This window comes from Frankia sp. Hr75.2, assembly GCF_949319125.1.
Taxonomy (GTDB): Bacteria; Actinomycetota; Actinomycetes; order Frankiales; family Frankiaceae; genus Parafrankia; species Parafrankia soli.
Genome location: NZ_CASGGV010000297.1, coordinates 1 through 56,665, shown reverse-complemented (window position 1 = coordinate 56,665; position 56,665 = coordinate 1). Strand labels below are relative to the sequence as shown.

The window sequence follows — 56,665 nt, the reverse complement described above, 5'->3', positions numbered from 1 at the left end:
CCGCCGCCGGTCGGGATCCGCGGATCCCGACCGGCGGCGGCTCGTGCCGGAAACCCTGCCCGCCCCCGCTTCGTTGGCCTTGCGAGGGACGGCGGATCGCCTGTGTGACCGGAGAGCGATCACGCGTGGCGGTCATCCGGTGGCACGTGTGTCATCCGACCGACGGCTTACCCGGAGAGTTCGGCCTTGTGTGCAAGGGTGACCCGGGAAGCGACCGTGTTGGTCCGATGGTCCTCGACGTGGAGGATCGTCGGCGTTAAAGGGATCCTTCAGGAAGGACATTCGTCATGGCGATCAGCCTTGCCAAGGGCGGCAACGTCAGCCTCACGAAGCAGGCCGCCGAGGCAGGAACCGGAGCGCTGACCGCGCTCACCGTCGGGCTCGGGTGGGATGCCCGCACGACGACCGGCACCGACTTCGATCTCGACGCCTCCGCCATCGGCGTGAAGAACGACGGCAAGGCACTGTCCGACGGGCACTTCGTCTTCTTCAACAACATGAAGTCCCCGGAGGGCGCCATCACGCTCTCCGGCGACAACGTGACCGGCGCCGGCGAGGGCGACGACGAGTCCGTCAACATCAACCTGGGCCTGGTTCCGGCGGAGATCGACAAGATCGTCGTGCCGGTCTCCATCTACGACGCGGCGAACCGGGCCCAGAACTTCGGCCAGGTCCGCAACGCCTACATCCGCGTGGTGGACCAGACCGGCACCGAGCTCGTCCGTTACGACCTCTCCGAGGACTACTCGACCGAGACGGTCGTCATCTTCGGCGAGGTGTACCGCAACGGAGCCGACTGGAAGTTCCGCGCGGTCGGCCAGGGGCACAACGACCTCAGCGGCCTCGCCCGCGACCACGGCGTCAACGTCTGACCGCCCGCGAGCTGAGTGCCTGCGGGTCAGTTCCCGCGGGCTGACCGGCCGCTGACGGGGGGTGCGTCGCGTGTTGGCCTGGCAGGTCACCCGCCCCGCGCCGGTGGCCACGGCGCCACTGCGCGCGGTCGAGCTGCCCATCCCCGAGCCCGGTCCCGGTCAGGTCCGTCTGAAGGTCGCCGCCTGCGGCGTCTGCCGGACGGACCTGCACCTGGCCGAGGGCGACCTCCCCCCGCACCGGCCGCTCACCGTGCCCGGTCACGAGATCGTCGGGTACGTCGACGCGCTCGGTCCCGGGGGCCATGGGGTTTCCGGGCCGGCCGGCTCCCGGCCACCGGATCCGGCCCCGGCGGCCCCGATCCGGCTGGGTGACCGGCTCGGCATCGCCTGGCTCGCCGGAACGGACCAGACGTGCGCCTACTGCCGGCGCGGCGCCGAGAACCTCTGCCCCGCGTCGCTCTACACAGGCTGGGACGTCGACGGCGGGTACGCCCAGTACGCCGTCGTCGACGCGGACTACGCCTACCGCCTGCCCGCCGGCTACAGCGACGGCGAGCTGGCCCCGTTGCTGTGCGCCGGGATCGTCGGCTACCGGGCGCTGCTGCGCGCCGAGCTTCCGCCCGGCGGCCGGCTGGGCGTCTACGGGTTCGGCGCGTCCGCGCACCTCGCCGCGCAGGTGGCGATCGCCCAGGGTGCGACGGTGCACGTCATGACCAGGTCCGCCCGGGCCCGCCGCCTCGCCCTCGATCTCGGCGCGGCGTCCGCGACCGGCGCCTACGACTCCCCACCCGAGCCGCTCGACGGGGCGGTCCTGTTCGCGCCGGTCGGCGATCTGGTCCCGGTCGCGCTCGCCGCGCTGGACAGGGGCGGCACCCTCTCGATCGCCGGGATCCACCTCACCGACGTCCCGGTCCTGAACTACCAGCGGCACCTGTTCCAGGAGCGCTCGGTGCGCAGCACGACCGCGAACACCCGCGCCGACGGCCGCGAGTTCCTGGAGATCGCCGGGCGCCACCGGCTCGCGGTGACAACCACCCCGTACCCGCTGACGGCCGTCGACCAGGCGCTCGAGGACCTCGCACGCGACCGGGTGGACGGCGCCGCCGTGATGTTCCCGGACGGCGTCTGACGGCCGGCTTACGGGACGAGGCGGTAGAACCGGAAGAAGTCGTGCTCGATGGGCAGCGTCTCCGTCGAGGTGAAACCCGCGAGTTCGGCGTAGCCGGCGAGCGTCGCCGGGCGCATCACGGTTCCCGTGCCCACCGAGGGCTGCCGTGACATCCCGTCCGGCAGGCAGCCGACCAGCGAGTACCCGTAGAGCAGCCGCTCGATCTCGCCCGCGGGGGCGTGGAACGACTCCGCGCACCGCTCGTCCATGACGATCATGCTGCCGCCGGCGGTCAGCAGGCGGCGTGCCGCGTCGAGCACGGCAACCGGGTCCGCCATGTCGTGGACGCACTCGAAGGCGAACACCAGGTCGTAGCCGCCCACCGCCTCGCCGTCCGCGGCCTGCGCGGCGTCGGCGTCGGTGAAGGTGACCCGGTCGGTCACCTCGAGGGCGGCGGCGTTGCGCTCGGCGAGCCGCACGGACTCGGTGTCCGGGTCGAAGCCGTCGACGGTCACTCGGGGGTACGCGCGGGCCAGCGCGACCGATGACCATCCCGCCCCACAGCCGATGTCGGCGACGCGCGCGCCGGCGACCAGCGTGGCGTGCACCTCGGGAGCGGCCGGCAGCAGCTCCTGGCACAGCAGGGAGAGGAACATCGGGCGGTTCGCGGCGGCCTGGGCCTCGCGCGCGTCGGCGCCGAACCGTTCCCAGCTCACCCCTCCGCCGGTCCGGAACGCCTCGGCGATCTCGCCGAGCTGCCGGCCCGCTCCGGCCACGAACCGGGCGAGCGGAGCCAGGTAGTTCAGGCTGTCGACGTCGGCGAGGACCTCCGCGTGCCCCGCGGGCAGCAGGTAACGGCGGGAGAGCGCCTCGGCCGTGCCCGCGGCCTGCCCGTCTCCTGCGGGCTCCGCGCCCGCGCCCCGGTCGCCATGCTCGTCCCGGCTTCCGCCCGCGCCACGGTCCGCGTTCTCGTCCTGGTCGACGTCCGCCGCGACGGTGAGGTAGCCGCAGACCGCCTGGTGCTCGAGCCACTCACGGGCGTACCGCTCCGTGCTGCCGGTCGCGTCCGCCAGTTCGGAGGAGGTGAGGGGCCCGCGCTCGGCGAGGGCGGCGTAGTACCCGAGCCGGTCGCCGAGATAGATCGCCTGAACCTCCTGGGCGCCCAGCACCGCGTCGAAGACCCGTTGGGCGAACGCCTCGACCGCGGCGGACGTGCCGTCGGGCGTGCCCGTGGCCGAGTCGGTGATGATTGTCATGATTTATCCGCTCCATCGTGACGCCGGGTGATGACTTCAGCATCCGGGTGTGGACTGCGGGAGTGATGCGGCCGGCTTGCAGCGGGATAGCGCGGGGGTGGCGTGTCCGGCGTGTGACGGGTTGTGGACCCATGGGACTCCTATGATCGGTTCGTGCGCGTGCGCCTGCTGGGCCCGGTGGACATGGTGGACGCCGCCGGGCTGCCGATCGCCATCGGCAGCCCCACACAGCGGCTGCTGCTGGCCATCCTCGGATCGCGCGTGGGGGACGTGGTGCCTCCCGCGCGTCTGGTCGATGCCGTGTGGGGGGAGTCCCCGCCGCCGTCGGCCGAGGCGACGCTGCGCTCCTACATCTCGAGGCTGCGCCGGGTCCTCGGGGACGCGCTGCCGACCCATCCCGGCGGGTGGTCGCTGCGGCTCGCCCCGGAACAGGTCGACATCGCCGTCTTCGAGCATCTGCTGCGGCTGTCCGGGCAGGTCCAGGACGCGTCCGCGCGGCTCGCCGCGTTGGACGACGCGCTCGCCCTCTGGCGGGGCCCGGCCTTCGGCGAGCTGACCGACGACCCGGCGCTGCGACCGGTGGCGGTGCGCCTCGGCGAGGCTCGCGGCGCGGCGCGCGAGTCCCGGGCCGCGCTGCTGCTGGCGGTCGGGCGCCCGGCCGAGGCGGTCGGTGCCGCGGAGGAACTGCTCGCCGAGTACCCGTGGCGGGAGGGCGCCTGGGGGACCCTCCTCGGGGCGCTGAGCGGTTCCGGGCGGGCCGTCGAGGCCGCGGACGCCTACCGCCGGGCGCACGCGGCCCTGGCGGAGGTGGGCCTCGAACCGGGCCCGGCGCTGCGCGCGGCCCAGGCCGCGGCACTGTCCACGGCAGCCCCCACCGCCGCCCCCACAGCGGCCCCCGCCCCTGAAAGGGCTGAGCCGACAGGTTCCGGCCCAGCCGGCCCAGCCGGCCCGTCTGGGGCGTCTGGGGCGGCTGGGGCGGCGGGCTCGGGACGGCGCCGTCGGCCTCGCCGGCCCGTCACGTCCCTGCTGGGCCGGGAGGCTGACACGGCCGCGGTCTGCGACCTGCTCGCGTCGGCCCGGCTGGTCACCATGTTCGGGCCGGGCGGGGTCGGCAAGACGCGGCTGGCGCTGTACCTCGCCGACCGCCTCGCGGACAGGTTCCCGCACGGCGTCCTGATGGTGGAGCTGGCGACCGTCGCCGACCCGACCGCCGTCCCCGCGTTCGTCGCGGACGCGCTGGGCATGCGCGGCGCCGACGGCGACGCCGGTGCCGCCCTCGAAGCCGCCGCCGAGCTTGACGCGCTCGTGATCCTGGACAACTGCGAGCACGTGGTGGCCGCGGCCGCCGCCGTCGCATCGGCTCTGGTCGAGAACGGTCGCGGTGTGCGCGTGCTGGCGACGAGCCGCGAGCTGCTCGGCGTGGACGGCGAGCACTGCTGGCCGGTACGCCCGCTGCGCGTCGACGGCCCGGACGCACCCGCGCACGCCCTGTTCTGGGACCGCGTCCGAGCCGCCTGCCCGGCGCCGGTTCCGGGGGCCGGACCGGCCTCGGACGGAGACCTCGAGGCGGCCGACCGCATCGTCCGGAGGCTGGACGGCCTGCCGCTCGGCATCGAGATGGCGGCCGCGCGCAGCGGCACGATGTCCCTGCCCGAGCTCGCCGACCGGCTCGAGGACCACCTCGGCCTGCTCCGGGACGTCCGCCGGGTGGGAACGCCGCGCCACCGCACGCTCGCCGACGTGGTCGGCTGGTCGGTCTCGCTGCTGGACGCGCCGCACCGCGCGATGCTGCGGACCATGGGCGCGTTCGCGGGCCCGGTGAGTCCCGCGGACGTCGCCGCGCTGGCGGGCCTGCCCGAACCGGAGGCGCTGGATCTGCTCGACGCCCTGGTGGCCCGGTCGCTGGTGGTCGTCGATCCGTCCCGGGTACCGGCCCGCTACTCGCTCCTGGAGATCATCCGCGAGTACGCGCGACGGCAGCTCGGCGCGTCCGACGCCGTGCTGCGTCAGGAACACGCCCGGTACATCCTCGCCGAGGTGCGGGCCGCGGACGCGGTCCTGCGCACCCCGCGGGAAGCGGCGGGGCACAGCCGGATCACCGACCTGATGGTCGAGGCCCGCGCTGCCCAGACATGGGCGCTGCGCGAAGATCCCCCGCTGGCCGTGGAGATCGCGGCCGGCATGCACGTGTTCGCGATGACGCGGCTGCGGGTCGAGCCGTTGCACGCCGCGGTGGAACTCGTCCGCTCGCTCGGGCTGCACCCGCCGCCGGGCGGCGAGCCCCACCGGCTGGCGGACCTGGTGTCGGATCTCGCCGCGGGCCTGCCACCCGGCGTGACGGCGGGGGCCGCGGCGACCACCCTGGCCACGGCGGCATGCTGGTACGTCAGCGCCGGTGAACTCGAGCTCGCCGTGGCCTGTGCACAGCGCGGACGGCTGATCGCCGGTGACGCGCCCGAACGCCGGTTCCCGCTCGAACTGCTCAGCGACACCGCCTCCTACCAGGGCCGGATCGGCGAGGCCGTCGACCACGGCTGGGAGCTCGTCGCCGCGGCGCGGTCCTGCGCCGACCCGCACGCCGAGGTGGCCGGGCTGCTCAACGTGGCGATCGCGCACGCCTACGCGGGGCACGCCGAGGACGGCCGGGCCGCCCTCAGCCAGGCCCCCGCGGGGCCGCTCGCGCCGTCCGAGCTCGGCTGGCTGGCCTACGGCGAGGCCGAGCTGATCCTTGACCGCGACCCGGACCGCTGCCTGCGGCTGCTCGACCGCGCGGTCGCCCTGGCGGATTCGGTCGACAACCCCTACCTGGGCGGGGTGGCACGGGTGTCCGCGGTGTCCGTCCGGGCCCGCTGCGGTGACCCGCAGCAGGCCGTCGAGGCTTTCGCGCAGGTGCTGCGACACTGGCGCGACCAGTATGCGCTGACCCACCTGCTGACCACGTTGCGTAACCTCGTCGTGCTCTTCCAGCGCCTCGGCCGGCCGCGGCCGGCGGCGCGGCTGCTCGGCGCCGTCACCTCGCAGGCGGTCAAGCCGAGCTACGGCGCGGAGGCCGCGATGCTCGCGGGAGCCGACAGCTGGGTGGACGACGCCCTCGGCTTCGCCGCCGCCACCGCCGAACGCGCCGCCGGAGCCACCCGCACCGTCATCGCCGCCACCGAGACAGCCCTCGACGACCTGGCTGACATCACCACGGAGATCCGCGGCGGGTGAGGGGGTCCACAGACGTCCATGGACCCCCTCACCCGCCACACATCGTTCCGCCTGCCCTGGCAGGGGCCTGGCTTGGCTTCACAGAGCCGGTAGGCGTGTCGTGGGTGCGTCGGGTCAGAGGGGGCGGGCTGCGAGCAGGCGCAGGGCGAGGGTGCCGGCGGCGGTGAGGGCGGCGGCGGTCGCGACCTCCCGGGGCAGCCGGTGCCGGGCCTCGTTCTGGATCGCCTCGTGGAACCGGTCGAAACGGGCGGGCCAGGGGCTCGAACCGACGAAGTAACGGCCCACCTTGTCGGTGTCGGGCAGGCAGGCGCCGACCATGCCGGCGAGCACCCCGATCCGGCGGTCCGCCGGCGCCGCGGCCGTCAGCAGCGCCATCGCGGCGAGGCCGGCCACGCCGTCCTTGCGGGCGATCGGCAGCCATTCGGACTCGGTGCCGGGCCCGGTGCCCCAGTGCGGCAGCGCGTCCATCACGAGGTGGGAGAGGAAGCCCGCGGCCAGCGCCGGCCCCAGCCTGGGCACGGCCATACCGACGAACGCGCCGGCACCGACATGCGAACTGATGATCATTGGCCGCTCCTGCTCACCTGGTCGAGACGGGTACTGGCCTGGTTCCCAGGCATGGTTCCACCTTGTCCCCGGCCCCGGAGGGCGCCGCACCGGGGTCCGCCGGGTGCCATGCCGGGGTCCGGCGGGCGCTGCTCCGGGGTGCGTCCACACGCCCGCGCCCGCCGAGCCGCGGCGCCGTGGCCTGAGACTGCCGGGAAAGTTGTGCCCGTTGGACTCCGGACAGTCCGCACGGCACGTAGCATCTGCATGCATAGCGCAGTGGTGTGGTATCTGTGGCTGGAACTCCAGCTTGTACCGGGCCGGCATGGTCGACACGGTGTGACTGGACAAATCGAAGATGGCGGGTTGACCGGGCCAGTGACAGGGCCGGGGGTCGGAAGGTGAGGCGTGACGGCCATCCCTCGCAGACGTGTGCTCACCGGCACCAGCACGTGCAGCCGCAGGCGTGCGTGCACTGGCATCTGCACACCATCCTATGGTCGGGCGCTTCCGGTGCCGTCCCGGCCCCATCCGCGACCCCGCCCGAGCCGGGCAGCGGTGGGCGCTGGTGTCGCCACCCCGCTGCCGGGGCCTCCCGATCCGCACGCCGCCGTCCGTGCCACCGGCGTCCCGGCCGCCCCCGGCCGGGATGTCTAGGCGGATCTCGCATATGCGTGTGACCGACTCCCTCGCGACGGCAGTCGAATACCCGGACACCCCCGCGGGGGCGATCGTCTCGGTTGCCTGGCGGATAGAGGGCGCCGGCCGTGTCGTCGGTGGGCTGCTGCCGCGCGGCCATCCCGACGGCGGCACGCTGGGCAAGCGGATTCTGCGCGGAGAACGCATCTGGGCCGCCGAGATGCTCCCCTGGGAGCAGGAGATCTCCGCGGAGATGAGCCTGGTTGAGCCCGGGCCGCCCGGCAGCCCGGCCCGGATCATCGTGCACGGCCCGTCCGGCGACATCGTCGGCTACCTGGACCAGCCCGGGCTTCCCTCCGGGCGCCTCCAGCGGCTCACGACGGGCCTGAGCCGCGACGCGCGGCAGGTGCGGATCCGCGCCGGCGGACGGGTGTGGTGGGTACGCGCCACTCATTTGTTCGGCGTGCGCGTGATGCGCGACTCCGGTGTCCTCGTCTACGCCACCAGAGGGCTACACGCGGAGTTCGAGCCGGTGGCGGACTCGCTGGACATGAGCGTCGTGCTGCTGACGCTCGCGTCCATCCCCAGTTCCGCCTACGCCCCGATCCTGGGGTTCTGACACAGCGGCGGGCCGAGCCGGGGCCGGGCGGGCCGGGCCCGGCCCGCCCGGCCCCTCGGTCAGGCGCTGACGATCCGCCGGCCCTCGAAGGCGCGGCCGAGCGTGACCTCGTCGGCCCACTCCAGATCGCCGCCCATCGGCAGCCCGCTCGCCAGGCGGGTGACGGTCAGGCCCATCGGGCCGATCTGGCGGGCCAGGTAGGACGCCGTCACCTCGCCCTCGGTGTTCGGATCCGTCGCCAGGATGATCTCGGTGACGGTCCCGTCGGCGAGGCGGGCCACCAGTTCGCGGATGTGCAGGTCGTCCGGCCCCACACCGCCGATCGGATTGATGGCCCCGCCGAGGACGTGGTACTTGCCGCGGAACTCACGGGTCCGCTCGATCGCGACGACGTCCTTCGACTCCTCGACCACGCAGATGGACGTCGGATCACGCCGCGGGTCGGAACAGATCCGGCACAGCTCTGACTGGGCCACGTTGAAGCAGATCCGGCAGAACCGAACCTTTTCCTTCAGCTCGGTCAACGCGCTGGCGAGCCGGCGGACATCGGCCGGGTCCGCGGCGAGCAGATGGAACGCGATGCGCTGCGCGCTCTTGGGACCGATCCCCGGGAGCTGCCCCAGCTCGTCGATCACATCCTGGACGATGCCCTCGTACACGGCGCCGGCTGACTCAGCCGAGCCCGGGAATACCCAGGCCGCCCAGCGCCCCGCCACCCGGCAGCGCCCGGGCCGCGCCGGGACCACCGCCGACCGCGCCACCGCCCGGCCCGCCGAGCCCTCCGACGGCGCCACCGAGACCGCCGAGCGCGCCACCGAGACCGCCGGTCGCCGCGTTCATCTTCTCGGCCGCGAGCCGGTGCGCGTTGGTGGTGGCGTCACGCACCGCCGCGAGGATGAGATCGGCGAGGGTCTCGGTGTCCTCGGGGTCCACGGCCTCGGGCTTGATCACGAGGTCGACCAGCTCACCGCCGCCGTTCACCGTCGCAACGACGAGCTCGCCACCGGCCGAGCCTTCGACCCGGGCCTCGGCCAGCTCCTGCTGGGCGGTGAACAGGGCGGACTGCATCCGCTGCGCCTGCTCGAGGATCTGCCCCAGGTTGGCCCCGCCACCAGCGGGGATCTGCGGGTTCGACATGACCATGAGCCTACGTGCCGCCGGGCCCCGAACCGGCGTCAGCCACCCGTACTGCCCACCCGAACCGCCCACCCGGCCCGCTCGGTCACCCACCGGCGTTCGTCCGTCAGCCGGACTGCTCGATCACCGTCGCGCCCAGACTCGTGCGGAGCAGGGCCACGGCCGCGTCCTCGCCGCCCCGGGCCCCGTCGAGCTGGGTCGGCGCGTCCTCGTCGTCGAGCGAGACCTCGTCCGGCGCGGTGTCCGTGGCGGACATCGACGCCGCCGCCACGGGGGCACCCCCCGCCCGCGCCGCGCCTGCCGCACCCGCCGCTCTCGGTCCCCCACCGGGACCGGTCGACGTCCGAGTGGAGCCGTTGAGGCCGGTTCTTGCGCTCACCGCCGCCCGCGCCGCGGCGAGCCCGGCCTCCGCGGTGCCCGGGCGGGGGGCGGCGACGGTGGTGGAGCCCACACCGGACCCCGCGGCCGCGCTGCTCACGCTCGCGTTTCCCAGGCTGGCTGTGGCCGTCGCCGAGTGGAGGCCGGCCGGCGGGCGGGGGAGGCCGTCCTGCGCCGCTGGGCCGGAGGACCCGGCGTACGCCATGGACGCCGGCGCGGCGGAAACACCGGAGGGAGCGGGGACACCTGAGGGAATGGAGGAAGCCGGGAGGGCGGCCCCTGGGGCAGCCGAGCCGTGGCTCTCGACGGCTCCCGCCGCGGACCAGCCGCCGGGAGCGCCCGCGTTCACCGGATAACCGCTGGGCCGCTGCGGGGCCACCGCCTCCGCGGACCAGCCGCCACCGGCCTGCTCGGCCGGCCCCCGCTGGCCGCCACCCGGACCGCTCTGACCACCCGACCCGCCCGGGCCACTGGGACCGCCATAGCCGCCCGGCCCGCCGCTGCCGCCGCCGTTGTCGGGCCGGCCGCTGCCGGGCCCCCCGCGCGGTGCCTGGGGACGGTCTCCCGAGGACCCGGGGCCACCGCCGATCGTGACCCGCCATGTCCCACCGAACTTCTCAGCCAGCAGGGTTGCGAGGATCTCGACGTTGTTCCCCTGGCCGAACATCTTCGCCATGGCCGGTGCGGAGAAGGCGAGGACGACCTCGTCCCCGCGGACCTCGGCGACCGAGGCGTAGTCCTTGAGGATCGCGTGGGTGCGCCGGCTGCGCTGGACGGCGAGCGCGAGCACCTCGTCCCAGCGGGCGTTCAGGGCCGCCGCGTCGAGCCTGCCCCCGCCGGTGGCCGCGGCAGCCGGCATCGTGGGCCGTGCGGCCGAAGCCGGCCGGGCCGCCTGGGTGTGCGCCGCCGGCGCCGGGGCGTGTGCCGCGGCCACGGCCGGCGCGGGCATCCGCGGGCCGGTATCCCCGGCCGTCGGGGCGGCGGTGACACCGGCCCCGGAACCATTCGCGCCGCGAGGAACCTCGCGGCCCGCGGCCTGCCCGTGAGCGCCGTCAGCGGCGCCACCGAACCCCGTGCCGCCGGGCCCCCCGTCAGCGGGCCGGGCGCCACCGAACCTCGCGTCGGCGGGCGTCGCACCACCGACCTCGGCGCCGCCGGCCGGGGCCGTGCCGGCACCGGCTCCGCCGCCGACCACCGCTCGGCGCTCCAGCCGCTCGAGCCGGACGGCGAGCGCGGCCGGATCCCCGGCGGCGCCCGGGAGGAGGGCGCGGGCGAGGATCAGCTCCAGCAACAGCCGTGGGCTCGCCGTCCCGCGCATCTCGACCAGACCCGCGTGCAGGACGTCGGCCGTCCGGGAGAGCTCGACCGGCCCGATCCGGCCGGCCTGGGCGCGCATCCGGTCCACCTGGTCGGTGGAGAACGCCTCGAGCAGGCCGCGTTCCACCGCGTCCGGTACCGCGGCGACCACGATGAGATCACGGAGCCGATCGAGCAGGTCGGTCGCGAACCGGCGTGGATCGTGACCGGAGGAGACCACACTGTCGACCACGGTGAACAGCGCGGCGCCGTCGCGTTCGGCGAGGGCGTCCACAGTCTCGTCGAGCAGGATGCCGTCCGTCATGCCCAACAGCGCCACCGCGCGCTCGTAGCTGAGCCCGCCGTCGCCGGCGCCGGCCAGAAGCTGGTCGAGAACGGAGAGCGAATCCCGGACGGAGCCCGCGCCCGCCCGCACCACCAGCGGGAGCACCGACGGCTCGACGACCACGCCTTCCTGCGCGCAGATCGACTCCAGGTGCTTGCGGAGCACACCAGGAGGCACCAGACGGAAGGCGTAGTGGTGCGTCCGGGACCGGATCGTCGCGATGACCTTGTCCGGCTCGGTGGTGGCGAAGACGAACTTCAGGTAGGACGGCGGCTCCTCGACGACCTTCAGCAGCGCGTTGAACGCCGCCGCCGTGACCATGTGCGCCTCGTCGACCACGAACACCTTGAACCGGGCGGACGCCGGCGCGAAGAAGGCGCGTTCCCGCAGGTCACGGGCATCGTCGACGAGCCCGTGCGAAGCGGCGTCGATCTCGGTGACGTCCATCGAGGAGCCGGTGCGGATGGAGACGCACTGATCGCACACCCCGCACGGCTCCGGGGTCGGCCCCTTCTCGCAGTTCAGGGAGGCCGCCAGGATCCGGGCGGACGAGGTCTTCCCACAGCCGCGCGGGCCGCTGAACAGGTAGGCGTGGTGCAGCCGCCCGGAGCGCAGCGCGTGCCCCAGTGCCTCCGTGACGTGCTCCTGGCCGACAACCTGGGCGAACGTCGCGGGGCGGTACCTGTTGTACAGCGCTGTGCTCACTCGCCTGCTCCGGATGCTCGAGATGATCGTCCGAACGAGGAGGACCCCCCGCACACCCGCCAGAGCCCGCTTACCCTTGCTGCCTTCCGGCCCTGGGGGAGTTCACGAGGGTAGCGCCGCACGAGGGGTCTGCTGGGCAGTCTAGCGGTCCGCCGGCGATCGGGGACGGGAGGGTCCGGTGCCCGCCTGTGACCCCGTTCGCGCCCCCGGTGACCCCACTCGGGCCCGCCGTCGGATAGGCTCCCCCACGGAGGATTCGCCTAGTGGCCTAGGGCGCACGCTTGGAAAGCGTGTTGGGGGCAACCCCTCGAGAGTTCGAATCTCTCATCCTCCGCCATACGAGTGTGGGTAAGAGCACTTCAGCACCAGTGGAGATGCTCTCTCAGAGATCCACTCCCTGCCTGAGCTTCGCAGGTGCCGACCGGGTCCCGGTGACACACTCCGACGACCAGCTTGAGTGCGCCGGCCGGCGCCGCCTCCCGCTCCCGCGCCGACGCAGGCGGTGCAGCAGCAGGCCCCGCCTCCGCCTCCGGCGGCTGCGCAGCCCGCACCACAGGCAGCCCGCACCGCAGCCCGCGCAGGCTCCGCCGCCAGCGGCACCCGCGCCGGCGGCCGTCTCCTTCGGGTCCTGCGCCGAGGCGCGCGCGGCTGGCGCTGCCCCGCTGTACCAGGGCCAGCCGGGCTACAGCAGCAAGCTCGACCGTGACCACGACGGCGTCGCGTGCGAATGAGACTGGCTGACGACGCCAGGCGTGTTCGACGAGCTGGGCGTACACGTCGTGAACGTGTTCGTGACGTCGGCTGTCGCAAGCGAAGCCACAACACGGTTTCCCGAGATTCGGACGTCGGCAGCAAGCGTCGCGCAGGCGGCCGACAACTGTCATCTGGTGGGCGGAAGGAGCGCCCAGAAAGGTCTCCTGCGGGCACTGGCTTGACCTTGACCCTGCGTCAGGGCTCCAGCATGGCGGCGTGACCGCCACCAACCCCGCGATCGAGGTTTCCGGACTCACCAAGTCCTACGGAGACCACACCGTGCTGGACGGAGTCGACCTGACCGTCCCGGAGGGCACCGTCTACGCGCTCCTCGGACCCAACGGCGCCGGCAAGACGACCATCGTCAACATCCTCTCCGCCCTGCTGACCCCCGGTGACGGCGAGATCCGCGTCGCCGGCTTCGACGTACGACGCGAGCCTGCCGGGGTGCGCGCGGCGATCGGTGTCACCGGGCAGTTCTCCGCGATCGACGAGCTGCTCACCGGCCGCGAGAACCTGCGACTGATGGCCGACCTGGCGCACCTGGACCGGGTGACCGCGACCGCCGCCGTGACCGTGATGCTGGAGCGCTTCGATCTCGTCGACGCGGCCGACCGGCGGGCGCAGACCTACTCGGGCGGCATGAAGCGGCGGCTGGATCTGGCGATGACGCTCATCGCCCGGCCCCGACTGATCTTCCTCGACGAGCCGACGGCCGGTCTCGACCCGCGCAGCCGTCGCGACCTGTGGGCGATCGTGCGCGAGCAGGTCGCCGACGGCGTGACGGTGCTGCTGACGACGCAGTACCTCGACGAGGCCGACCATCTGGCCGACCGGATCGGGGTCCTCGACGGCGGCCGCCTGGTCGCCGAGGGCACGGCGGCGGAGCTGAAGCGGCGGGTGCCCGGCGGGCATGTGTCGGTGCAGTTCACCGACGCCGCGGGGCTGGCCGCGGCCGCGGCGGCGCATCCGGAGGCCACCACCGACGCCGAGGCGCTCACCCTTCGGGTGCCGGGCGACGGCAGCATCGCCGGGCTGCGCCGCGTGCTCGACGGCCTCGACGACGACGGCGTCGCCGGCCTGACGGTCGAGTCCCCCGACCTCGACGACGTGTTCCTCGCGCTCACCGGCCACGCGACCGAGGCGCCCGCGGCCGAGGAGATCCCCGCATGAGCACTACCTACACCGTCCGTGACTCGGCGACGATGCTGCGGCGCAACCTGCTGCACATCCGCCGCTATCCCTCATTGTCGATCATGCTGGTCGCACAGCCGATCGTCTTCCTGCTGGTGTTCGTGTACGTGTTCGGCGGGACCCTGGGCGCCGGCCTGCCAGGCCAGGAGGGCGGTGGAGACCGCGGCGACTACCTCGTGTTCATCACGCCAGGCATCCTGATCATGACCGTCGCCAGCGTCGCGCTCGGCACCGCGATCTCGACCGCGACCGACATGACCACCGGGATCATCGCCCGGTTCCGCACCATGGACATCGCCCGGGTGTCGGTGCTCACCGGCCACGTGCTGGGGGCTGTCATCAGGACCGGATTCGCCGTGGTGATCGTGACGGCGTTCGCGTTCCTGCTCGGGTTCCGCTCCGACGCCGGTCCGCTCGGCTGGCTCGGCGCGATCGGGCTGCTGATCCTCATCGCGTTCTCACTCACCTGGCTGACCGTCGGCATGGGCCTGGCGGCGGACAGCGTCGAGACGGCCAGCAACACCCCGCTGTTCCTGGTGATCCTGCCGTTCATCAGCAGCGCCTTCGTACCGACCGACGCGATGCCGGCCGGGCTGCGCCAGTTCGCGGAGCACCAGCCGTTCACCCCGATGATCGACACCCTGCGCGCACTCGTCACGGGCGCGGCGACGGACTCCGACCTGTGGCTCGCGATCGGCTGGTGCGCCCTGATCGCGCTGCTCGGCTACCTCTGGTCGCGCCGGCTTTTCCTCCGCGTGCCCGCGAGATAAGAGACTGGCGCGGTGCTCACGATCAGCCAGCTGGCGTCGTACGCCGGCGTCACCGTGCGCGCGGTGCGGCACTACCACGCCAAGGGTCTCCTGCCGGAACCGGAGCGCGACCACTCCGGCTACCGGCGCTACGACGCCCACGCCGTCGTCGAGCTCATCAGGATCCGTACGCTCGCCGGCGCCGGCGTGCCACTCGCGCGCGTCCGCGAGCTGTTGGCCGCGGGCGAGGAGGAGTTCAACGCTGCCGTCGCCGACATCGACCGGCGCCTGCGCGCGGAGATCAGGGAGCGGCAGCGGCACCGCGAGCGGATCGCGCAACTGGCAGCCGGAGACAGCCTGGCCCTGCCGCCGGAGGCGGTGGCGTACCTCGACCGGCTGCGTGAGCTCGGATTGCCGGACCTGATGATCGGGGGCGAGCGGGACGCCTGGATCCTGGTGGCCGCCCAACTCCCCGAGCACATGCCGCTCTACATGAAGGTGAAGCAGCAGCAACTCGACGACCCGGCAACGGTCGAACTCTACCGCGATCTCGCCGCGATGATCGGCTGGGAGGCGGACGACCCGCGGGTGGCGGCCGTAGGCGACCGGCTCGTCGCCCTCATCGAGGCCGATGCCGAAGGATGGGAGAACCACGACGAGGTGATGCCCGACGAACTCGCGCAGCTCCTCGACTCGGTCTTCCTCGACTCGGTGCCGACCGCCCGTCGGCTCCTGGAACGGCTCGAGGAGCGCGGCTGGCGCGGCTGGACCAAGTTCGAACGGATCCGTCCGGCATAGCGCTGCCATCGGCAGTTCCGCTGGGACCCGGGTGGGGACGGTGGTCGTACCGTCGTCCGCCGGCGGAGGGACCGTGGTCCGATGCCACGCCGCGCCATGGCAGGTGTACTGCGGTTGTCCGCGGTCGTCCCTGGCCGTGGATGTCACCCCTGCCGTGGAGGAGCGACGATGACCAAGGACCACCGCGGGGCCAGACCCGCGGGCCGCCGGAGCCTGCTTGCCGGGGCGGCGGGACTCGTCACCACGGTGGCCGCGGCGACGGCCGTACCCGTCGGTGTGGCCGCCGCGGCGTCCGCCCCCGCCCCCGCCCCGACCCCCGCGCCGACGCCCAATCCGGCGCCGGCGCGTCGGTTCGCGGGGAAGGTCGTCCTCGTCACGGGAGCGACCTCGGGCATCGGACGGGCGGCGGCCATCGCCTTCGCCCGGGAGGGAGCGAAAGTCGGCTTCTGCGGCAGGCGGGAGGAGCTCGGCCGCCGTGTGGAGGCGGAGATCCGCGCCGCGGGCGGAGAGGCCGCCTACACGCGGGCCGACGTCCGCGATCCCGCCCAGGTCGAGTCGTTCGTGGCCGGTGTCGCCGACCGGTACGGCCGGCTGGACGTCGCGCTCAACAACGCCGGAACCCAGATCGTGAAGCTGCTGCACGAGATGACCGTCGAGGAGTGGGACGACACCGCCCACACCAACACCCGCGGGGTCTTCCTCGCCATCAAGTACGAGGTGCCACCGATGCGGGAGTCCGGCGGCGGCGTCATCCTCGTCACCGGCTCCGCGAACGAGTTCGCCAGCAGGCCCGGACTGGGCGCCTACAGCGCGAGCAAGGGAGGCGTCACCGGCCTGGTACGCACCGCGGCCCTGGACTACGGACAGGACAACATCCGGGTTGCCGCGCTCTCCCCGGGCACCACCGACACGGGGCTGGTCGACCGCCGCCGCCCCCCGAACATCACCGACGAGCAGTGGGCAGCCGGCAAGGCCCAGTACGGCGCGGACAACGTCGACGCGCTGCGCCGGATGGCCCGCCCGGAGGAGATGGCCGCCGCCGCCCTCGCCCTGGCCTCGCCGGACATGAGTTTCCTGACGGGCACCTCGGTTATCGTCGACGGCGGCATGCTCGCCGGCCTGTGACGCCGTGTTTCAGCCGGAGGCGGCCACCGCACCGGCGGTGCTGGCGGCCAGTGCGGCCAACTCTCAACCGGAACTGATCCGGCGCCGGCATCCAGTCGCGCGGCGCCGGCGTCCGCCACGGCCGTCGCGGCGAACAGGCCGGCGACCCGCCCGTTGCGCCCCGAAAGTGAAGTGTCGGGAGGGCCACCCGTGCGGTGGTGCCGAAAAGTAGCGACTTTGCTTCGCGCAGTGGCTTTCGCCCCGCTCGTCCGATGAGGATCGGACCAGCGGAGGAGGAGCATGCGGATGTTGCGCCAGCGGCCGGTGGAGTGGGGCCATGGGATACACGCCTGGGTTCGCGGGCACCGGCGGGTCAGCGGCGGCGTAGGCGGGGTCCTTCTGCTACTGCTGGTAGCGGTCGCCCTCGCACCGGCGCCGGGATCGGGTGCGGCCCGCTCCGGCGCGGTCGGCGCGCTCGCCGAGCCTGCGCCGGTCGCGATACCGACCACCCCGGGGCCGTCGCCCGCGCCCCCGGTGGCGCCGCCGGTTCCGTCAGCGGTGCCCCGCCCGTCGGCGGCGCCGGCCCGGGTGGCCGCCGCGCCGCCGCCCGCGCCCCCGTCCCCCGCGGAGACGACGCCGACCGCCGAGCAGACGGCGGCGCCCACGCCCACGCCGTCGGCCACTCCGGACCAGGCGCGGCCCACCCGCCCGGCGACCACGTCCTACCAGTCCTGCGCGGACGCCCGCGCCGCCGGCGCCGCGCCGCTGCACAGGGGCCAGCCGGGGTACCGGTCCGCGCTGGACGACGACGGGGACGGGACCGCGTGCGAGCAGGACAGGCCGTCGGCGCTGTGCGACGAGGACGCGGGGGCACAGCGAGGCGGGCTGCCCATCCTGGAATACCTGAGCTGCTGGCTGCCCGATCTCTGAACCGCGCTCCGCGGGTGGCTTGACAGGTACCCCCTAGGGGTATGCGGCTTGCGGTCGGCGGGGTGACTCACCGGCGGAGATCGCCCCGACGGCCGCCGGGCACGGGTCGACGGCCCGCAACCGACCCGGCCGGATCGACCAGCGGAGGGCTCCGAGTTCATCCTGGCTGGCCGCTTCTTCGAGGCGAGGGCGATCTGCGGCGGTTCCACCCGCGGCACGGGGCCCGGCTCGACCCGGACTGTCGGGGTAAGTCCCTTGCTCGTGGAGTGCGTCCCACGCCAATCTGCTCATAAGCGTTGACGAACTGGCGGTGACGTGTCTTGCCCGGTGCAGACATCGGCCTGGTCAGGGAGTTGCGGCCGTGATGCCTCCGGTGACCGGCCGGGCGCGGGCATGGCGACGTGAACTGGCTGTCCTCGGTGGCTCGCAGCGCGGGCCTGGCACAGAGAAGGGCTCAACCGTGACGGAAGACCTGTACTGGGACCCGTTCGACAAGATCATCGACGTCAATCCGCATCCACTGTGGCGCCGGCTGCGGGACGAGGCACCGGTCTACCGCAACGAGAAGCACGACTTCTACGCGCTCTCCCGGCACGCGGACGTCGACGCGGCCCACGTCGAGCCCGAGACGTACAGCTCCGCGCACGGCACGGTCCTCGAGCTCATGGGGCCGGAGCCGTTCAACACCGGTCAGATCATCTTCATGGACCCGCCCACGCACACGCTGCTGCGCGTCCTGGTCTCGCGGGCGTTCACGCCGCGACGGGTCGGCGGGCTCGAGGGGAGCATCCGCGAGATCTGCGCGGAGCTGCTGGATCCCCAGATCGGCGGCGGCGGGTTCGACTACATCCAGGACTTCGCCGCCCAGCTCCCCTCTCTGGTCATCTCCAAGCTCATCGGCGTCGACGAGGCCGACCGGGAGGAGATCCGGCAGACGATCGACCAGACCTTCCACATCGAGGAGGGCAAGGGGATGATCAACGACGTCTCCTTCGCCGCGCAGATCAAGCTGCACACCTACTTCTCCGAGCAGATCGACGCGCGGCGCACGGCCCCGCGCGACGACATGATGACCGGCCTCGCCGAGGCCGAGATCACCACCGACGAGGGCGCCCGCCGGCTCACCACCTCCGAGGCCGCCGACTTCACCAACCTGCTCGTCGCTGCCGGTACCGAGACCGTCGCCCGCCTGCTCGGCTGGGCCGGTGACCTGCTCGAGGCCCACCCGGACCAGCGTGCCGAGCTGGCCGCCGACCCGTCGCTGCTGGGCAACGCCGTCGAGGAGACGCTGCGCTACGAGTCGCCGTCCCCCGTGCAGGGCCGGGTGAACACCCGTGAGGTCGAGCTGCACGGCACCACGATCCCGGCAAAGTCCAGGATCCTGCTGCTCACCTCGTCCGCCAACCGCGACGAGCGCAAGTACCCGGACGCGGACCGCTACGACATCAAGCGCAACTTCGACAGCCACCTGGCGTTCGGCCGCGGCCCGCACTTCTGCCTCGGCGCGGCGCTCGCCCGCATGGAGGGCCGGATCGCGCTGGAGGAGACCCTGCGCCGCTTCCCGAACTACGAGGTCGACCGCGACAACGCGGTGCGCCTGCACACCAGCACCGTGCGCGGCTACGAGAAGCTGCCCATCAAGGTCTGAGTGAGCATCTCCCCGCGCGGCGCGCGCCGCGCGCCGCGCGGGGAGTCCGCGGGACCGGGTCTGGTTACGCGGGTCCGGTCCCGTGCCGGCCCGCCGCGCCGGTGGTCGGGGCCGCGGTCGGGATCGCCTGGATGGCGGCCAGAATCTCCCGGGTCTGCTCGGGGCCGAACGACGGCGGCGGCGTGAACGTCGTGCGGGTCGCCAGGCCGCCGAGGCGCTCGGCGATGCGGGCGGGGACGTCCGCGGGCGCCGCGACGATGCCGAAGGTCTCGACGACGTCGTCGTCGATCAGGGCGGCCATCTCGGTCCACCGGTTCTGCTTGGACAGCGCGGTCAGCTCGCTGCCGAGATCGCCCCATCCATGCAGCTCCAGCACGGGGCGGTAGGCCGGGGTCGACCCGTAGAAGGAGATCTGGGCGCGCATCCTTGCCAGCCCTTCGGTGATCTCCTGGTCGGTGCCGGTGGCGACGAACCCGCCGGCGACGATGTCGAAGCCGTCCAGCGTGCGGCCCGCGCGCTGCCGGCCCGCCAGCAGCGCGGGAACGGTGTGCTCGCGGATCCAGCGCGGGCTGGTGAACCAGTGGCACAGGAATCCGTCGGCGACCTCGCCCGCGACCCGGGTCATGACGTCCCCGACGCCGGCGAGGAGCACCTGGGGTGGCCCGAAAGGGTGCGGCTTCGGGACGAACGCCGGCGGCATCAACGTGTGCCGGTAGTACTCGCCCTCGAAGGCGAGCGGGGTGCCCTCCGACCAGGACGACCAGATCGCGCGCAGCGCCAGGACGAACTCGCGCAGCTGTGGCGCGGGCCGGCCCCACGGCATCGAGAAACGGCGGGTGATGTGCGCCTTCACCTGCGAGCCGAGGCCGAGCCGGAGCCGGCCGCCGGAGAACCCGTGCAGGTCGTGCGCGGTGTACGCCAGCGACATCGGCGAGCGGGACAGCGCGACAGTGATCGAGGTGCCCAGCTCGATCGTGGACGTCGCGTCGGCGGCGAGGGTCAGCGGGAGGAACGGGTCCTGGTTCACCTCCCCGGTCCAGATGGCGTCGTAGCCGGCGGCCTGCGCGGCGCGGGCCTGGCCGGCAGCGATGTCCAGCGCGCCAAGGGTGCTGTCGACCTTCACGTTGCCGCCTCCTCGACGTCGCCCCGCGGGCCGCCTCCCGCGGGGCTCGTATGTCCTGAAAGCTAACAGCGGACGGCCGGTCGGCGCCGGGGTCGACGCGTCAACGTTTAGCGCCAAGTGATCGGCATGGGTTGGGCGTGGGCTTCATGACGTATATGGCGACAGCGAAACGCGAATGAGAAGAATGCCCGGCGCGAGGTGGCGTCGCCCGGGTCTCCACCGCCGCGGCCGGGCACCGTCGCGTCCCGATGCCGTGGCCTTCCTGCGGTGTGTAACAGGTGGGCGCGGGCCCGGTAAAGACCGGATCCGGACAACGATCCTTCATTTCCGCACGGCGGTGCGACCGAGCCTCGGTCAGCCGGTATGTTGTGCCCTTGAACGCGGTGATCGCCGGTACCCCCGGTGGTCGCCGGTCCTCATCGTGGAGGTGTCTCATGAAGCGCATCGGAATGATCGTCATGCTGGTTGCTCTCGTCGGTGGCGGTTTCCTCGTGCGGCGCCAGCGCAGCAGCTAGGCGACCCTGTCTGTCCGCGTGGCCCGGGCTGACGGGAGCGGGCCGACGGCATGACGGGTACGGCTCCCTGTCGCTGTCACGCAGGGCCCGGTTGTTTTCTGATTGTTTTCCGGCATTCACCCGCCGGGTGTCTCCCGGTATTCGCCGGTGATCGGTGGATTACCCCGGTGCGCGCGCCGGCGTGATCCTTTCGGCAGCGCTCCGGCGGGGACCTAGACTGCGCCGGGTGCACCCATTCGATGTGCCGATCTTCGGCGCGCAGCGCCCGGAGCTCGTCCAGGCGGTGGTGGATTACGCCCGCACTCGGATGAGTCTGGATCCCGTCCCGCTGGACGGTCCGAGCCCACCGGCCGAGCTGTCCGCGCGGGCCGGGCGCACGATCACCCCGGAGGGCATCGGTGGTCTCGCCGCGCTGCGGGTGTTCGACGAGGTGCTGTCGCGTGCCTGTATATCGGCGGACCACCCGCGCAACCTCGCCTTCATCCCGGCGGCGCCGACCCGGGCGGCGATCCTGTTCGACCTGGTGGTCGGCGCCTCGTCGATCTACGGCGGGAGCTGGCTGGAGGGCGGCGGTGCCGTCCACGCGGAGAACGAGGCGCTGCGCTGGCTGTCCGACCTCGTCGGCTTCCCGCCGGGAGCCGGCGGGGTGTTCGTCCAGGGCGGGACGGTCGGCAACGTCTCGGCGCTCGTCGCCGCGCGGCACGCCGCCCGGGCGCGCCGGGCGGCCCGAGGGCTCCCTCAGCCACCGCGCTGGCGGTTCCTGTGCGGCTCCGAGGCGCACTCCTCGCTGCGCCAGGCGGCCGAGGTCATGGACGTCGACCTGGTGGTCGTCCCGACCGGCGACGACGGGCGGCTGACCGGCGGGGCGGTGGCCACCGCGCTCGACGAGCTCGCCGGCGACGGCGGGGTGTTCGCCGTGGTGGCCACGGCCGGCAGCACCCAGTTCGGGATCGTCGACGACATCCGCGGTGTCGTCGACGCCTGCCGCCGGCACGACGTGTGGGTCCACGTCGACGGCGCCTACGGCCTCGCGGGCGCCGCCGCCGCGTCCGTGCGGCACCTGTTCGACGGCATCGAGGAGACCGACTCCTTCATCGTCGACCCGCACAAGTGGCTGTTCGCGCCGTTCGACGCCTGCGCGCTGGTGTACCGCGACCCGGCCGCGGCCCGCGCCGCCCACGCGCAGCAGGCAGGCTATCTGGAGGTACTCGACACGCCGGGGGCCTGGAACCCCTCGGACTACGAGGTCGGGCTCTCCCGGCGGGCCCGCGGCCTGCCGTTCTGGTTCTCGCTCGCCACCTACGGGACACATGCGTACGGTTCCGCGGTCGAGCGCTGCCTGGCGACGGCGCGGACGGCGGCCGACCACATCCGGGCCCTGCCGTTCGTGGAGCTCGTGCGCGAGCCGGAGCTCTCGGTCGTCGTGTTCCGCCGGCTGGGCTGGCCGGCCGAGAGCTATCACCGGTGGACGGAACGCCTGCTTGCCGAAGGGCTCGCGTTCGTGACCCCGACCGTGCACCGGCAGGAGACGGTGACCCGGTTCGCGATCGTCAATCCGGCGACCACACCGGAGGACATCGACCTGATTCTCGCCACCATGGCCTGAACGCCTGAACGCGCGCATGGCCTTTACAAGCGATCGCCCATGGGCTCTTCGCAAGCATGGGCTTCACAAGCGATGCGGCCGGGCCTCCGGCCGGCGTTCCGCCGGAGGCCCGGCTTTCAGGCTGTCATCCCGCGGCGAATGGTGTCGCCAGCGGGAGGTCAGTACCCCACCGTGTACCGCTTGTTGCGGAACCGCGGCTTCTCCACCTCGTCCAGGACGGCGAACGCGAAATCCTCGTACGAGATCCCGATGTTGCCCTGGGCGTCGGTCACCGGGCGGTCGCCGGCCGTGCGGTAGGCCTCACGCCGGCGGCCCGGGCCGAAGTTGCGCGGCGGCGGGACGACGCAGGTCCACTTGAGGTTGTGCTTGGCGGCCCGGAGGACGTCGAGCGCGTCGGCCTGGTCGAGGGCCTCCTTGCGCTCGGCGGCGGGGAACTCCTGGGTGTCGACGATGCGCTCGCCGTCGGCGTTCTCCAGCAGCCCGCCGTTGCCGATGTGGATGACCGCGGGCGCCTTGGCACCCAGCTTGTTCGCCACCTCGACGACCGCGCGCGCGGTGTTCGCGTGTTCGGGCCGGGTGCACCCGGCGAGGGCGACCACGACCACGTCCGCGTTCTGCGCCTGCTGCTGGACCATGTCGCGCCCGGTGACGTCCCCGGTGACGGCGGTGGCCTGGCGGGGAACCCCTTTCAGCGCGTTCTGGTCCTGGTCGACCGCCGTGACCTCGTGGCCGCGCCTGACGGCTTCGGCAACGATGGACCGCCCTACCTGACCACCGGCACCGAGAACAACGATCCTTGCCATTCCTGACCTCCGGATTCGGGTGACGCAGTGACCGTGGAGATATCGATCCGCTGGCGGAACGACGGTGGCATGGTCACGGATCGTTACCTTGCGTATCGACTATGACACGCTCCGGAGTCAATGCAACTCGGCTTCGTTTGCGATCGGGAACAGCGATCGGGAACAGCGAACCGGAACAGAAGGCCGCACACCGCGGTCGAGAAGTGCCGACATCGCGGTCGAGAAGTGAAGGTCGATGGCCGTGAACTCACGGCGGATGGCCGTCACCGGCCCTGGTGGAACAGGCAGGTGACGGCCATGGCCGGTGGTCGTGCCGGGCCGTCAGACGGCGGTGTCGCCGCCGGTGTTCCGGGCCGGGCTTTCTGGGCGGTGGAGGTGGGATTTGAACCCACGGAGGGGTTGCCCCCTCACACGCTTTCGAGGCGTGCGCCCTCGGCCACTAGGCGACTCCACCGCGGGCTAGCTTACGCGACGTCGTCCTGGTCCGGTTAGTCGGGGGTGCGCGGACGGCGTGTGTCGCGGCGTTGCGTCCGCCGGTCGGCGAAGAAGGCGGCGAGCTGCTCCGAGCACTCCTGCCCGCGGACGCCCGCGACGACCTCGGGGCGGTGGTTCAACCGCCGGTCGCGGACGACGTCCCACAGGGAGCCCACGGCGCCGGCCTTGTCGTCCACGGCGCCGTAGACGAGCCGGTCCACCCGGGCGAGGACGAGGGCCCCGGCGCACATGGTGCACGGCTCCAGGGTGACCACGAGGGTCGCCCCGGTCAGGCGCCAGGAACCGAGCCGGGCCGCGGCCTGGCGCAGCGCGACGACCTCGGCGTGGGCGGTCGGGTCGCCGGCGGCCTCGCGCGCGTTGTGGCCGCGGCCGAGCACCGCCCCGTCCGCCGCCACGACGACCGCGCCGACCGGGACGTCCCCGGCGGCCCGGGCGAGATCGGCCTCGGCCAGGGCGAGGCCCATCGCCTCGCGGTAGCCGTCCGTCACCGGTGCGCGGGTGTCCGCCACCGGTGAGCGGGTGTCAGCCACGGACCTCGTCGAAGATCTCCCCGGCGCCGGCCCGCTCGCTGACCGCGCTGATCACGTCGGCGGGCAGCATGCCCTCCTCGGCGATCAGCTCCAGCAGCGCATCAGCGGTCGTCCCGAGATCCGCCAGCAGGTCGAGGTCGCCGACGGGGGACGCCTGGCCCACCGGGGCGTCGTCCTCCGAGTCGTCCTCGAGCGCCACCATGGACGGGAGCGCGTCGGCGAAGAGCCGCTCGGCGAGGTCGGAGCTCAGCAGGACCCGGCGGTCCGAGAGGAAGACCTTCGGATCGGGGTCCTGCGCGCCGATGCGCACGATGGCCAGGTACTCGTCGTCCTCCTCGACGAACGCGATGACCGTGCCCGAGGAGAGGTCGTGCATGGCGTCGACGAGCGCGTCGAGATCCTCCATGTCGGCGATGTCGAGGTCGTGAGCCGCCCATCGCTCGCCGTCACGGGCGATCGCTATCCCCTTGGTGGTCACTGTCTGTCCTCACGTCCCTTCCCGCCGGGTCCTCACGTGTCCTCACGTGATCTGTGCGTCCGCCGACCCGGGGTGATGCCCCATCACTTCTGTGATTCTCACCTCTGGGTGTCCTACTCATCCACCTGGGGCGGTGGTTGCCCGCTCATGAGTGCTCCCGGACACTCGGCCGGGGGCTCGGGTCAGGGCTGGGTCTACCCACTTGGCGGCCCACCGCCGCGGGCGCGGGACGGCCGCGAGGCGGCGTGCATACCGCGAACCGCGCGAACGGCGCACAGTGCGGGGTGGGCACCGGCGGCGGGTGCGGGCATGGCAGTCTGGAGGAGCGATGATGACCCCCCTTCCACGCCGCCGGTTCTCCGCCCGTACCCAGGCCGCGCTCGCCGTCGAGCGACTGGCCGCTGAGGCGTCCCGCCGCCTCGGCCGGGGCTCGGGCGAGATGATCGGCGGCAAGCTCGCCCTTCGGATCGCGCCGGACGCACTGGCCGAGGTCGGCTCCAACCGGCTCACGGCGTGCGTCTCGGCCACGAACGGCAAGACGACCACCACCCGGCTGCTGGCCCGCGCGCTGGGGACGCTCGGCCCGGTCAAGTCGAACAGCGGGGGCGCGAACATGGCGCCCGGCGTGCTGGCGGCGCTGTCCAAGCCGCCCTACGACGCGGCCGCCGCCCTCGAGGTCGACGAGATCTGGCTCCCCAAGGTGGCGCGGGCGATCGAGCCGCGGGTGGTGCTGCTGCTCAACATCTCGCGCGACCAGCTCGACCGGTCCAACGAGACGCGACGCATCGCGGCGCTCTGGCGCGAGCTGGGCGCTGACCTGCGCGACACCGTCGTCGTGGCGAACGTGGACGACCCTCTTGTGGCCTGGTCCGCGATGACCTGGTCCCGCCAGATCTGGGTGTCGGCGGGGCAGAACTGGACCGCCGACGCGATGGTGTGCCCGCAGTGCGCCCGGCTGCTGCACCGCAACGCCACCGGCTGGTGGTGCGAGTGCGGCCTGGCCCGACCGGAGCCGATCGTCTCCGTCGCCGGGCTGGGCGAGCTGATGTGGTTCGGGCGGCGCATTCCGGCGCACATCGACCTGCCGGGGCGGGTGAACCTCGCGAACGCGGCGATGGCCGCGGCCGCGGCGCGCGAGTTCGGCGTCGACGTCGAGGACGCGCTCGCCGCGATGCGTGGCATCGGTGACGTGCAGGGCCGCTACCAGGAGGTGCCGCTGGGCCCCGACGGGAAGCTGGCCCGCCTCCTGCTCGCGAAGAACCCGGCCGGCTGGGTGGAGATGATGGAGCTGCTCAACTCCGCCCCGCCACGTCCGGTGCTGATCGACTTCAACTCGCAGACGGCGGACGGGCGCGACCCGTCCTGGATCTGGGACGTCCCGTTCGAGCGGCTCGCCGGCCGCCAGGTGCTCGTCACCGGAGGCCGCAAGGAGGACATGAGCGTGCGGCTCGCCTACGCCGAGGTGCCCCACACCGTGCACGCCGACGCCGAGGACGCCGCGACCGCGGCGAACGACAAGGCGCTGGACGTCGTCGCGAACTACACCGCCTTCCGTGATCTGCTCGTGCGGACGACCCGGTGAGCCGCGAGTCGGCGACCCGGATCGCCCTGATCTACCCGGAGCTGCTCGGCACGTACGGCGACGGCGGCAACGCGATCGTGCTCGCCCAGCGGCTGCGCTGGCGGGGGCTGCGGGCGGAGATCGTCGAGGTGCCGGCCGGCGAGGTGGTCCCGGCCGACTGCGACATCTACCTGCTCGGCGGCGGCGAGGACGAGCCGCAGGTGCTGGCCGCGGACGGCATGCGCCGCAACCGTTCCCTGACCCGCGCGGTGTCGGGCGGCGCGGCGGTGCTCGCGGTCTGCGCCGGCTACCAGGTGATCGGGGCGAGCTTCCCGGCCGGCAACGGCCGGGTCCACGAGGGCGTCCACCTGGTGGACATGGAGACCCGCCGCTCGTTCGACCCGCCGGACGTCCCGCCGCCACCGCGCGCCGTGGGCGACATCGTGGTGGAGCCCGACCAGCGGCTCGGCCTGCCGACGCTGTACGGGTACGAGAACCACGGCGGGCGCACCCGCCCGCTTCCCGGGTCCCGGGGCATCCCGCTCGGCACGGTGCGCCTCGGCGTCGGCGACGGCACCCCCGCGCGCACAGACGGCATCGTGGACGGGAAGGTCATCGGCACCTACCTGCACGGGCCGGTGCTGGCCCAGAACCCGGCCCTGGCCGATCTGCTGCTGACCTGGGTGCACGGCCGGCTGGCGCCGCTGGATGCGCCGGTCGAGGCGGACATGCTGCGCCGGGCGCGGGCGCGGGCGCTCGCCGGCGGTTGAGTGGGCGCCCGCGGACGGCTGGTAAGTGCCACCCGACGTCGTCCCGCCCGGGTCCGCGTTGACGCGCTGGGCTGAATCCGGCGATTTCCGGGGGCCGGGTGTGGTTCGGTTGGATCGTGGCGTCGAATCCCCTTGCCGGCTGGTGGGGCAAGAACAAGAGAAACGTGATCATCGCCGGGGTGGCACTTGTGGCCATCTGGTGGCTCGTCGCGGCCAATGGCCGTCCCAAGGTCGAACGGGTCACAATCCCGGATGGCTATCCGTCAGCCGACCGGGAACTGCTCGTTCAGGCACCCTCCAAACCGAATGACCCGTTGCCCCTGGTAATCATCCTGCACGATGACAATACGGATGCGAGTTCACTGGAACATGACAGTGACGCGTCGTCGCTGGCGAACCGCCGTGACTTCGCGCTCGCCTTCCCGGAGGCGGTCGCCGGTACCTGGCGACTCGACGACCCGAATGGAGCGGACCAGCAGTACCTGCGCGACGTCGTCCGCTACATGGACGAGGAACGCACCGACATCGACCTGAACCGGATATACGTCTGGGGTATCGGGGAGGGTGCGCGGCTCGCCCTGCTCGCCGCCTGCTCGCCCGGCCCCCCCGTCTACGCGGCGGTGGGCGTCGTGGGACAGTTCGAAGCGGAGCCCGGCCCCACCTGCGACAACGTCACCCAGCACGGGCGGGTTGCCGAGACGGACTGGGACAAAAAGGTCAGCAGCACGTTGTGGGACTTCTCCCGCGACCTTCGCCGGAAGGTCTGACCCAGCTTGGTTCGGTGCGCTGACCAGACAGTTCGCGCTAGTAGCAAAGAACTAGTCATTTAGCAGATTGGCCGGCCGCCGGCCCCGCCGGGGACGGCTTGCTGGCCATTTCGGGGCTTGCGCCTGCCGCGGGGTGGGGCGGCCGGGGCTCGAGCGGTCCGTCGACGTCGCCGGGAGGGGGGGTAACGGCCCCGACGGACCAGTGGGCGGCCGGAAGGCTTGAGGGGGTCCGCTGGCCGCCGGCCCGATGGGGGGGGGATCGGACAGACGGCCAGCGGAGTCCGGGGCCTTCCGGCCGGACGGACGTCAGATGGGGGGGGATCTGACGTCCGTCCCACCGGAAGGATCTCGGATCGGTGGGGTGCGGTTGACTTTCGCGTGGGCTGGTGCTGGTGCTGGGTTGGTTCGAATGGGGGTGTTGCTGCCTGATAGTGGCAGTCTGGCCGGCTAAAGCTACATCTACGCTACTTATGACGAAGTAGAATGATGCCGCAACGGCCTACCGTTCATGGCTGCCGGCCAGCTCATCGATGGCGCCACGTGGCGGAAGCATCGCGGAAGGTGTCGAAATCTGCCCGCGGCAGAGCTACTCCGGACATTCCGCAGCACAGACGTTCTGAGCAGACGTGACACCGGCGGTCCGGTACAGGGGACCTGGTGAACTCCGGAAGACCCGCCGGGCCGAGGTTGATCCCGACAACCCCGACCCGGCGGCGGAGCCGCGCGCGACCGGAGGGGGAGATCGCGCTGCGGCTCGTTCCGGGGGACGGGGCGTCTGCGTTCGGGCAGCCCCGTCCGAGCGGTGCGTGGGCGTGGAACGATCGAGGTCGAGAACAGACGGCCTTCTGGCTGGGCCGTGGGCCCGCCGTTCTCAGGCGACGCGGCCGACCGAGTACGAGGTCGTGTAGATCGTCTGAAGCTTGACGACGTCACCAGTGCGGGGCGCGACCCACATCTTGCCGTCGCCGGCGTAGATGCCGACATGGTAGATGTTGCCGGGGCTCCCGAAGAAGATCAGGTCGCCGGGCGCCTTGTTGTACTGGGAGATCCGCGTGGTGGCGGCGTACTGCGCGTCGGTGGTGCGCGGCAGGTTCTTGCCGAGCTGCCGGTACACGTACTGCACCAGGCCGGAGCAGTCGAAGGAGCTGGGGCCCTCGGCGCCGTAGACGTACGGCTTGCCGGCGTGCAGCGAGGCCAGGTAGACGGCCTTCTCGCCGATGGAGCTCGCCGGCAGGTTGACGCTGACGACCGGGGTGTTGACGTTCACGCCCGTACGGTCCGCGCTGCGGGAGGCCTGTGCGGGCGGCGGAGCCGGGCGGACGCGCAGCGTGGCGTCGTTCTCCGAGTGCGCCGACTGGAGGGCGTCGGTGCCGTCGAAGATCGCCGTGACGTTCGTGGTGGTGAGCACCTTCGCGGTGTACGACGCGAAGCCGCGGTCGTCCGTCGTCAGGTGCAGGAAGGTCGCCCACCCGGTCGGCAGCTTGACCTGGACCTTGATGAGCTGGTCCGGGATCGGGGCCTGGGTCTCCTCGTTGTAGAGCGAGAAGCCGATGTTGACGGGCTCGTCCGCGTTGACCGTGACCTCGGGGTTCGTCACGCGCAGGCCGACGTCGATCTTCGACGAGAGAGTCGGCGCGGAGATGTCCGTGGTGGCGTCGAGAACGGTGCCCGAACCGCCGCCGGTAGCGGTGGCGGCCTGGATGGCTCCGTCGACCGCCAGCCGGGACCCGATCTGGGTCGCGAGCGTCATCGGGGCGGTGTTCGTGCCGTCGTCCAGCGCGACGTCCGAGTTGACATCCTGGGCGCACCCGGCGAGCGCCACCCCGGAGACCGCGACGGTTCCGGTGGTGATGGCCGCGACGGTACGGGCCCTGGCTCTGGCTCGGCTGGACGCCGTGGGGGCGGACGGTGCACGGTGGCGACCGCGCCCTTCCTGCCGGCGTCTCTCAGCATCAAGCTGCACACTTTGCGCAGACAACGTTGCGTTCCTTCCCGTACGCCTGCGAGGTGAGCTGTCGGGTTCGGGCTGGGCTGCCCGGTCCATAGCGCGACCTTCACGCGATGGACTTCACCCCTAGGCCAGCGCCGTGTCGTGGCGCCAGCCGGTGGAGGTGGGTCCCCCGCTCCTGCCCGTGGTGACGACTCGGAGGGGACACCAGGACCGCGGGCAGGATTCGGCGTTCGGTCCGGTGTTGTCGTGACGTCGGAAGCGAGACTAGTCCACACGGATGGTGTGGGTAAACACTAGTCCTCCTCAACTACGTCGAGTGTGCAAAGAAGTGCCCCTTGCTGCGCCGCATCTGCCCAGGTCAGGAGGGGTGCTGAGCCTTCGGTCACGTTTTTGGACGCCCACACGAGGATCACGTCCCAACACGTTAGGTGACCAGAACTTCCTGGCTTGCGCGGGGGTTTCCCGTACCGGCCGACCGGGCTGGGACTACCCGCGGAGCCCCTCACGGGCCCGGTTCGCTCCGTCCCCGGCCCGTCTCTTCCCGCCTCGATCCGGCGGCCGCGGACGACCGCGCGGCCCGATCCCCAGGACCCCTTCGCGGTGCTCCTGGGACGTGAACGGATCGACGCGCCGCCCGCGGGCAGGCACCCCCCGGAAGCTCCACCGGGCCTCGCTGCCACCGCGCACCGACCTGGCACCGGGCCCCGAGTTCCGCGGGCCTGGCCGGCCAGGCCCGCGGAAGTTGGTCAACTACCGGATCGGGCCAGTCGTCGTGAGCGTCCCGCTCGCCCTTTGGTATCCCGCTCGCCCTTTGGGGGCCGAACCCGGTCTGATCGCGCCCCGAAAGGGCGAGGCGGACACCAAACGGCGAGGTGGACGGCCCATGGGCGGACACGCGAGCCACCCGCCACCAGGCCGGGCCAGGGGCCAGGGGTCAGGGGTCAGGGGCTGATCAGGGGCTGAGAGGAGGACCAGGGGCTGAGAGGAGGAGGAGGAGGAGCGTTCGACGCCCGGCGGGGACCGCCGCTCAGCGAGCCCGGCCGTTGCGCCGGGTCAGGAAGCCGGAGCTGTTGAGGACCTGGAGCTCGATCTCGAGCTGCTTCACCTCGGGCGGCAGCGAGCGGTGGCTGCCGTGCAGGGCCTCGACGGCCGCGCGGGCGTGCTCGGCCAGGTCGTCCAGGGCCTGCTGGCGCTGGCGCATCCGCGCCCGTTCCTCCTGGATGGTCCGGACCGTGTCCTCCTGCCACTGCCGTGTCCGGATGAGGTGCTCACCGGCGTCCGCGGCCTGGCGCTCGGCATCCTCGAGCCGGCTCAGCAGGGCGTCCAGGGCCTCGAGCCGGCTCGCCAGCTCGGCCATCAGGTCCTCGCGGTCGGGCAGTACGGAGATCTCGTGGTGCTGCGGGCGTGGGTGTGTCATGCCCGGCTCCGGCGGCTGGCAGCGGCACCGGGCCGGCCCGTGGGCGTCGCGGCGCGGTCCGGCAATGCGTGGGATGTGCGCCACCACGCCACTCGCGACCGTCGCCGAAGTTCCGACACGGTTGGTTACGTTAGTCGACGCATCGGGTTTCCGGCATGCGGTCGGCCGGATCCGGCCGTCGGCCAACAGACGGCGACGGAGACGGGTGTCGCGTATCGGGTGTCGACCAACGGATACCCCTGTCTGTGCGGGATCAACCCGACTTGCCGCGCGGGCAGACGACGTTCGGACTCGATACCCACAACACCCCGTACTGCCACGGGATGCGGCCAGAGGCGTCGGAAGCGGATTCGGCCGCTCCCGGCCGCGGGTCTCGCCGACGATGATGGTTACTGTGAGTAATATCTCTGGCTTCGGTGTCGGCTAGGTCGCGGGCTCCGGCACCCCGGCCGGGCGCGGCATACGCGGTATACGGAGCGCGGTTTCCGTTGATCGGATGGAACGGGCTGTCGGGCACTGCGGCCACCATCGGTGAGATCGTCGGACAATCGAATCGGGCGGCGCGAATCTGGCGCCTTCCCGATCTCCAGCCGGAACGGCTACGCGCAGCGCTGATCGGATCGATGCCTATCCGATCGGCTGATGGCCGCTTGGCGGGTCCTCCCTGCTGGGCTGATTCGGCGTGATCTCCCACCCGTTCCTGGTGAGCCGTACCGCCGCGCCGGGAGACCGATCCGACGACCTGCGTCGGACGGCCAGAGACCAGAGCTGTGCGGCGTCGCAATGACCGGTCGCCGGCGCGGTTCCGCGGTCGTGAGCGGGTCGACGCGAAGTCAGGAAGCGGCCGCGGAGTCATACGGAGGGCGAGGTCCGTTCAGCAATCCTGGTGGTGCACTCGATGTTGTTCCAGGCCCGGTGGGGGCGTCGAACGGCCGGTCCCCTCCGGTGATCGGATCGACGTCCACCGGGCATTTCCGCGGCTGCGGGATATGACCTTCGGTCGGGCCGCTGCTTCCTCGGCCGGGTATGGGCCGAATGGCCTCCGGGCTCGCGGGCCTGAAGGCCTTCGCCTGCGAGCGGTCGAGCCGGCGCGGTGCCTACCTCCGGTCTGACGGTGACGCAAGGTCATGGCCGCGGAGGGCTCGGCCGTCGCCTGGAGCTCGGCGCGCCCACCAAAAAACGATCTTCAGTGTGGCGTTCCACCCCGGTCGAGCGGGCGGCGTCGGCCACCGGGGCCACGGTCGCACGCGGGCCAGCCGCCCGGCGCCCGCCGCCGCGGGCCTGCCGTGGCGCCGCGGTCCTGGTGGACGGGGCCGGTGACGCACCTTTCGGGTCTCCCTGGACGGGCGGACCGTAACGGGCCCCGCGGCCGCCCGGCCCGGGCGGCATCGGGCGGCATCGGGATCAGCGGTGCCCCACGGGGATAGCACGGTCGCCGACCGTATGGTGTCCGGATGATGTCCACGGCGGACGGCACACCTGACCTTCCTGACGCACCGACGGGCGCACCGACGGGCGCGCCGCCGTCGGTGCTCCTCGACGCGCCGATCAGCGCCGTGGTCGTCTATCCCACCGCCGCGCGCGTGACCCGCCGTGGCCGGTTCGATGTCGCGACGCTCGGCTCGCCGTCCGAGCGGGTCGAGGTGACTCTCAGCGGGTTGCCGCTCGAGCTCGACGAGGACTCGGTGCGGGTCAGCGGCACCGGCTCCGCGCGGGTGCTCGGGGTGCGGGTCGTCTCCCAGGCCCGGGCTACCCCCGACGCCGGTGCCCTCGCCGACCTGCGCGCCCGCCAGGCCGAGCTGCGCGCGCACCTGGCCGAGATCGGCGACGAGGACGAGACCGAGCGGGCCCGTCGCTCCTTCCTCGACGTGGCCGCCCGGGTGGGAGCCGGCGCCCTCGCGCGCGGCTGGGCGCGCGAAGGCACCGACCGCGAGGGCGACGGGCCCGGGGACGCGGCAGCCCGGCTGGTCACTGTCGGCGACGCGTTCGCGGCGCAGATGTCGGCCGTCCACGCGCGCCGGCGGGCGCTCGCCGAACGGCGGGAGGAGACGGAGCGGGAGCTGACCGTGCTCGGCCGGGTCATCGAGGCCCGCCACGCGCGGCCCGAGCCGGACACCCGCGCGATCGTCGTCGACCTCGAGCCGCCGACGGCCACCGAAGGCCCGGCGGGGAGCTCGGCTGAGGCGCCGGCCGGCGGCCCGGCGGAGGGCGCGCTGGTCGACGGGACAGCCTCGCTGGTGGACCTGGAGGTCTCCTACCTGGTCCGTTCCGCCTCCTGGAGATCCGGCTACGACGCCCGGCTGGACGGCGAGCGGGTCACCCTGACCTGGTTCGCGATGATCAGCCAGCGCACCGGCGAGGACTGGCCCGTGACGGACCTGCGGCTGTCCACGGCCCGCCCGTCCAGCGGCGTCGACCTGCCCGAGCTGAGCCCGCAGTATGTGGACATCGCCCGCCCGCGGGTCCTTCCCCGCGGGCGGGCCAAGGCGTCCGGCGAAGGCAGGGGCGGTGGCGGCGACGGCATGACGACCTTCATGCCGGCGGCGATGGCGGCACCGGCATCGGCCCCGCCGCCGATGGCTGCCGCCGAGGCCACGCTGGAGTCGGCCGGCCCCGCGTCGACCTACCGCCCGCCGCGGCCGGTGGCGGTACCCGCGGACGGGGACCCGCACCGCACCACCGTGGCAGTGATCGAGCTCGACGCCGTTCTCGACCACGTCACCGTGCCCAAGCTCGCCGCCGAGGCGCTGTTGCGCGCCGCGGTCGTGAACACCTCGTCGCATACGTTGCCGCCAGGTAAGGCGTCGGTCTTCCACGGCCCGGAGTTCGTCGGCACCACGCGCCTCGAGCTCGTCCCGCCCGGCGGGGAGATGGAGCTTCGGCTCGGGGTGGACGACCGCATCAGGGTGGAACGCGAGCTGGTCAGCCGGGTCACCGGCCGGCGGGTGGTCGGCAACACCCGGCGGACGGACGTCGTCCACCGCACCACCGTCACCAACCACGCGCCGATGCGGGCCCGGGTGACCGTACGGGACCAGGTGCCGGTCTCCCGGCACGAGAACATCCAGGTCAGGGAGGTCGTGACCGCTCCCGCCGCCACCGAGCACACCGATCTGGGGCTGCTTACCTGGGAGCTGGAGCTCGAGCCGGGCTCGAGCCGCGAGATCACGCTGTCCTACCGGCTCGAGCACCCTCGCGGCGTGGAGATCACCGGCTGGGGCGACTGACCCGGCGCCGCCCGCGGGCGGTCACCAGGGGAGCTGTCACCAGGGAGCCGTGACCAGGGGAGCTGTCACCAGGGACGAGGCCACCACGCGCGACGGGCGGTCACCGGGGGAGAGCGGTGGTGGAGGCGTCGAGCCCGCGCGTCCAGCCGCCCTCCTTGATCTGGCCGTTGTCGCCGATCACGGCCCAGTCGATCACCGCGGCGGCCGGGATGACGACGGGGCTGCCCATCCGGACGTGGAGCAGCGCGGGGTGGGCGCCGTCGTTGAGGCTCCGGCCGCGGATCGAGTGGAGATCCGGCCAGGACGACACGATGGCCCACAGCGCCTCCGCGCCGCCGGGGACGGGCATCTGATGACGCATGATCAGGTGGCCCAGGGGTGGTAGCTCCTGGCGGATCAGAAGACTGCGAGCGTGGCCGAGCCGCGAACGGGCGGCGATGATCGCCTCGCTCAGTGGGGTGGGGGCGACGCTGCCGAGCATGTGCTGAACAGTAGCCGAAACCCTCCGTACCGTAGGCATGGTCCTGTAAGGACTGGGAAAAATGTGTGATTCGGGTGGACGACAGCCGCTGGATGTGTAAGCGGAGTGATGCGGTCGGATACGCGTCGGCGTAGCTTGGTGGTACAGGAGGTCTGCCATGGCCGACACCAACAAGACGGACCACAGCGACCACAGCGATCACGACAGCCAGGACCACAACAACCAGGATCACGACAGTCAGGCTCGCTCCCTGGCCGGTCTGGTCCACGCGGCACACCGGGATGCCAGCGACCTGCTCGAACTCGCCGGCCGGGCCCAGGTGCTCCCCGCGGACCCTCGACAGACCCTGCACGCCAGTGACGTGGCGGTCGCGGCCTTCAGTGCCCACCTGAGCGTGATGGAAAGTGTCGTGTACCCGCGGGCGGCCCGGCTGGTTCCGCACGGGCGGGCACGGACGGCGGCCCTGCGCGTGCTGGCGCGCGAGGCGGCGTCGGTGATGCGTGGGATGGAGCAGTACGTCCAGGGGGATCTGAACCGCCCGGGCCGCGGCCTCGCCGAGCTCCGCGACGACCTGACCGACCTCGCCGCGGCCCATGCCCGTGCCGAGGACCAGCTGCTCGACGAGCTGGAGTCGGTCCTCTCCGACACCCGGCGGCGCCGGCTGCGCATCGACTTCGAGCGGGCCATGCGGCGGGCGCCCACCCGGCCCCATCCGCACCTCGGGCACGGGCCGAGCCGCTCGAGCCGGCTCGCGGCCCGCGTCGCCGGGCGCTGGGATCACCTGCTCGACACCATGGACGCCCGGGCGGTGGCGGGCCGGCCGATCCGCGCGCCGGCACCCGCCGGGCTGTGGGGCTGGTACCTGCTGGGCCGCCCGACCGCGGACCAGCCGCAGCGGGAGCCGAGCCGCCACGCCCGCACGACCGCCCCCTGACTGTTCGCCCCCTGACTGTTCGCCTCCCGGCTCTGTTCGCGTTCTGGCCGGGTGCGTCCCGACCGGGCGCCTTCTGGCCGGGCGCGTTCCCTGACCGATCCGCGCCGCCCGCCCGGATCGGGCCGTCCCGGTGTCACCAGATGGTGAGAACTACCTGACCCGCGAGCGTTCGAGCGCGCTCGCGTTGTGTGATTCGGCGTTCCATCGTTCGCACGGCCCTTTCGTCATGCCATGCTGCGAAGTCCGGGCGCGGCCCGACATGGGTCGGTTCTGCCTGATCCGACATCTGCACGTGACCTGTCGTTGACCTGTCGTCCCTGCCGAGGAGATGTGTCCGGAAGCGAGAGCCTTGTCGTGCGGCCGCCGGTAGCCGGCACGGAGAGCGCCGAAGGTGTGAGCTGGGCGGTCCTGCTGGTCGAGGACGACGACACCGATGCGTTCCTGGTGTCCGAGCTCCTTGACGAGGTGGCCGCCCCGCTCAGGCTCACCCGGGTGCGGACGGTCGCCGAGGCGATCCTCCACACCCAGAAGGCCGCGTGCGTCCTGCTGGACCTGGGGCTGCCGGACAGCGAGGGCCTGTCGGCCCTGCGCCGGCTGCTCGCCGTCGAGCGGGGCGCGCCGGTCGTCGTCCTCACCGGCCTGGTGGACGAGTACCGCGGAGCCGAGGCCGTCGCCGCGGGCGCGCAGGACTATCTGGTCAAGGGCCAGGTGGACGGGCGCGATCTGCTGCGCGCGGTGCGGTACGCCATCGAGCGGGAGCGGGCGGACACCGCGGCGCTCGCGCTGCGCGAGTCGGAGCTGCAGGCTGAGGAGAAGGCGCGCCTGGAGCGGGGCCTGCTCCCCAGGCCGCTGGTGGACGACCCGACGCTGGACCACCGGGCCCGGTACCGCCCCGGCCATCGGCAGGCCCTGCTCGGCGGCGACTTCTACGACATGGTGTCGACGTCGGACGGCACGGTGCACGTCCTGCTCGGCGACGTCTGCGGCCACGGGCCGGACGAGGCCGCGCTCGGGGTGAGCCTGCGCATCGCCTGGCGCACCCTGGTACTGGCCGGTGTTCCGGACGCCGACCGCCTGGGCTTCCTGCAACAGGTCCTGGTCAGCGAGCGGGAACGGGACGAGATCTTCGCGACGGTCTGCGCGCTGGCGATCGCGCCGGACCGGCGCAGCCTGCGGATGACCCTCGCGGGGCATCCGCCGCCCGCGCTGCTGTTCCCGCGGATCGCCGCGCTGCGCGGTGACGTGGTCGTGCCGGCACTGGGCATCCTCGACGAGGCGGTGAGTGACGAGGTGACCATCGAGCTCGGTGAGCGCTGGGCGCTGCTGCTCGCGACGGACGGCCTGCTGGAGGGCCGCGACAGCGTGGGCGGGGAGCCGCTGGGCTGGGAGGGCGTGCTGCCCGAGGTGGCCCGACTGTGGCCCGAGCGCGGGCCGGACGGCCTGCTCGACGACCTGATCGACCGCGTGGAGGAACGTAACGGCGGCCCGCTGACCGACGACGTGGCGCTGCTGCTGCTCATCCGTGGGCAGGTCCCGTGAGTGACCAGCCCGCACCGGCGGTGCTGCGCAGGATGCGCGGCTGGCGGCTGCGCCGACGGCTCGCCGCGGTGTACATCGCGTTGTCCATGGTGCTGCTGCTGGCCGCCGGGATCGTCGCCTGGTCGCTGGTCCGGCTCGACGACGCCATCCATGTGCGCAGCGACGTCCTGGCGCCCGCGCAGACAGCCACGGTTCGGTTGACGTCCAGCCTGGTCGACCAGGAGACCGGCATGCGCGGGTATCTCCTGCAGGGCGACCCCGCGTTCCTGACCCCGTACGAGACCGGGCGGCAGTCCGAGGTGAGGCTGAGCTCCGTCCTCGTCGGCCGGGTGGCCGGCCGCCCGGAGCTCGAGCGGCTGCTCGGGGTCCTCCAGGCGCGGATCGCGGACTGGCACCGCGACTACGCCGACCCGTCCATCGCGGCGGTCCGCCGGGGGGGCACCGACTCGCCGGGAATCCTCGATCCCGTTCTCGGCAAGACCCGGTTCGACGCGGTGCGCGCCGCGGCCGCGGACTTCGACGACGCCGTCCGGATCGCCGCGCTGGCGGCCCAGGACGACGTCACCAGCGCACTGCGGACGCTCGTCATCTCGCTCGTCGTGGCCGCGCTGGCGCTCATCGTGCTGCTGGCACTCATCTTCCGAGCGCTGCGGGTGTGGGTGACGCGGCCGCTGGAGGCCGTCGGCACGGACGTCCGCGAGGTCGCCGCCGGGCACCTGGAGCACGAGGTGGAGTCGGTGGGGCCGCCCGACATCGTCACCCTGGCGCGGGACGTCGAATCGATGCGTCTGCAGCTCATCGGTGAGCTCGAGGCCGCGCGCAGGGCGCGGCTGTCCACCGAGGCGCAGGCGGAGATCCTGCGCCGGTCCAACCGCGACCTGGAGCAGTTCGCCTACGTCGCCTCCCACGACCTGCAGGAGCCGTTGCGCAAGGTGGCGAGCTTCTGCCAGCTTCTGTCCCGGCGCTACGGCGACCAGCTCGACGAGCGCGGGACCCAGTACATCCACTTCGCCGTCGACGGCGCGAAGCGCATGCAGCAGCTCATCAACGACCTGCTCGCCTTCTCCAGGGTCGGCCGCACCACCGACAGCTTCGTCAACGTCCGCCTGAACGAGGTCTTCGAGGGGGTGCGCGGGACGCTGTCGCTCGCCCTGGAGAGCTCCGGTGGCGAGGTGACCGCCAGTGATCTCCCGACGGTGCCCGGCGACCCAGTTCTGCTGGCCCAGCTCCTGCAGAACCTGATCGGCAACGCGCTGAAGTTCCGCGGCGACGAGGCCCCGCGGGTGCGGATCGGGGCGATCGACCGCGACGTCGAGTGGGAGCTGTTCTGCGCGGACAACGGCATCGGCATCGAGCCGGAGTACGCCGAGAAGATCTTCGTGATCTTCCAGCGTCTGCACGCGCGGGACGTCTACGAGGGCACCGGCATCGGTCTGGCACTGTGCCGCAAGATCGTCGAGTTCCACGGCGGCCGGATCTGGCTCGACGGTACGGTGGAGTCCGGGACCACCTTCCGCTGGACGCTCCCGAAACGCCCGGCTGTGGTCCTGCCCGCCGACCTTGAGGCGGACGGGGCGCCGCCGGCCTCGGTCACCGGTCCTGTCCCGTCCTCCGGTCCCGGTCCGGTTACTGGTCCTGTCGTGGTTGCTGGTCCCGTCGTGGCCGCCGTCCCGCCGAAGTCAGGAGATCGTTCGTGACCGAGCCCGTTGTCCCGGTCGAGGTCCTGCTGGTCGAGGACGACCCCGGCGACGTCCTGATGACCCGCGAGGCGTTCGAGGACCACAAGCTCAAGAACAACCTCAACGTGGTCAGCGACGGTGTCGAGGCATTGGCCTACCTGCGTGGGGAGGGCCCGTACGCCGACGCGCCGCGGCCCGACCTGATCCTGCTCGACCTGAACCTGCCCCGCCGGGACGGGCGGCAGGTGCTGGCCGAGGTCAAGGCGGACGAGCGGCTGCGGCGCATCCCCATCGTCGTGCTGACCACCTCGGAGGCGGAGGAGGACGTGCTGCGCAGCTACGACCTGCACGCCAACGCCTACATCACCAAGCCCGTGGACTTCGAGCGGTTCGTGGCGGTTGTGCGCCAGATCGACGACTTCTTCATCACCGTCGCCCGGCTGCCCGCGCAGTAGCCGGGTTAGCCGGGTGGGCGGCTCGTCCACGCGGCGGCGGCTCTGAAGCGCCGTTACCCCCGTATCCATGGCCTAGAGTCACGCCATGGCTGCTGGGCGGGCAAGGGCCCGACGGGAGAAACTTGCCGATCTCCTCCGCGAACTCGGGCCGGCGAGCCCCACACTGTGCGAGGGCTGGACGGCGCACGACCTCGCCGCGCACCTGGTCACCCGGGAGCGCGTGCCGTGGGCGGCACCCGGCCTGGTCGTCGGCGCGCTGCACGGTGTCACCGAACGCGCCGAGCGCGCGACGATGCGCTCGCACACCTTCCCCGAGCTGGTGGAGATGTTCCGGGCGGGCCCGCCGTGGTGGCATCCGACCCGGTTCGCCGTCGTCGACGACGCCGCCAACGCGATCGAGTTCTACGTCCACACCGAGGATCTGCTCCGGGCCGCGCCCGGGTTCGCCGCCGTAGGCGATTCCGGTGGTCTCGCCGGTGCTGTGGGCGGTTCCGGTGGTGCGGTGGGTGGCGTCGGGCTCGGGCTGAAGCCGGGTGACGACGTGATCGCCGACCGGGAGGCGCTCTGGGGCGCGCTCCGGCTGGTCGGCCTCGCCGGGTTCCGGCACAGCGAGGTCGGGGTGGTGGCCGAGCGCACCGACACCCCCGGGCGGCTGACCCTGCGGCGCCGCGAACCGGTGGTCGAGATCGTCGGACCCCCCGAGGAGCTCCTACTGTTCGCTTTCGGGCGGCGCGCCGCGGCCCGGGTCGAGCTGCGCGGCGACCCGGAGGCGATCACGGCGCTGGCCGGGGCGCCTGCCGGCCTCTGACGCCGGTCCCGTTCCCCGGGTGGCGGTGATCGCCGGGGTCGGCCGGTCTGGCGACGGGCCGAGGCCTGGCGACGACGTCCACATTCGCACCTCGGGTGCCGGCCGGACTGGCAGGCTAAGAGAATGCCCGTACTCCGCCGTGCCGCCCGGGTCATCCTGTTCGATCCCGCCGACGCCTTCCTGCTCATCCGGTCGCACGATCCGGATCTTCCCGACGGGCCCACCTGGTGGCATGTGCCAGGCGGTGGCCTCGATCCGGGGGAGGAGCCGGCGCAGGCCGGGGTGCGGGAGATCCGGGAGGAGGTCGGGGTGACCGTCGCCGACCTCGGGCCCTGCGTCGCCACCCGGACGGCCTATTTCACCTTCCTCGGCGTGGACTACCGGCAGGAGGAGTCCTTCTTCGTGGCGCGCCTGCCGAACCGGGTCGACGTGGACGACGCGGCGTGGAGCGACGTGGAGCGCCGGGCCACTCTCGGCTGGCGTTGGTGGACCCTCCCGGAGCTGGGATCCACCCCCGACACGGTCTACCCGCCCGCCCTGGCCCCCTTCCTCACCTCCTGGCTCACCGCCGGCCCTCCCGAGACCCCCTACTCCCTCACCTGAGCGCCGGCCGAAACAGGTGTGGCGGTTCAGGAAGTCCATGGACTTCCTGAACCGCCACACCTGCGGGATGGCTACCAGAGGGACGCGTAGGTGCCCGCGCTGTTCGGGTTCTCGTTGGGGGAGACCAGCGAGGAGTGGACGTTCCCGGCCCTCGAGTCGTTGAAGTACGTCTCGTAGGCCAGGACGTCGGCGTTGGCCCGGAAGGTGTCGTACATCTTCTGGATGTACACGGGGTTGTCACCGCCGGCCTGCCCGGCCCGGCCCGCCTCGGTGTCGGACTTCGCGACGAGGCCCCACTCGGGCACGGAGAACTGCTTGCCGTGCTGGCGGGCGAAGCGGATCGCCGAGCACAGGCCCACCGCCTGGTTGCACTGCTCGTCGAACTTCGCCGGGGTGGTGCTGGCGGGCCACTGGTCGTAGGAGTCGATCCCGATGATGTCGACGTACTCGTCACCCGGGTAGGCGGCCCACGGGCTGGTGCTGTGGGCGTTCATCGCCCAGTCGATGCGGGCCTGCGGGTCGGTCGACCGGATCGCACTGACGACCTGGCGGAAGCAGTTCACGTAGGCGGTGGGATTGCCGCGCACCGACCACTCGAACCAGTTGCCGTTGAACTCCCAGGCGAGCCGGACGATGGACGCCGGCCGGCCCTTGGCGACCAGCCACCGGCCGAACTCGGCCCACTGGCTGTTGTAGGCGCCGGAACCACAGGCCGCGATGCTGCCCTGGCCGGTCGGGAAGAACGGCTGCGAGATGACCCAGGTGCCGGGGAAGGTCGAGAACTTCTCCGGGCTGCCGCCGACCCACGGATGCGTGATCGTCTCCCAGCTGCCGCGGTCGGTGAAGGTCAGGACGACGTTCACCGGTGAGCCGCGCAGGCCCTCCCAGTTGCGGACCGTGGTCATCGAGTTCGCGTAGACGCCGCTCATCCCGCCGGGGACCCGGCCGCCGCCACCGCCGGCCGGGGCCGCCGGCGCGGCCGGCGGGACGGCGGCGGCCTGCGGCGCGCGTGCGGGCGGTGACGTCGGCGGTGCCTGGGTGGTGGCGGCCGGAACCGGCGACGGGCTCAGGCTCGCCGCCGCCGAGGGCGTTGCCGTGCTGGTCGGTCTGTGGCCGGGCGGGGCGCCCGTCCGGGTACCGCGCAGGCCCTTGGTGTCGATGGCCGAGGCCTCGACCACGGCCGAGCCGGTGCCGTCGTGGTCTGGGGCGAGCGTCCAGCCGACGGCCATGGCGACGAGGGCCATGACGCCGAGCGACGCGATCCACGCGGGGTTGCGGGTGGGACGGCGCCGCTTGTGCGCGCCGGTCCGTGTGTTCGGGGGGTTGGGCTCACCCTCCGCACGATGTCTCACCGCGGATATCCCTCCGTGCCTGGCATCTGGCGTGCCGGGCGGTGTCGTTGTGGACCCCCCGATCCCCACCCGCTGCTTCGTGACGAAGCGGACGACCTCCACATGCCTTGGCTGGCGAATTCCTCCGGTCACTGTGACGTGACTAGACAGTTATGACGGCAGAGTACACGGGTTCACATGGCCAGGTAGACGGGGGGAGGGATCCTGCGCGGACTGTCGCCCTGCGTAGCGGATGGTTGTTTCGGGCCGCTCCTGTCGCCTAGGCGACAAACAAAAGTGATGCTGTCGCTCTTATGTAGTTCGTGTTGAGGATGGTGTCTCTTTCGGGGGCGCGGGTGTCGCGTGTGGCACAATGTCCGCCGCGCGGAGCGTCCGCGTCCTCGTGTGTAACGGTGCCTGTGAGGCGCATCGGCAACGGTGCTGCCAGGCACGTCCGCCGGCACCAGTTCCGGATCCGGTGGGTGCCGGCGGGGCCGCCGGTGCGGGATCCGGTCATGGCCGGGCCCGTCGGGGTCGGAACCACCCTCTGGAGACGACGTGTCCCAGCCACCCGAGTACCCGCCGCCCGGCGGCTACGGCCCCGGCGGCTACGACCCCAACGCCGGCGGACAGAACCCACCCCAGGGCGGCTGGGGGGCGCAGCCTCCCCCGCCCGGCGGGTACGACCCCAACGCGGGCGGACAGAACCCACCCCAGGGCGGCTGGGGGGCGCAGCCTCCCCCGCCCGGCGGGTACGGGCCGCCCCCCGGCGGCTACGGGGCCCCACAGGACTTCGGCGGGTATCCCCAGCCAGGTGGCTATCCGCCGCCGGTGAAGGGGCCCGGCGGTTTCGGCCCGCCGCCCCCCTACGGCCAGCCGATCCCGACCTACCTGTGGCAGTCGATCGCCTGCACCCTGCTGTGCTGCCTGCCCGCGGGGATCGCCGCGATCGTCTTCGCGACGAAGGTCCAGAGTCGTCAGCAGATCGGTGACTACGCCGGGGCCCTGGAGGCGTCCGCCAAGGCCAAGACCTGGTGCATCGTCTCGTTCGGGGTCGGCCTGGCCGTCGTCGTCCTGGGCTTCGTCCTGGGCGCCTCCGGCGCACTCGACTCCAACGCCTCGGGTACCTACTTGGGCTAGGACTCTCCCGGCCCGCGCTGTGCCGGTCCGTGGCCTGGTCGGTCTGAGACCTGGCCGCGGACCGCCAAGTCGGGTCACTCGGTCGGCGGTGCGTCGGGTTCGGTGTGCCAGGCGGGGTGTTCGCGCAGGGCCCAGGGGCGGGGGACCACGCCGGTGCGCATCCCGAGCCGGGCGGCCGGGTCGCGGGAGGCCATCCACAGGTGGCCGCAGATCCCGGCGAACAGGCTGAGGGCCAGCAGATCGTGCACGAAGGTGGCACCGGTGCGGTGGGTGACGGCGAAGGCGCCGCCGAACTCCATGATCACACCGGTGCCGAGCATGACGAGCACGGCACCTGCGACGAACGCGGCGTACAGCTTCTGGCCCGCGTTGAACTTGCCGACCGCGTCGGTGTGCCGGCGGCGTGGTCTCGTCCGTAGCCACTTCCAGTCGGCGGGGGTGAAGCGGTCGAGCTCTGCGAGGTCACGCCGGTATGCGGCGGAGAGGGCCGCGGCCAGCATCGGTGCCGGCAGGGCGAGCCCGGCGTAGAGATGCACCGCCGAGACCAGCTGGCGCCGGCCCACCAGCGTCGCCAGCGGTCCGAGATACAGGACGGCCGCCGTCGCCAGGCACACCGCCGTCAGCGCCGCGGTGCTCCAGTGCGCCCAGCGGGTCGCCGGGCCGAACCGGCGGACGAACGCCGCCGCCCCGTCCCCGACCGGGCCATCGGAGTCTGCGGCCGTCGCCTCGGCCGGGTCCTCAGGGTTCCCGGCCGGATCCTCAGACGGGCTCATCGTCGCGGCCGTTCGACTTTCCGATCCAGCCGTCGACGTCGTAGCCCCGCTGCTCCCAGAACCCGGGAGTGACGGTGTCGACCACCTCGATCTCGGCGAGCCACTTGATGGACTTGTAGCCGTACATCGGCGCCACGTACAGCCGGACGGGGCCACCATGATCGTGGGTGATCGGGCCGTCCAGCATGGTGAGGGCGACCAGGACGTCGGGCCTGCGGGCCTGGTCGATCGTCAGGCTCTCGGTGTAGGCGCCGTCGAAAGAACGGAAGGTCAGCGCGGTCGCCCCGGGGCGGGTGCCGGCCGCGTCCAGCAGGTCCGCGAGGCGCACGCCCGTCCAGCGGACGCTGGTGACCCGCCAGCCCGTCACACACTGGAAGTCGCGCACGAGCTCGGTCTGTGGCATCCGGGAGAGATCGTCCAGGGTGAGGGTGAGGGGCCGGTCGACCAGGCCGTGGACCCGCAGTTCGTAGTCCGCGGATGTCCGCTCCGGCACGGAGGCGACGACGGAGTAGTAGCGGAACCCGCCGGAGGGGAGCAGGTCGGTGAGCCCCGTCGGGTCGTTCTCGCGCAGTGGGGCGACGAACCGGTCGGTGCCGCGCTGCACGTCCGCGCCGACGGCGACGCCCAGCGCCCCGAGGCCGAGCATGACGAAGACGACCCGTCGTCCCACCGGTGTCCCTTCGGCCATGCACACAGTCAACGCCGCGACGGGGAGATCCGGCCACCCGCCTGGGCGAGATGGACGAATCCCCCTGTCGGACGGGAGCGCACGGCGGGTCCCGTCAGGCCGTGACGTCCCGGCGGCGCAGGCTCACCGCGCCGATCGCGGCCGCCACCAGCGCGTACGCGACGGCGGTGAGTAGCGCCGGCCCGTAGGAGGCGTCGGGCAGGCCGCCCCGGCCGACCGCGTCGAAGACGAGCCCGGGCAGGACCCTGGTGGCACCGCTCCACGACTCCTGGACGATGTGCTCGATCGGGAACATCCACGCGATGCCGATGAGCAGCGCGGCGCTCGTCGAGCGCAGCAGGATTCCCAGCATCGTGCCGACGAGGGCGAAGAAGACGGCCGCGAGCAGCGCGTTCGCGTAGGCGCCCGCCACCTCACCGAGGGCGGCCGACGTCCACCACGCGCTTGTGTCGACGTCCCGGACGGCGGCCATGACCGTCGCGGCGGCGACGCTCAGGCCGAGGGCGGCGACCAGCGACACCGCGACGGCGGAGAGCATGACGCCGAGCCGTCCGGCCAGCCAGCCCAGCCGGCGGGGCTCCTTCAGGAACAGGGTGCGCAGCGTCCCCTGGCCGTACTCGGTGGTCATGCTGATCGCGAAGACCACGAAGATGAGCAGTCCGATGAAGGTCGTGCCGCCGCGGAAGCCCAGAATCAGGCCCTGGGACGAGGCGAGCTGGGTGAGGGAGAGATCGAAGCCCGGCCCGGCGCCGGGGTCCGGTGGGGTCGGCTTCTCGTCGGCGAGGGCCATGACCAGCACCGTCGACAGGACGGTGAGGAACCCGAGGACGGCCATGGCCAGCGCCGTGCTCGGCCGGCGCAGTTTGATCAGCTCGGCGCGGTAGCTGCGCGCCACGGTGTAGACGCCGGTCATCGGGCTTCCCCTCCGGTGCTGGTGCTGGTGCTCGTGCTGCCGGTGCTGGTGCCGGTGCTCCGGGCGGTCTCTCGGGTGCTTTCGACCAGGCCCTGGTAGCGGTCCTCGAGGCTGGTCCGCTGCCGGGTGATCTCGACGAGGGTGATGCCGCGGGCGAGCGCGGCCCGGTTGAGCCCGGCCAGGACGGCGTCCGGCCCGTCCGGCCCGTCCGGCCCGGGGACGGCGGCCGGCGCGGTGTGGTCGAGCTCGACGAGCAGCCGGTCGCCCGCCCGGTCCACGGGCAGCCCGAAGCCGGCCACCAGGTCCGCCAGCATCCCGAGGGAGTCGGCGTGCTCTGGGCGCAGCTCGACCCGGCTGGTCGTGGAGGCCATCAGGCCGTCCGTCGGGCCCTGGTAGGCGAGCCGGCCCTGCTCCACCACGATGATCCAGTCGCAGATCTGCTCGACCTCCGAGAGGAGGTGGGAGGAGACCAGGACGGTGCGCGGCCGGCCGTTCGCGCCCGCCTCCCGCTCGCCGTCGGCCAGCGAGCGGACCAGCGCCCGCATCTGCCGGATGCCGCTGGGGTCGAGGCCGTTCGTCGGCTCGTCCAGGATGAGCAGGTCCGGGTCGGAGAGCAGCGCCGCGCCGATGGCGAGCCGCTGCTTCATCCCGAGCGAATAGGTGCGGAAGGCGTCGTCGCCGCGGCCGGCCAGCCCGACCTCGTCCAGGATCGCGTCGACGCCGGCCGGGTCCTGCCCGGCGAGCACCGCCAGCGACGCGAGGTTGCGGCGTCCGGACAGCGTCGGGTACAGCGCCGGACTCTCGATCAGCGCGCCCACCCGGGGCAGGTACCGGGCCGGCTCGCCCAGCGGCTCGCCGAGGATCGTCCCGCTGCCCTCGCTCGGCCGGACGAGGCCGAGCAGCATCCGCAGCGTCGTGGTCTTGCCCGCCCCGTTCGGGCCGACGAACCCGGCGACCACGCCGGTCGGCACGGTGACGTCGAGATTCCGGACGACCGTCCGCCGCCCGTAACGCTTGGTCAGCCCGCGGACGTCGATCGCGGCCGGGGGGCCACCCGGGAGCCCGGTGCCCCGGAGGCCGTCCGGGATCTCGGTGAGCGGGGGGTCGGCCACCGGGGCCCGTGTCCGGGCGTCCAGGCCGGGGGTGCTCGTCGTTGTCGTCATGCCGATCAGACTGGCCGTAGCGCGATCTCGCGTCGTCCGGCGACGATCGTCATCTGTCTGCGCAACCGGACGCATTCCCGCGTACGCGGCTGTACGCACTTCGCGGTGCCGAGGCCGCGCCTGGTCGTCGTCTGTCCTCGACGCTGCTCGCTGCTCGCTGCTCGCCGGTCGTCGCCGGTCGTCGCCGGTCTCGGCCGGCGTTACGGTGGCGGGCGTGGAGACTCCCGGCGCCTCATCTGCCCGGGCCTGGCGGAACAGCCTGCCCCGTAAGCGGATGGCGGCCGGGGTGCTGTTCGTCGACGGCGCCGGCCGCGTCCTGCTGGTGTGCCCGACATACCGGCCCGGATGGGATCTGCCGGGCGGTGTGGTCGAGGCGGACGAGGCACCCCTGGCGGCGGCCCGCCGCGAGCTCGCCGAGGAGCTGGGGCTGGACCGCGCCCTCGGGCGGTTACTGGCCGTCGACTGGGTACCGCCCGGGCCGGAGCGCACCGAGGGCCTGATCGTGGTGTTCGACGGCGGCGTGCTGACACCGGACGAGGCGGCCGGCATCCGACTGCCGGCCGACGAGCTCGCCGCCTGGTCGTTCGTGACGGCGGACGAGCTGCCCGGCCTCATGACACCGCTGCTGGCGCGGCGGGTGGCCGCCTGCCTGACAGCGCGCGCCGGCGGCGCGACGATCTACCTCGAGGACGGCGCGCCGCCGAACTGACGCACCGCCGGGACGGTACGCCGCGGGTGCGAGTGTCGTCCCTGGCGATCAGCCGGCCAGACCTGCCTGGTTGGCGAGGACGGCGAGCTGGGCGCGGTCCCGGGCGGAGAGCTTGACCATCACTCGGCTCACGTGGGTTCGTGCCGTCGCCGGGCTGATGACGAGCCGGGCGGCGATCTCGTCGTTGGACAGGCCCAGCCCCACCAGGCCCATCACCTCGCGTTCCCGGACGGTGAGACTGGTCAGGTCCACGGCGGCGGGCGCCGCCGGGCGCCGGGCGAACGTCTCGATCACGCGGCGGGTGATCGTGGGGGAGAGCAGCGACTCGCCGGCGGCGACGACCCGGATCGCGCGGAGCAGTTCCGCGGGCTCGGTGTCCTTCAGGACGAACCCGGACGCGCCGTTGCGCAGAGCCTCGAAGACGTACTCGTCCAGCTCGAACGTGGTGACCATGACGACGCGGGTGTCGGTCAGCGCGGGGTCGGCGGTGATCGCGCGCAGGGCGGCGAGGCCGTCCAGGACGGGCATCCTGATGTCGAGGAGGACGACGTCCGGGCGGGTGCGGCGGACCAGGGCCAGCGCGGCCTGGCCGTCCTCGGCCTCGCCGGTGAGCTCGAGGTCGTCCTCGGTCTCGATCAGGACCTTCAGCCCGAGACGGACGAGAGGCTGATCGTCGGCGACCACGACCCGGATCACCGGGCCCCTCCGGAGCGGCGGGACACGGCCGGGTTCGGGTTCGAGTTCGAGGCCGGGGCTGAGGCCGAGTTCGAGGCCGGGTCGGCGGGCGCGGCCGGCGTGGGCAGGTCGGTGCGCACGCTCCATCCTCCCTGCGGACGTGGGCCCGCCGTCAGGGAACCGCCGAGCTCGTCCACGCGTTCACGCAGGCCGCGCAGCCCGTGCCCGGTCGAGCGGACGAGCGGGTCACCGTCGGCGGGCAGGTCGGCGCTGCGCTCGGTGGGCTCGTCGACGATCTCGACCTCCAGGTGGTCCGCGGTGGAGCGGAGGGTGACCCGGGCCCGGGCCGGTCCGGCGTGCCGCAGCACGTTCGTCAGCGACTCCTGGACGATCCGGTAGGCGGCGAGATCGACCTCGGCGGGCAGGCCGGCAAGATCACCATCGGTCACCAGCTCCACGGCGATGCCGCACAGCCGGACCTCGGAGACCAGCCCCGGCAGCCGGCTCAGCCCGGTCAACGGGGTCCGGAGCGCCTCGCCGGGACCGGCGCCCGCCGCGCCCTCGCCGCGCCCGGCGCGCTCCGTGCCTCCGGCCCGGCTTCCGAAGCGCTCGGCGCCTCTGTCGCCTCCGGGGTGCGCTGGACGCGCGGTGTTCCCGGCGAGCGCGGTGTTCCCGCAGAGCACGGTGTTCCCGGCGAGCACGGTGCTCTCCGCTTCCCGGGCGTTCCCGGCTCCGGACCGGGCGTCGCGGGCGCGGGTGAGGGCGAGGGTCGCCCGCAGCTCGTCCAGCGCGTCGACGCTGGTGCGGCGGATCGCCTCCAGCGCGACCTGCGCCTGCTCCGGCCGCCGGTCGAGCACGTGCAGAGCCACCGCGGCCTGGAGCGAGATGATCGAGAGTCCGTGGCCGACGACGTCGTGGACCTCGCGGGCCATCCGCAGCCGCTCCTGCTCGATCCGCCGCCGGGTGGCCTCCTCCTCCGCCCGCGCCGAGGACAGCCGGCTCAGCCGCAGCAGCGCGCCCAGCAAAGCCGGAACGAAGGCCACGCAGAGGACAGCGAGGCAGGTGTAGGCGAGGTCCCACCCGCTGTCGAGGTAGCCGCGGGAGAACGACGCCAGGCTGGCGAGCAGCAGCACCGCCGCGCACGTCTTCGCCGCGCGGCCGGTCACCCGCGCGGGCGCCCGCACGCCCACGGTGAAGGCGGCCGCGGCGACCGCGAGCGTCGCCGGCCCGTGCGGATAGCCGATGGCGGTGTAGCTGCCGATGATCAGGGTCTCGGCGGCGAGCAGGACCCGCGGGGCGTACCTGCGCAACGGGAAGACTGCCACCGCCAGCGCCAGGAGCAGGTAGGCGACCCCGTCCAGGGCGTGCCCGGGCGGGATCCGGTCCTTCGACGCGTTCGTCGACCCGACCAGCAGGATCAGGCCGACGACGGCGGTGGGCAGGACGTCACCGGCCACCGCGGTCCCGGCTCGGCGGGCCCGTCCGGCGGGAATCCGCGCGATCAGCGTGCTGCCCGGGTAACGGGGGAAGCCCTCGAGTCCCGCGATGGCCTCCAGGCGGTTCCACAGGCCGCGTGCCGCGATCAGCCGGGTCGCCCGGTCACGGACTCCGGTCCGAGACGGGCGCTCCGCCCGCGGGGCTCCCTCGGCTCGCCGGGTTCCCTCCACCGCTCCGACGGTAGCGACCTCAGGCAGGGCGGTCATCCGTCCGCGGACGTATCCGCTCGTACCCGAGCCGACGTACGGCGCCGGTTGGCGCAGGCGTTCTGGTGTTCCACGGAACAGCATGATCGACCGCGGTTCGTGGCGGCCAGGTCCTTACGCACGGTGCCGAGTCACTGCGGCGGTTGAGTGACAGCCGGGACTCACCCGGCCGCCGTGGTCAGCGGCGGGCGGGGTCGCGTTGCTCCAGGCGCAGACGGAGGCCTTCGGGGGTCGCGACGACCTCGGCGAGGCGGGTGCCCCGGGGGAAGGAGGGCAGGAGCACGACCGGCTCGGCGAAGACCGCGGTGTGCGCCGGTGTCATCAGCTCGCCGGGCAGTCGCTGGTTTCCCAGGACGATCTCCTCGGGAAGCAGAGCGAGCCGGCCGTCCCGGACGAGGGGGGTGCCGATGATCCGTACCGGCAGTGAGCGGTCCGGCAGCTCGATCTCGGTGCCGATGGACAGTCGCTCGTCTCCGCCGTAGGTGATCTCGGTCCACCGGGTGGGGGATGGCCGCCGCGCGCGGCAACTGTCCCCGACGCCGCCACGGCCTCCGAGCTCACCGAGGCCCTCGATGCCGCTGAAGCCGTCCAGGCCGCCGAAGCCGTCCGGACCGCCGAAGCCGCCGAGGTCACCGAGGCCCTCAGAGTCGCCGAGGCCGTCGAGCGCGTCGGTGCGGCCGGTCGGGAGCGCGCCCCCGTCGCCGCCTCTGACTCCGCCCCGCGCCCGGCCACCGGCACCGCCCCCGGCCCGGTCAGGTCGGACGATCGGGCCGCAGGAGTCGCCGAACACCCCGGCGTAGCCGCCGAACAGCGACATCAGCGCGAAGGACGGGTCGTCCCAGGTGTTGCCGTGGGCGTCGCAGCCGCTGCGCAGGCGGCGCAGCTCGCCGTAGGTGGCGGTCGCGGAGAGCTCCAGGGTGGACGGCCGTCCGGTGGCGGCGTTGAGCAGGTACGGGAAGCTCGGCGGGCGCACGCGGACCGTCGCGCCGAACTCGCCGAGACGTCCGCCGAGGCGGCGGCTCGCCCGCGACACGGCGATCCGTGCCGCCAGCCGGTCGGCGAGGGTGCCCACCACCGCGCCGCAGATCACCGCCAGCACGGCCGCCTCGGTGCGGGAGCGGCGGACACCGCGCCGCGCGGCCCGGCCCCCGACGGCTGGACGCCGGTCGACCGGGCCCCGGGCGGTCGTGGATGGGCGCGGGCTGGTGGCGGGCGGCGTGGCGGGCGGCATGGCGGCTCCTCGAAGATCCGTGCTGGAGGCCAGGTGCTCGTGTTCGTCTGATCACGCTCACGTCGGCCGGGCTCGGCTGGGTCCTGAGCCGAGCGCACACCGTCCGCCTGTGAGCCGGATGCGAGAAGAAACAGAATTACCTGTGCACCCACTGGTACGTCAGGATGCCGTGTCAGACCTCACGTCGACCCGGGTGCGCCGCCCAGGGCCAGCAGGCGACTTCGTCCGGACCGCCCTTTCCGCCCCTTTCGGACGGGCCGGAACGGGCCGTCCGCGGCAGGTCAGGCCTGGTCAGCGGGGGTCTGGTCGGAAACGCCCCCGGGCAGGTACACCCGGAAGGTCGTGCCCCCCTCGGGGGTGCTGCTCACCTCGGCGCGGCCGCCGTGCGCGGCCGCCGTGGCCGCGACGATCGACAGCCCGAGGCCGCTGCCGGAGCGGCCCCGGGCCCTGCTGCCGGCCGCCCGGTAGAACCGGTCGAAGACGTGCCGCGCGACCTCCGGCGGCATGCCGGGCCCGCCGTCCTCGACCGCCAGGACGGCCGCGCGGTCCTGGGCCGGGGTGGCCGCGTCCCATCCGGTGACCCGAACGGTCACCGTGGTGCCCGCGGGGGTGTGCACGCGGGCGTTCGTCAGCAGGTTGCCCAGCAGCTGGCGCAGCGCGTCCGGATCGCCGAGGACGTGCCGGCCGGCCTCGGGACCGGCCTCGACCTCGACGGTGACCGGGCGGGCGGGGTCGACGGCCCGCAGGTTCGCCGCCGCGTCCTCGGCGATCGTGACCAGGTCGACGTCCACCCGGTCGCGGGGGCGCAGCTCGTCGAGGTGCGCGAGGTAGAGGAGGTCGTCGACGAGGGTCTGCATGCGGGCGGTCTCCTCGGCCACCCGCCGCAGGGTGTCGTCGGTCTCGGCCGGCGGGACCATCCCGGCGCGCAGCAGGTCGACGTAGCCGCGGATCGAGGTCAGCGGCGTGCGCAGCTCGTGCGAGGCGTCGGCGGCGAAGCGGCGCAGGTTGTTCTGGGAGGCGACCCGGGCGGTGAAGGCGGCCTGGATCTGGCCGAGCATGATGTTCAGCGCCCGGCTGAGCTGCCCGGTCTCCGAACGCGGCGGGCCCTCCGGCACCCGGCGGGACAGGTCGCCGGCGGCGATCGCGGACGCGGTGCTCGCGACGACGCGCAGCGGGCGCAGACCGCGGGTGAGCAGCAGCCAGGCCAGTGTGGCGATGGCGGCGAGCACGACCAGCGCCGCGACCGCCGCCGCGACGACCAGCCGGCGCAGGGTGTCCCGGACGGTCGCCAGCGGCTGGGCGATCAGCACCTCGCCGCCGGGGACGTGGTCGAGCACCGCGCGGTACCGTTCGCCACTGTGGGTCACGGTGAACGGGGTGCCGTCGGCCGGCGGCGCGGTCGTCCCAGTGGTCTCTCCAGTGATCTCCCCGGTGGCCTTCCCCGTGGCGATCTCGGCGAGCAGTGGTGGGGAACGGTCCGCCGGACCCGCCACCCGTAGGATCTCGCCGTCGGTCCGGCGGGCCTCCACCACGTAGTCGGTGGGCGCGATCGCCCGCTCCAGCACGGGCCGGCTGCCCGTGGGCGCCCCGGCCAGCACCGCGGCCAGCGGCAGCCGGGCGACCTGCTCGACGGCCCGCAGCCGGACGTCGACGCGGTCGACGAGGTAGCCGCGCAGGGCGACGACCGTCGCGACGATTGTCAGGATGAGGCCGGTGGCGGTCAGCGCCACCAGGCCGAGCATGAGCTTCAGGCGAAGCGTCATCGGGAGTGCTCGGGCGCGGCGCCGGGGCCGGCGGCGGGCGCGGGGGCGCGCAGGGCGTAGCCGAAGCCGCGCTGGGTGTGGATGAGCGGCGGCCCGTGCTGGCCGAGCTTGCGCCGCAGGTAGCTGACGTACTGGTCGACGACGGTCGGTTCGCCGTCAAAGTCGCGGTCCCACACCGCGGCCAGGATCTGGGCGCGGGAGAGCACCCGGTTCGGGTTGTGCAGGAAGTAGCGCAGCAGGGAGAACTCGGTGGGGGAGAGCTCGACCGGCTGGTCCGCCCGGCGTACCAGGTGGGCGTCCGGGTCGAGCTCGACGTCGGCGTAGGTGAGCAGGCCCGACGCGGGCGACGGCTCCGGTGCGGGACGGCGGGTCCGGCGCAGCACCGCCCGCACCCGCGCGATCAGCTCCTCGACGGCGAACGGCTTGGTGATGTAGTCGTCGCCGCCGTAGGTGAGGCCGGTGATCTTGTCCCGGTGCGCGTCGCGGGCCGTGAGGTAGACGACGGCGACCTCCGCCCCGTCCGCGCGTAGCCGCCGGCACACCTCGAACCCGTCGGCGTCGGGCAGCATGACGTCCAGGATCAGCAGGTCGGGCTGGTCGGCGGCGGCTCGGGTGAGCGCCTCCTGGCCGGTGGCCGCCGTGACGACGTCGAAGCCGTGGAAGCGCAACGCCATCCGGACGAGGTCGACGATGTTGGGCTCGTCGTCGACGACCAGGACCCGAGGAGGCCGTGGCGGGTTGGCGGCGTCCTCGCCGAACCGCGGCGGCCGCGATGCGTCCCTCATCTCACCCATCCTCGAACAACCGGCGTCCGGGCACGCGCCCCGGTGTGGCGGGCCGGCGGGGGCACGGCGTGCACCGAGGAAACCCGCACGACGTGAGAGGAACGTGTGAGACCGCGCCGACGCCGACGCCGACGCCGGTGCGGCGCAGCTGCGGTGCGGCGCGGCTGCGGTGCGGTGCCGGGGCGTCAGCGGCGGTGGACGGGCGCCGCGGTGTCAGCGGCAGTCGACGACGCAGGTGGGCACGGGGACCGGGGGGAGCCGGAGGTCGAGGACCGGCTCCTGGCGGTGGCCGCCGCCCGGGCGCGGCCGCGGGGAGCGCGCGGATCCCGACGCCCCGGCCGGGCGGGTGCCCGCCGTGGACGTCGAGCCGGCCGGCCGGGTGCCCGAGCCGCCCGCCGCGACGGTCTCGTCGCCGGCACCCGAGCCGGGCGGCGCGGTCCCCTGCTGCTTGATCCCGGAGCCCGAGCCGGGCGGGCTCGGAGTGCCGGAGGCGGTGCCGCCGGTGGGTGTCGTTGTCGGGGCCGGGGAGGGGCACGGCGTGCCGGAACCGCCGTCACCGGCCTGGCAGGACCGCGCCGCGGCGGTGGATTCCGGGCTGCCGCCCTTCTGGCTGAGCAGAATTGCGACCAGCAGGACGATTCCCGCCAGCACTCCGAACGCCGCCTGGATCGGGGAGATCCGGCGCGCGGATCCGCGATGCTCGCTCACTGCGCTCCGTCCGTTCCGTCCGTTGTCGGGCTGATGCGGCCGGATGATCCGGCCGACACGCCACGGACACTACGGATGTCGGGCAGCAGTTACGAACAGCGCCCCCTTGTTCCCCCGGATCGGCTGTTCCCCCGGCTCAGCCGATGCTCACCCGATGGTCGGCAGCGGCTCAGCCGACCGGTACCGCCGCGGTCTGCTGCTCGCGGCCCTCGCGCGCCGCGCGGCGGGCCTGGGCGGCGGCCTTCTTCTCCTCCTGCCGGGTGGCCAGTGCGTCGAGGCCGGCCATGAACGCGCCGATCTCGTCGCGGGCCTTCGCGGCCTCGCCGGACAGCCCCTCCAGCTCGAGGAGCTTCCAGTGCCGAAGGACGGGCGAGACGACGTCGTCGTGATGGATCCGCAGGTCGTAGATGCCCGCCTGGGCGATGTAGCGGGCCTTGCGGCCGAAGTCGCGGATGCCGGTGCCGGGCATCTGGAAGTTCACGATCTCGTCGCGGATGACCGGGACCATGCGGTCGGGCGCCAGGCCCAGCGCCGCGGCCACCAGGTTCCGGTAGAAGATCATGTGCAGGTTCTCGTCCGCCGCCACCCGGGTGAGCAGCTTCTCGGCGATCGGCTCGCCGGTGACCCGCCCGGTGTTGCGGTGGCTGACCCGGGTGGCCAGCTCCTGGAACGACACGTAGGCCATGGCCTCCAGCGGGGTCTTGCCGCCGGAGTCGTAGCCGCGCTGCATCTGCAGCATCCGGTCACGCTCGAGCGTCACAGGATCGACCGCCCGGGTCACCAGGAGGTAGTCACGCATGGCCATCGCGTGCCGGCCCTCCTCGGCGGTCCACCGCCCCACCCACGTCCCCCACGCGCCGTCGCGGCCGAACGCGACGGCTATCTCGCGGTGATAGCTGGGCAGGTTGTCCTCGGTGAGCAGGTTGACCTCGAAGGCCATCTGGGCGGCCTCGGACAGCGAGGACTGGCCGGGCTCCCACGGGGTCGTGTCGAAGTCGCGGCCCAGGCTCCACGGCACGTACTCGTGCGGCATCCACTCGGCGGCGAGCCCGAGATGCCGGTTGACGTTGGTCTCGGCGACCGGTTCCAGCTCACGCAACAAATCGATGTCCGTAGGTGATCCCATAGGTGAACTCTTCCATCGCGCCTTGATTCGCCGCCATGGCCGCAGGGTGTGGAATCCAGGGACGGATCTGTTCCCTGGAAACAGTTCCGGCTGGCTACCGTCCGACCGGTCAGGGACCATCTCGCCATCCCGGGACAACTCGGGGACGAAACGGGGTCCTGCGGAACGCGGAACGGTGCGCCCGGCGTCAGTCGAACAGTGCGCTGAGGATCTTCGGAGCGCCCGACTCGCGGTCGACGACCAGCCAGGGCGCGACCCAGCCGTCGGCGGCCAGCGACAGGTAGATCTCGGCGCAGCGCGCCTGCAGGCCCGCGTCGCTCTCGAAGGTGTCCAACGCCCGGGCGGTGTCCTCCGCCGCGCGGGCCCGCGCCCCGGCCCGCGCCGTCTCCACCGGGACGTCCAGCAGCACCTGCAGGTCGGGCCGGGGCAGGCCCAGCCGCGTCAGCTCGAGTTCGGCGATCCAGTCGAGGAACTCGGCGCGCTCGGGGGCGGGCAGCCGGGCTGCTCCGTAGGCCGCGTTCGAGCCGAGGTAGCGGTCCACGATCAGCACGTCGTACGCGGCCACGCACCTCGCCAGCTCGGGCAGGGCGTTCGCCCGGTCGAGCGCGAACAGCAGCGCGGTCGCGCGGGCCGAACCGGCCAGGCCGGCAAGCCGTTCGTCGCCGTCGAGCATCGCCCGCACCGCCGTGCCCAGCGGGCCCGCGGCATAGCGCGGGAAGGCGAAGGTGCCGGCGGTGCGCCCGGTCGCGGTCACCGCCTCGACCAGCCGGGACGTCAGCGTGTTCTTGCCCGCGCCGTCGACCCCCTCGATCGCCACGATCATCCGAGGTGCCAGTCAGGCTGGTCGGTCCGGGTGCTGGTCATCGGGATCTCGCCGTGGATACCCCGGCCTTCAGGCCCGGCGAGGAAACGGCGTCCCTTGCTGGG

Annotated in this window: 50 protein-coding genes, 2 tRNA genes, 1 other RNA gene and 1 riboswitch; of the genes, 26 read left to right on the top strand and 27 right to left on the bottom strand. The window is 73.0% G+C overall.

The annotated features are described in order from the left end of the window. Positions 1–287: 287 nt before the first annotated feature. Positions 288–872: a TerD family protein gene (locus AC559T_RS23365; protein WP_112106418.1), complete on the top strand. Its 585-nt coding sequence runs from the start codon at positions 288–290 to the stop codon at positions 870–872. Between the two features lie 70 nt (positions 873–942). Then, a complete protein-coding gene (locus AC559T_RS23360) occupies positions 943–2,001 on the top strand; it encodes a zinc-binding alcohol dehydrogenase family protein (RefSeq protein ID WP_498870123.1) in 1,059 nt (352 codons plus the stop codon). An 8-nt stretch (positions 2,002–2,009) separates the two neighbouring features. Here AC559T_RS23360 and AC559T_RS23355 read toward each other — a convergent pair whose 3' ends face one another. Then, the gene (locus AC559T_RS23355; RefSeq protein WP_498870122.1) at positions 2,010–3,236 is read right to left on the bottom strand and encodes a class I SAM-dependent methyltransferase; all 1,227 of its coding nucleotides are present in this window, start codon (positions 3,234–3,236) and stop codon (positions 2,010–2,012) included. Between the two features lie 153 nt (positions 3,237–3,389). Here AC559T_RS23355 and AC559T_RS23350 point away from each other — a divergent pair, with 153 nt between their 5' ends. Then, positions 3,390–6,446, top strand: coding sequence for an AfsR/SARP family transcriptional regulator (locus AC559T_RS23350; RefSeq protein ID WP_498870121.1), 3,057 nt, complete (start codon positions 3,390–3,392; stop codon positions 6,444–6,446). A gap of 114 nt (positions 6,447–6,560) precedes the next feature. Here AC559T_RS23350 and AC559T_RS23345 read toward each other — a convergent pair whose 3' ends face one another. Then, entirely contained in the window at positions 6,561–7,013 is a 453-nt protein-coding gene (locus tag AC559T_RS23345; protein WP_498870120.1) for a hypothetical protein, read from the bottom strand. A 649-nt stretch (positions 7,014–7,662) separates the two neighbouring features. On the opposite strand from AC559T_RS23345, the gene AC559T_RS23340 reads away from it, so the two are divergent. After that, on the top strand, positions 7,663–8,250 hold the full coding sequence (locus AC559T_RS23340; RefSeq protein WP_112109023.1) for a hypothetical protein: 588 nt from the start codon (positions 7,663–7,665) through the stop codon (positions 8,248–8,250). A 59-nt stretch (positions 8,251–8,309) separates the two neighbouring features. On the opposite strand, the gene recR is transcribed toward AC559T_RS23340, so the two are convergent. From recR to ffs, 4 genes are all read right to left on the bottom strand, one after another. Continuing rightward, on the bottom strand, positions 8,310–8,909 hold the full coding sequence (gene recR, locus AC559T_RS23335; RefSeq protein ID WP_020463975.1) for a recombination mediator RecR: 600 nt from the start codon (positions 8,907–8,909) through the stop codon (positions 8,310–8,312). A 13-nt stretch (positions 8,910–8,922) separates the two neighbouring features. Beyond that, on the bottom strand, positions 8,923–9,387 hold the full coding sequence (locus tag AC559T_RS23330) for a YbaB/EbfC family nucleoid-associated protein (protein WP_165938508.1): 465 nt from the start codon (positions 9,385–9,387) through the stop codon (positions 8,923–8,925). 106 nt (positions 9,388–9,493) lie between these two features. Further along, entirely contained in the window at positions 9,494–12,112 is a 2,619-nt protein-coding gene (locus tag AC559T_RS23325) for a DNA polymerase III subunit gamma and tau (RefSeq protein ID WP_498870119.1), read from the bottom strand. A 36-nt stretch (positions 12,113–12,148) separates the two neighbouring features. Beyond that, positions 12,149–12,245: signal recognition particle sRNA small type (gene ffs / locus AC559T_RS23320), an RNA gene on the bottom strand. 116 nt (positions 12,246–12,361) lie between these two features. Between ffs and AC559T_RS23315 the strand changes: the two genes are divergently transcribed. The 9 genes from AC559T_RS23315 to AC559T_RS23275 all read left to right on the top strand — a co-directional run bounded on the left by AC559T_RS23315 (position 12,362) and on the right by AC559T_RS23275 (position 19,288). After that, a tRNA-Ser gene (locus tag AC559T_RS23315) sits at positions 12,362–12,449 on the top strand. A gap of 37 nt (positions 12,450–12,486) precedes the next feature. Beyond that, positions 12,487–12,843: an excalibur calcium-binding domain-containing protein gene (locus AC559T_RS23310; protein WP_498870118.1), complete on the top strand. Its 357-nt coding sequence runs from the start codon at positions 12,487–12,489 to the stop codon at positions 12,841–12,843. Between the two features lie 21 nt (positions 12,844–12,864). Continuing rightward, positions 12,865–13,047 carry a hypothetical protein gene (locus tag AC559T_RS23305; RefSeq protein WP_131624679.1) on the top strand — a complete coding sequence of 61 codons (183 nt, stop codon included), beginning with the start codon at positions 12,865–12,867 and terminating at the stop codon, positions 13,045–13,047. Between the two features lie 34 nt (positions 13,048–13,081). After that, a complete protein-coding gene (locus AC559T_RS23300; RefSeq protein WP_368954776.1) occupies positions 13,082–14,038 on the top strand; it encodes an ABC transporter ATP-binding protein in 957 nt (318 codons plus the stop codon). After that, positions 14,035–14,829 (top strand): ABC transporter permease, encoded by a 795-nt coding sequence (locus AC559T_RS23295; RefSeq protein WP_071064765.1) that lies wholly within the window; start codon positions 14,035–14,037, stop codon positions 14,827–14,829. Before AC559T_RS23300 ends, AC559T_RS23295 begins: the two co-directional genes overlap by 4 nt. Before the next feature lie 12 nt (positions 14,830–14,841). Further along, positions 14,842–15,606, top strand: coding sequence for a MerR family transcriptional regulator (locus tag AC559T_RS23290; protein WP_498870117.1), 765 nt, complete (start codon positions 14,842–14,844; stop codon positions 15,604–15,606). Positions 15,607–15,774: 168 nt separating this feature from the next. Next, entirely contained in the window at positions 15,775–16,731 is a 957-nt protein-coding gene (locus AC559T_RS23285) for an SDR family NAD(P)-dependent oxidoreductase (RefSeq protein WP_498870116.1), read from the top strand. 279 nt (positions 16,732–17,010) lie between these two features. Next, positions 17,011–17,640 carry an excalibur calcium-binding domain-containing protein gene (locus tag AC559T_RS23280; RefSeq protein WP_498870115.1) on the top strand — a complete coding sequence of 210 codons (630 nt, stop codon included), beginning with the start codon at positions 17,011–17,013 and terminating at the stop codon, positions 17,638–17,640. A gap of 460 nt (positions 17,641–18,100) precedes the next feature. Continuing rightward, on the top strand, positions 18,101–19,288 hold the full coding sequence (locus AC559T_RS23275) for a cytochrome P450 (protein WP_112104910.1): 1,188 nt from the start codon (positions 18,101–18,103) through the stop codon (positions 19,286–19,288). Between the two features lie 64 nt (positions 19,289–19,352). On the opposite strand, the gene AC559T_RS23270 is transcribed toward AC559T_RS23275, so the two are convergent. Then, complete coding sequence (locus tag AC559T_RS23270) at positions 19,353–20,411, bottom strand: TIGR03617 family F420-dependent LLM class oxidoreductase (protein ID WP_071064775.1); 1,059 nt, start codon at positions 20,409–20,411, stop codon at positions 19,353–19,355. Between the two features lie 822 nt (positions 20,412–21,233). Between AC559T_RS23270 and AC559T_RS23265 the strand changes: the two genes are divergently transcribed. Continuing rightward, on the top strand, positions 21,234–22,532 hold the full coding sequence (locus tag AC559T_RS23265; protein ID WP_235013639.1) for a pyridoxal phosphate-dependent decarboxylase family protein: 1,299 nt from the start codon (positions 21,234–21,236) through the stop codon (positions 22,530–22,532). Between the two features lie 158 nt (positions 22,533–22,690). Here AC559T_RS23265 and AC559T_RS23260 read toward each other — a convergent pair whose 3' ends face one another. The 4 genes from AC559T_RS23260 to AC559T_RS23245 form a co-directional block, all read right to left on the bottom strand. Then, positions 22,691–23,335, bottom strand: a complete 645-nt coding sequence (locus AC559T_RS23260; protein WP_071064779.1) for an NAD(P)-dependent oxidoreductase — start codon at positions 23,333–23,335, stop codon at positions 22,691–22,693. Positions 23,336–23,702: 367 nt separating this feature from the next. Further along, positions 23,703–23,789 (bottom strand) — tRNA-Ser (locus AC559T_RS23255). Positions 23,790–23,823: 34 nt separating this feature from the next. Further along, the gene (gene tadA / locus AC559T_RS23250; protein ID WP_071064836.1) at positions 23,824–24,294 is read right to left on the bottom strand and encodes a tRNA adenosine(34) deaminase TadA; all 471 of its coding nucleotides are present in this window, start codon (positions 24,292–24,294) and stop codon (positions 23,824–23,826) included. Positions 24,295–24,352: 58 nt separating this feature from the next. Beyond that, complete coding sequence (locus AC559T_RS23245; RefSeq protein ID WP_498870114.1) at positions 24,353–24,838, bottom strand: tRNA adenosine deaminase-associated protein; 486 nt, start codon at positions 24,836–24,838, stop codon at positions 24,353–24,355. 328 nt (positions 24,839–25,166) lie between these two features. Between AC559T_RS23245 and AC559T_RS23240 the strand changes: the two genes are divergently transcribed. The 3 genes from AC559T_RS23240 (at position 25,167) to AC559T_RS23230 (ending at position 27,936) form a co-directional block, all read left to right on the top strand. Further along, the gene (locus AC559T_RS23240) at positions 25,167–26,420 is read left to right on the top strand and encodes a MurT ligase domain-containing protein (RefSeq protein WP_020463940.1); all 1,254 of its coding nucleotides are present in this window, start codon (positions 25,167–25,169) and stop codon (positions 26,418–26,420) included. Beyond that, positions 26,417–27,169, top strand: coding sequence for a type 1 glutamine amidotransferase (locus tag AC559T_RS23235; protein ID WP_020463939.1), 753 nt, complete (start codon positions 26,417–26,419; stop codon positions 27,167–27,169). The genes AC559T_RS23240 and AC559T_RS23235 overlap by 4 nt, the downstream gene beginning before the upstream one ends. 98 nt (positions 27,170–27,267) lie before the next feature. Continuing rightward, the gene (locus AC559T_RS23230; protein WP_020463938.1) at positions 27,268–27,936 is read left to right on the top strand and encodes a PHB depolymerase family esterase; all 669 of its coding nucleotides are present in this window, start codon (positions 27,268–27,270) and stop codon (positions 27,934–27,936) included. An 871-nt stretch (positions 27,937–28,807) separates the two neighbouring features. Here the strand turns inward: AC559T_RS23230 and AC559T_RS23225 are convergent. Together AC559T_RS23225 and AC559T_RS23220 are read right to left on the bottom strand one after the other, a co-directional pair. After that, positions 28,808–29,758 (bottom strand): C40 family peptidase, encoded by a 951-nt coding sequence (locus AC559T_RS23225; protein ID WP_368954989.1) that lies wholly within the window; start codon positions 29,756–29,758, stop codon positions 28,808–28,810. Between the two features lie 160 nt (positions 29,759–29,918). Then, positions 29,919–30,095, bottom strand: a riboswitch (cyclic di-AMP (ydaO/yuaA leader). 819 nt (positions 30,096–30,914) lie between these two features. Next, positions 30,915–31,304, bottom strand: coding sequence for a hypothetical protein (locus AC559T_RS23220; protein WP_071064785.1), 390 nt, complete (start codon positions 31,302–31,304; stop codon positions 30,915–30,917). A gap of 1,454 nt (positions 31,305–32,758) precedes the next feature. Between AC559T_RS23220 and AC559T_RS23215 the strand changes: the two genes are divergently transcribed. Continuing rightward, positions 32,759–34,531: a DUF4139 domain-containing protein gene (locus AC559T_RS23215; RefSeq protein WP_498870113.1), complete on the top strand. Its 1,773-nt coding sequence runs from the start codon at positions 32,759–32,761 to the stop codon at positions 34,529–34,531. Positions 34,532–34,631: 100 nt separating this feature from the next. Here the strand turns inward: AC559T_RS23215 and AC559T_RS23210 are convergent, their stop codons facing one another. Continuing rightward, positions 34,632–35,012 carry a hypothetical protein gene (locus tag AC559T_RS23210; protein ID WP_235014738.1) on the bottom strand — a complete coding sequence of 127 codons (381 nt, stop codon included), beginning with the start codon at positions 35,010–35,012 and terminating at the stop codon, positions 34,632–34,634. A 157-nt stretch (positions 35,013–35,169) separates the two neighbouring features. Between AC559T_RS23210 and AC559T_RS23205 the strand changes: the two genes are divergently transcribed. From AC559T_RS23205 to AC559T_RS23180, 6 genes are all read left to right on the top strand, one after another. After that, entirely contained in the window at positions 35,170–35,946 is a 777-nt protein-coding gene (locus tag AC559T_RS23205; RefSeq protein ID WP_498870112.1) for a hemerythrin domain-containing protein, read from the top strand. 330 nt (positions 35,947–36,276) lie between these two features. After that, on the top strand, positions 36,277–37,485 hold the full coding sequence (locus AC559T_RS23200; protein WP_112108572.1) for a PP2C family protein-serine/threonine phosphatase: 1,209 nt from the start codon (positions 36,277–36,279) through the stop codon (positions 37,483–37,485). A gap of 32 nt (positions 37,486–37,517) precedes the next feature. Next, positions 37,518–39,182, top strand: a complete 1,665-nt coding sequence (locus tag AC559T_RS23195; RefSeq protein ID WP_498870124.1) for a sensor histidine kinase — start codon at positions 37,518–37,520, stop codon at positions 39,180–39,182. Next, positions 39,179–39,619 carry a response regulator gene (locus AC559T_RS23190; protein WP_498870111.1) on the top strand — a complete coding sequence of 147 codons (441 nt, stop codon included), beginning with the start codon at positions 39,179–39,181 and terminating at the stop codon, positions 39,617–39,619. The genes AC559T_RS23195 and AC559T_RS23190 overlap by 4 nt, the downstream gene beginning before the upstream one ends. A gap of 85 nt (positions 39,620–39,704) precedes the next feature. Beyond that, the gene (locus AC559T_RS23185; protein WP_071064795.1) at positions 39,705–40,427 is read left to right on the top strand and encodes a TIGR03085 family metal-binding protein; all 723 of its coding nucleotides are present in this window, start codon (positions 39,705–39,707) and stop codon (positions 40,425–40,427) included. A 123-nt stretch (positions 40,428–40,550) separates the two neighbouring features. After that, a complete protein-coding gene (locus AC559T_RS23180) occupies positions 40,551–41,030 on the top strand; it encodes an NUDIX hydrolase (protein WP_020463928.1) in 480 nt (159 codons plus the stop codon). Between the two features lie 71 nt (positions 41,031–41,101). On the opposite strand, the gene AC559T_RS23175 is transcribed toward AC559T_RS23180, so the two are convergent. Further along, a complete protein-coding gene (locus AC559T_RS23175) occupies positions 41,102–42,382 on the bottom strand; it encodes a glycoside hydrolase family 26 protein (protein ID WP_368954508.1) in 1,281 nt (426 codons plus the stop codon). A gap of 537 nt (positions 42,383–42,919) precedes the next feature. On the opposite strand from AC559T_RS23175, the gene AC559T_RS23170 reads away from it, so the two are divergent. Beyond that, positions 42,920–43,501: a CD225/dispanin family protein gene (locus AC559T_RS23170; RefSeq protein ID WP_131624683.1), complete on the top strand. Its 582-nt coding sequence runs from the start codon at positions 42,920–42,922 to the stop codon at positions 43,499–43,501. 74 nt (positions 43,502–43,575) lie between these two features. Here the strand turns inward: AC559T_RS23170 and AC559T_RS23165 are convergent, their stop codons facing one another. The 4 genes from AC559T_RS23165 to AC559T_RS23150 all read right to left on the bottom strand — a co-directional run bounded on the left by AC559T_RS23165 (position 43,576) and on the right by AC559T_RS23150 (position 47,038). Then, positions 43,576–44,274 (bottom strand): cytochrome b/b6 domain-containing protein, encoded by a 699-nt coding sequence (locus tag AC559T_RS23165; RefSeq protein WP_498870110.1) that lies wholly within the window; start codon positions 44,272–44,274, stop codon positions 43,576–43,578. After that, entirely contained in the window at positions 44,261–44,962 is a 702-nt protein-coding gene (locus AC559T_RS23160) for a molybdopterin-dependent oxidoreductase (RefSeq protein ID WP_373693899.1), read from the bottom strand. The genes AC559T_RS23165 and AC559T_RS23160 overlap by 14 nt, the downstream gene beginning before the upstream one ends. Positions 44,963–45,056: 94 nt before the next feature. Next, positions 45,057–45,875 carry a DUF2705 family protein gene (locus AC559T_RS23155; protein WP_071064803.1) on the bottom strand — a complete coding sequence of 273 codons (819 nt, stop codon included), beginning with the start codon at positions 45,873–45,875 and terminating at the stop codon, positions 45,057–45,059. Continuing rightward, positions 45,872–47,038, bottom strand: a complete 1,167-nt coding sequence (locus AC559T_RS23150) for an ABC transporter ATP-binding protein (RefSeq protein ID WP_498870109.1) — start codon at positions 47,036–47,038, stop codon at positions 45,872–45,874. Before AC559T_RS23150 ends, AC559T_RS23155 begins: the two co-directional genes overlap by 4 nt. Positions 47,039–47,252: 214 nt before the next feature. Here AC559T_RS23150 and AC559T_RS23145 point away from each other — a divergent pair, with 214 nt between their 5' ends. Next, positions 47,253–47,747, top strand: coding sequence for an NUDIX domain-containing protein (locus tag AC559T_RS23145; protein WP_306769239.1), 495 nt, complete (start codon positions 47,253–47,255; stop codon positions 47,745–47,747). Positions 47,748–47,795: 48 nt separating this feature from the next. Here the strand turns inward: AC559T_RS23145 and AC559T_RS23140 are convergent, their stop codons facing one another. The 8 genes from AC559T_RS23140 to AC559T_RS23105 all read right to left on the bottom strand — a co-directional run bounded on the left by AC559T_RS23140 (position 47,796) and on the right by AC559T_RS23105 (position 56,561). Continuing rightward, positions 47,796–48,443 (bottom strand): response regulator, encoded by a 648-nt coding sequence (locus tag AC559T_RS23140; protein WP_498870108.1) that lies wholly within the window; start codon positions 48,441–48,443, stop codon positions 47,796–47,798. Continuing rightward, a complete protein-coding gene (locus AC559T_RS23135; protein ID WP_498870107.1) occupies positions 48,440–50,089 on the bottom strand; it encodes a sensor histidine kinase in 1,650 nt (549 codons plus the stop codon). Before AC559T_RS23135 ends, AC559T_RS23140 begins: the two co-directional genes overlap by 4 nt. Positions 50,090–50,303: 214 nt before the next feature. Continuing rightward, the gene (locus tag AC559T_RS23130) at positions 50,304–51,356 is read right to left on the bottom strand and encodes a hypothetical protein (RefSeq protein WP_498870106.1); all 1,053 of its coding nucleotides are present in this window, start codon (positions 51,354–51,356) and stop codon (positions 50,304–50,306) included. A gap of 281 nt (positions 51,357–51,637) precedes the next feature. Then, positions 51,638–53,119, bottom strand: coding sequence for a sensor histidine kinase (locus AC559T_RS23125; RefSeq protein WP_112108171.1), 1,482 nt, complete (start codon positions 53,117–53,119; stop codon positions 51,638–51,640). Further along, the gene (locus AC559T_RS23120) at positions 53,116–53,904 is read right to left on the bottom strand and encodes a response regulator transcription factor (protein ID WP_071064811.1); all 789 of its coding nucleotides are present in this window, start codon (positions 53,902–53,904) and stop codon (positions 53,116–53,118) included. Before AC559T_RS23120 ends, AC559T_RS23125 begins: the two co-directional genes overlap by 4 nt. Positions 53,905–54,117: 213 nt before the next feature. Next, positions 54,118–54,612, bottom strand: coding sequence for a hypothetical protein (locus AC559T_RS23115; protein ID WP_071064813.1), 495 nt, complete (start codon positions 54,610–54,612; stop codon positions 54,118–54,120). 169 nt (positions 54,613–54,781) lie between these two features. Further along, the gene (locus AC559T_RS23110; RefSeq protein ID WP_498870105.1) at positions 54,782–55,738 is read right to left on the bottom strand and encodes an acyl-ACP desaturase; all 957 of its coding nucleotides are present in this window, start codon (positions 55,736–55,738) and stop codon (positions 54,782–54,784) included. 187 nt (positions 55,739–55,925) lie between these two features. Further along, the gene (locus AC559T_RS23105; protein ID WP_071064844.1) at positions 55,926–56,561 is read right to left on the bottom strand and encodes a dTMP kinase; all 636 of its coding nucleotides are present in this window, start codon (positions 56,559–56,561) and stop codon (positions 55,926–55,928) included. Positions 56,562–56,665 lie beyond the last annotated feature (104 nt).

Bases quoted from the DNA above. Each gene is read 5' to 3' on its own strand.
- AC559T_RS23365 (WP_112106418.1), top strand. From the start codon at position 288: ATGGCGATCAGCCTTGCCAAGGGCGGCAACGTCAGCCTCACGAAGCAG.
- AC559T_RS23355 (WP_498870122.1), bottom strand. From the start codon at position 3,236: ATGACAATCATCACCGACTCGGCCACGGGCACGCCCGACGGCACGTCC.
- AC559T_RS23345 (WP_498870120.1), bottom strand. From the start codon at position 7,013: ATGATCATCAGTTCGCATGTCGGTGCCGGCGCGTTCGTCGGTATGGCC.
- AC559T_RS23340 (WP_112109023.1), top strand. From the start codon at position 7,663: ATGCGTGTGACCGACTCCCTCGCGACGGCAGTCGAATACCCGGACACC.
- AC559T_RS23330 (WP_165938508.1), bottom strand. From the start codon at position 9,387: ATGTCGAACCCGCAGATCCCCGCTGGTGGCGGGGCCAACCTGGGGCAG.
- AC559T_RS23310 (WP_498870118.1), top strand. From the start codon at position 12,487: ATGCTCTCTCAGAGATCCACTCCCTGCCTGAGCTTCGCAGGTGCCGAC.
- AC559T_RS23295 (WP_071064765.1), top strand. From the start codon at position 14,035: ATGAGCACTACCTACACCGTCCGTGACTCGGCGACGATGCTGCGGCGC.
- AC559T_RS23285 (WP_498870116.1), top strand. From the start codon at position 15,775: ATGACCAAGGACCACCGCGGGGCCAGACCCGCGGGCCGCCGGAGCCTG.
- AC559T_RS23280 (WP_498870115.1), top strand. From the start codon at position 17,011: ATGCGGATGTTGCGCCAGCGGCCGGTGGAGTGGGGCCATGGGATACAC.
- AC559T_RS23265 (WP_235013639.1), top strand. From the start codon at position 21,234: ATGAGTCTGGATCCCGTCCCGCTGGACGGTCCGAGCCCACCGGCCGAG.
- AC559T_RS23260 (WP_071064779.1), bottom strand. From the start codon at position 23,335: ATGGCAAGGATCGTTGTTCTCGGTGCCGGTGGTCAGGTAGGGCGGTCC.
- tadA (WP_071064836.1), bottom strand. From the start codon at position 24,294: ATGGGCCTCGCCCTGGCCGAGGCCGATCTCGCCCGGGCCGCCGGGGAC.
- AC559T_RS23240 (WP_020463940.1), top strand. From the start codon at position 25,167: ATGATGACCCCCCTTCCACGCCGCCGGTTCTCCGCCCGTACCCAGGCC.
- AC559T_RS23220 (WP_071064785.1), bottom strand. From the start codon at position 31,304: ATGACACACCCACGCCCGCAGCACCACGAGATCTCCGTACTGCCCGAC.
- AC559T_RS23215 (WP_498870113.1), top strand. From the start codon at position 32,759: ATGATGTCCACGGCGGACGGCACACCTGACCTTCCTGACGCACCGACG.
- AC559T_RS23210 (WP_235014738.1), bottom strand. From the start codon at position 35,012: ATGCTCGGCAGCGTCGCCCCCACCCCACTGAGCGAGGCGATCATCGCC.
- AC559T_RS23205 (WP_498870112.1), top strand. From the start codon at position 35,170: ATGGCCGACACCAACAAGACGGACCACAGCGACCACAGCGATCACGAC.
- AC559T_RS23195 (WP_498870124.1), top strand. From the start codon at position 37,518: ATGCGCGGCTGGCGGCTGCGCCGACGGCTCGCCGCGGTGTACATCGCG.
- AC559T_RS23185 (WP_071064795.1), top strand. From the start codon at position 39,705: ATGGCTGCTGGGCGGGCAAGGGCCCGACGGGAGAAACTTGCCGATCTC.
- AC559T_RS23180 (WP_020463928.1), top strand. From the start codon at position 40,551: ATGCCCGTACTCCGCCGTGCCGCCCGGGTCATCCTGTTCGATCCCGCC.
- AC559T_RS23165 (WP_498870110.1), bottom strand. From the start codon at position 44,274: ATGAGCCCGTCTGAGGATCCGGCCGGGAACCCTGAGGACCCGGCCGAG.
- AC559T_RS23160 (WP_373693899.1), bottom strand. From the start codon at position 44,962: ATGGCCGAAGGGACACCGGTGGGACGACGGGTCGTCTTCGTCATGCTC.
- AC559T_RS23155 (WP_071064803.1), bottom strand. From the start codon at position 45,875: ATGACCGGCGTCTACACCGTGGCGCGCAGCTACCGCGCCGAGCTGATC.
- AC559T_RS23150 (WP_498870109.1), bottom strand. From the start codon at position 47,038: ATGACGACAACGACGAGCACCCCCGGCCTGGACGCCCGGACACGGGCC.
- AC559T_RS23130 (WP_498870106.1), bottom strand. From the start codon at position 51,356: ATGCCGCCCGCCACGCCGCCCGCCACCAGCCCGCGCCCATCCACGACC.
- AC559T_RS23125 (WP_112108171.1), bottom strand. From the start codon at position 53,119: ATGACGCTTCGCCTGAAGCTCATGCTCGGCCTGGTGGCGCTGACCGCC.
- AC559T_RS23120 (WP_071064811.1), bottom strand. From the start codon at position 53,904: ATGAGGGACGCATCGCGGCCGCCGCGGTTCGGCGAGGACGCCGCCAAC.
- AC559T_RS23110 (WP_498870105.1), bottom strand. From the start codon at position 55,738: ATGGGATCACCTACGGACATCGATTTGTTGCGTGAGCTGGAACCGGTC.
- AC559T_RS23105 (WP_071064844.1), bottom strand. From the start codon at position 56,561: ATGATCGTGGCGATCGAGGGGGTCGACGGCGCGGGCAAGAACACGCTG.